Annotated in this window: 31 protein-coding genes, 2 pseudogenes and 1 CRISPR repeat array (1 of these 34 running past the window's edge); of the genes and pseudogenes, 15 read left to right on the top strand and 18 right to left on the bottom strand. The window is 70.0% G+C overall.

All coding sequences use genetic code 11. The annotated features are described in order from the left end of the window. The 8 genes from AB0C46_RS09320 to AB0C46_RS09285 all read left to right on the top strand — a co-directional run. The coding region (locus tag AB0C46_RS09320) for a phosphopantetheine-binding protein (protein ID WP_362826996.1) at positions 1–385 on the top strand (385 nt) is incomplete at its 5' end. Positions 386–440: 55 nt separating this feature from the next. Continuing rightward, positions 441–5984: an SDR family NAD(P)-dependent oxidoreductase gene (locus AB0C46_RS09315; RefSeq protein WP_362826995.1), complete on the top strand. Its 5544-nt coding sequence runs from the start codon at positions 441–443 to the stop codon at positions 5982–5984. Next, a complete protein-coding gene (locus tag AB0C46_RS09310) occupies positions 5977–6831 on the top strand; it encodes a 3-hydroxyacyl-CoA dehydrogenase family protein (RefSeq protein ID WP_362826994.1) in 855 nt (284 codons plus the stop codon). The genes AB0C46_RS09315 and AB0C46_RS09310 overlap by 8 nt, the downstream gene beginning before the upstream one ends. 53 nt (positions 6832–6884) lie before the next feature. After that, the gene (locus AB0C46_RS09305; RefSeq protein ID WP_362826992.1) at positions 6885–7157 is read left to right on the top strand and encodes an acyl carrier protein; all 273 of its coding nucleotides are present in this window, start codon (positions 6885–6887) and stop codon (positions 7155–7157) included. Continuing rightward, the gene (locus AB0C46_RS09300; protein ID WP_362826990.1) at positions 7154–8308 is read left to right on the top strand and encodes an acyl-CoA dehydrogenase family protein; all 1155 of its coding nucleotides are present in this window, start codon (positions 7154–7156) and stop codon (positions 8306–8308) included. The genes AB0C46_RS09305 and AB0C46_RS09300 overlap by 4 nt, the downstream gene beginning before the upstream one ends. Positions 8309–8381: 73 nt before the next feature. Further along, entirely contained in the window at positions 8382–9506 is a 1125-nt protein-coding gene (locus tag AB0C46_RS09295) for an HAD-IIIC family phosphatase (protein ID WP_362826988.1), read from the top strand. Beyond that, complete coding sequence (locus tag AB0C46_RS09290) at positions 9503–12655, top strand: beta-ketoacyl synthase N-terminal-like domain-containing protein (RefSeq protein ID WP_362826987.1); 3153 nt, start codon at positions 9503–9505, stop codon at positions 12653–12655. The genes AB0C46_RS09295 and AB0C46_RS09290 overlap by 4 nt, the downstream gene beginning before the upstream one ends. 10 nt (positions 12656–12665) lie before the next feature. Beyond that, positions 12666–13475 carry an alpha/beta fold hydrolase gene (locus AB0C46_RS09285; RefSeq protein ID WP_362826985.1) on the top strand — a complete coding sequence of 270 codons (810 nt, stop codon included), beginning with the start codon at positions 12666–12668 and terminating at the stop codon, positions 13473–13475. 94 nt (positions 13476–13569) lie between these two features. Here AB0C46_RS09285 and AB0C46_RS09280 read toward each other — a convergent pair whose 3' ends face one another. The 4 genes and pseudogenes from AB0C46_RS09280 to AB0C46_RS09265 all read right to left on the bottom strand — a co-directional run bounded on the left by AB0C46_RS09280 (position 13570) and on the right by AB0C46_RS09265 (position 17135). Beyond that, the gene (locus AB0C46_RS09280; protein WP_362826983.1) at positions 13570–14193 is read right to left on the bottom strand and encodes a response regulator transcription factor; all 624 of its coding nucleotides are present in this window, start codon (positions 14191–14193) and stop codon (positions 13570–13572) included. Next, on the bottom strand, positions 14190–15473 hold the full coding sequence (locus tag AB0C46_RS09275) for a sensor histidine kinase (protein ID WP_362826981.1): 1284 nt from the start codon (positions 15471–15473) through the stop codon (positions 14190–14192). The genes AB0C46_RS09280 and AB0C46_RS09275 overlap by 4 nt, the downstream gene beginning before the upstream one ends. Positions 15474–15477: 4 nt before the next feature. Next, the gene (locus AB0C46_RS09270; RefSeq protein WP_362827029.1) at positions 15478–15852 is read right to left on the bottom strand and encodes an ABC transporter permease; all 375 of its coding nucleotides are present in this window, start codon (positions 15850–15852) and stop codon (positions 15478–15480) included. Between the two features lie 375 nt (positions 15853–16227). Beyond that, positions 16228–17135, bottom strand: a pseudogene (locus AB0C46_RS09265) (ABC transporter ATP-binding protein). 150 nt (positions 17136–17285) lie between these two features. On the opposite strand from AB0C46_RS09265, the pseudogene AB0C46_RS09260 reads away from it, so the two are divergent. Next, a pseudogene (locus tag AB0C46_RS09260) lies at positions 17286–17562 on the top strand (hypothetical protein); the annotation flags it as partial. 366 nt (positions 17563–17928) lie between these two features. Here the strand turns inward: AB0C46_RS09260 and AB0C46_RS09255 are convergent. The 3 genes from AB0C46_RS09255 to AB0C46_RS09245 all read right to left on the bottom strand — a co-directional run bounded on the left by AB0C46_RS09255 (position 17929) and on the right by AB0C46_RS09245 (position 25286). Continuing rightward, on the bottom strand, positions 17929–20970 hold the full coding sequence (locus AB0C46_RS09255; protein WP_362826980.1) for a non-ribosomal peptide synthetase: 3042 nt from the start codon (positions 20968–20970) through the stop codon (positions 17929–17931). 228 nt (positions 20971–21198) lie between these two features. After that, positions 21199–21624, bottom strand: coding sequence for a hypothetical protein (locus tag AB0C46_RS09250; RefSeq protein WP_362826979.1), 426 nt, complete (start codon positions 21622–21624; stop codon positions 21199–21201). Positions 21625–22520: 896 nt separating this feature from the next. Beyond that, complete coding sequence (locus AB0C46_RS09245) at positions 22521–25286, bottom strand: ATP-dependent DNA helicase (protein ID WP_362827027.1); 2766 nt, start codon at positions 25284–25286, stop codon at positions 22521–22523. A gap of 814 nt (positions 25287–26100) precedes the next feature. On the opposite strand from AB0C46_RS09245, the gene AB0C46_RS09240 reads away from it, so the two are divergent. The 5 genes from AB0C46_RS09240 to cas7c all read left to right on the top strand — a co-directional run bounded on the left by AB0C46_RS09240 (position 26101) and on the right by cas7c (position 33897). Next, a complete protein-coding gene (locus AB0C46_RS09240) occupies positions 26101–26994 on the top strand; it encodes a DUF5655 domain-containing protein (RefSeq protein ID WP_362826977.1) in 894 nt (297 codons plus the stop codon). Between the two features lie 371 nt (positions 26995–27365). After that, positions 27366–29648, top strand: coding sequence for a CRISPR-associated helicase Cas3' (cas3, locus tag AB0C46_RS09235; RefSeq protein ID WP_362826975.1), 2283 nt, complete (start codon positions 27366–27368; stop codon positions 29646–29648). Positions 29649–30400: 752 nt separating this feature from the next. Beyond that, positions 30401–31159 carry a type I-C CRISPR-associated protein Cas5c gene (gene cas5c / locus AB0C46_RS09230; RefSeq protein WP_362826973.1) on the top strand — a complete coding sequence of 253 codons (759 nt, stop codon included), beginning with the start codon at positions 30401–30403 and terminating at the stop codon, positions 31157–31159. 4 nt (positions 31160–31163) lie between these two features. Beyond that, a complete protein-coding gene (gene cas8c, locus AB0C46_RS09225) occupies positions 31164–32966 on the top strand; it encodes a type I-C CRISPR-associated protein Cas8c/Csd1 (protein WP_362826971.1) in 1803 nt (600 codons plus the stop codon). Positions 32967–33024: 58 nt separating this feature from the next. Then, a complete protein-coding gene (gene cas7c / locus AB0C46_RS09220) occupies positions 33025–33897 on the top strand; it encodes a type I-C CRISPR-associated protein Cas7/Csd2 (RefSeq protein ID WP_362826970.1) in 873 nt (290 codons plus the stop codon). Positions 33898–34141: 244 nt separating this feature from the next. Continuing rightward, positions 34142–36293: a CRISPR direct-repeat array (repeat unit 37 nt; unit sequence GTGGCGGTCGTCCTCCGGGGCGACCGAGGATCGCAAC). A 193-nt stretch (positions 36294–36486) separates the two neighbouring features. On the opposite strand, the gene AB0C46_RS09215 is transcribed toward cas7c, so the two are convergent. From AB0C46_RS09215 to AB0C46_RS09165, 11 genes are all read right to left on the bottom strand, one after another. Further along, positions 36487–36609: a hypothetical protein gene (locus AB0C46_RS09215; protein ID WP_362826968.1), complete on the bottom strand. Its 123-nt coding sequence runs from the start codon at positions 36607–36609 to the stop codon at positions 36487–36489. 964 nt (positions 36610–37573) lie between these two features. Then, positions 37574–38701, bottom strand: coding sequence for a DnaB-like helicase N-terminal domain-containing protein (locus AB0C46_RS09210; RefSeq protein ID WP_362826966.1), 1128 nt, complete (start codon positions 38699–38701; stop codon positions 37574–37576). Beyond that, positions 38701–39957 carry a DNA cytosine methyltransferase gene (locus AB0C46_RS09205; protein WP_362826964.1) on the bottom strand — a complete coding sequence of 419 codons (1257 nt, stop codon included), beginning with the start codon at positions 39955–39957 and terminating at the stop codon, positions 38701–38703. The genes AB0C46_RS09210 and AB0C46_RS09205 overlap by 1 nt, the downstream gene beginning before the upstream one ends. After that, positions 39954–40844, bottom strand: coding sequence for a hypothetical protein (locus tag AB0C46_RS09200; RefSeq protein ID WP_362827025.1), 891 nt, complete (start codon positions 40842–40844; stop codon positions 39954–39956). The genes AB0C46_RS09205 and AB0C46_RS09200 overlap by 4 nt, the downstream gene beginning before the upstream one ends. A 68-nt stretch (positions 40845–40912) precedes the next feature. Continuing rightward, positions 40913–41380, bottom strand: a complete 468-nt coding sequence (locus AB0C46_RS09195; RefSeq protein WP_362826963.1) for a hypothetical protein — start codon at positions 41378–41380, stop codon at positions 40913–40915. Beyond that, positions 41373–42170, bottom strand: a complete 798-nt coding sequence (gene trpA / locus AB0C46_RS09190) for a tryptophan synthase subunit alpha (protein WP_362827023.1) — start codon at positions 42168–42170, stop codon at positions 41373–41375. The genes AB0C46_RS09195 and trpA overlap by 8 nt, the downstream gene beginning before the upstream one ends. 35 nt (positions 42171–42205) lie before the next feature. Continuing rightward, positions 42206–42676, bottom strand: coding sequence for a hypothetical protein (locus AB0C46_RS09185; RefSeq protein WP_362826961.1), 471 nt, complete (start codon positions 42674–42676; stop codon positions 42206–42208). Positions 42677–42779: 103 nt separating this feature from the next. Continuing rightward, positions 42780–43427 carry a hypothetical protein gene (locus tag AB0C46_RS09180; RefSeq protein WP_362826960.1) on the bottom strand — a complete coding sequence of 216 codons (648 nt, stop codon included), beginning with the start codon at positions 43425–43427 and terminating at the stop codon, positions 42780–42782. Between the two features lie 200 nt (positions 43428–43627). Further along, positions 43628–44341, bottom strand: a complete 714-nt coding sequence (locus AB0C46_RS09175; RefSeq protein WP_362826958.1) for a DUF317 domain-containing protein — start codon at positions 44339–44341, stop codon at positions 43628–43630. After that, on the bottom strand, positions 44338–44616 hold the full coding sequence (locus tag AB0C46_RS09170; protein ID WP_362826957.1) for a hypothetical protein: 279 nt from the start codon (positions 44614–44616) through the stop codon (positions 44338–44340). The genes AB0C46_RS09175 and AB0C46_RS09170 overlap by 4 nt, the downstream gene beginning before the upstream one ends. An 82-nt stretch (positions 44617–44698) precedes the next feature. Then, the gene (locus AB0C46_RS09165) at positions 44699–45298 is read right to left on the bottom strand and encodes a hypothetical protein (protein ID WP_362826955.1); all 600 of its coding nucleotides are present in this window, start codon (positions 45296–45298) and stop codon (positions 44699–44701) included. Positions 45299–45768: 470 nt separating this feature from the next. Here AB0C46_RS09165 and pcaC point away from each other — a divergent pair, with 470 nt between their 5' ends. Then, positions 45769–46771, top strand: partial view of a 4-carboxymuconolactone decarboxylase gene (gene pcaC, locus AB0C46_RS09160; protein WP_362826953.1) — the 5' portion only. 281 nt of this gene lie beyond the right edge of the window; 1003 of the gene's 1284 nt are visible here — the first part of the coding sequence; it begins with the start codon at positions 45769–45771; the stop codon falls past the right edge of the window.

The raw sequence follows: 46771 nt of genomic DNA, 5'->3' as shown, positions 1-46771 counted from the left end.
GGGCTTCGACTCGCTGACCGCCGTCGAACTGCGCAACCGTCTGAACGCGGCCGTGGGTGTCCGGCTGCCGTCCACGGTGATCTTCGACCACCCGACCCCCGAGGCCGTGGCGGACTTCCTGATCACCGAGCTGTCCGGGCGGGAACTGGTCGGCCACACGGCCGTGCTGGACGAGTTCGAGCGTCTGGCCGCCGGGCTCACACCGCCGGACGACGAGACCCGCGCTGAGATCGTCGCCCGCCTGGAGGCGCTGACCCAGCGCTTCCGCGTCCACCGTGTCGTCCGCGAGGCGGGCGAGGCCGAGGAACGCGCGCTTCAGGAGGCCACCGCCGACGAGATGTTCGCCCTCCTGGAGGACGAACTCGACGATCCGGACTTCGAGTGACCACGCCGGGCCCGTCGGCACCAACACCTCCCGAACAAGGCCGAATGTGAGCGACATGCAGAACGAAGAGAAACTGCTCGACTTCCTCAAGCAGACCACCGCGAAGCTCCGCAGCACGCGGGCCCGGTTGCGCGAGGTGACCGAGCGGGAGCGGGAGCCGGTCGCGATCGTCGGGATGTCCTGCCGCTACCCGGGTGGGGTCCGCAGCCCCGAGGACCTGTGGGAGCTGATCGTGTCGGGCGGGGACGCGATCGGCGGGTTCCCCACCGACCGAGGCTGGGACCTCGACGCCCTCTTCGACTCCGCCCCGGGCACGGACGGCACAAGCAGCGCCGTCCAGGCCGGGTTCGTCTCCGGAGCCGCGGACTTCGATGCCGGGTTCTTCGGGATCAGCCCGCGCGAGGCGTTGGCCATGGACCCGCAGCAGCGGCTGCTGCTGGAAACCTCCTGGGAGGCGATCGAACGGGCCGGGATCGACCCGGCAAGCCTGCGGGACACGGCCACCGGTGTGTTCGCGGGCGCCGCGCCCTCCGGCTACGCGACTTCCGGCGGGGACCTCTCGGGCTCGGAGGCGCACCTCATCACGGGCACGGCGATGAGCGTGCTGTCCGGCCGGGTGTCGTACGCGCTCGGCCTGACCGGGCCGGCAGTGTCGGTGGACACGGCCTGCTCCTCCTCGCTGGTCGCGCTCCACCTCGCCGTGCAGTCGCTGCGCTCGGGGGAGTGCACGATGGCGCTGGCCGGCGGGGTGACCGTGATCGTCGGCCCGGGCGAGTTCGTGGGCTTCTCGCAGCAGAACGCTCTCGCCCGGGACGGGCGCTGCAAGGCGTTCGGCGCGACCGCCGACGGCATGGGCCTCGCCGAGGGTGCGGGCGTGGTGGTGCTGGAGCGGCTCTCGGACGCCCGGCGCAACGGGCACCGGGTGCTGGCCGTCGTCCGGGGGAGCGCGGTCAACCAGGACGGCGCGTCCAACGGCCTGTCCGCGCCCAACGGCCCGTCGCAGCAGCGCGTGATCCGTGCGGCGCTCGCCAACGCCCGTCTGACGACGGGGGACGTGGACGTGGTCGAGGCGCACGGCACCGGCACCACACTGGGCGACCCGATCGAGGCGCAGGCGGTGCTGGCGACCTACGGGCAGGGCCACCCGGTCGAACGGCCGCTGTGGCTGGGGTCGGTGAAGTCGAACATCGGGCACGCCCAGCAGGCGGCTGGCATCGCCGGGGTCATCAAGATGGTGCTGGCGCTGCGGCACGGGGTCCTCCCGGCCACGCTGCACGCGGCGGAGCCGACCCCGCACGTCGACTGGTCGGCCGGGCACGTGAGCCTGCTCCAGGAGCCCGTCGCGTGGCCGGCGGGCGCGCAGCCGCGTCGCGCGGGCGTCTCGGCGTTCGGCATCAGCGGCACCAATGCGCACGTCATCCTGGAGGAGGCTCCTGCTGGGGAGTTGCCCGCGCCGGAGCCGGTCGGGACACCGGTGCTGCGCGTGGATCCCGCGGCGCTCCCGGTCACCGTCTCCGGGCGGTCCGCGGAGGCCCTGGCGGACCAGGCGGAGCGGCTGCGGGGGTACCTCCTGGCGCACCCGGAGCTGTCGCTGCCCGAGGTGGCGAGGTCGCTCGTCATCACGCGGACGGCGTTCAAGCGCCGTGCGGTGGTACTGGGCACGGATCGTGCCGAGCTGGCGGCGAAGCTGGCGGCCGTGGCGACGGACCAGCCCGGGGCCGGTGTGGTGACGGGCGACGTGCCGGCGGCCGGGGTGGGGCGGACCGTGTTCGTCTTCCCGGGTCAGGGGAGTCAGTGGGTCGGCATGGGCCGCGAACTGGCGGAGGCTTCCCCGGTGTTCGCGGCCAGGTTGGCGGAGTGTGCGGCGGCTCTTGCTCCTTTCGTGGAGTGGGAGTTGGGTGATGTTCTGGCGGGACGTCATGGTTTTGAGGCTGCGGATGTGGTGCAGCCGGCGTTGTGGGCGGTGATGGTGTCGCTGGCCGCGGTGTGGCAGGCGGCGGGTGTGGTGCCGGATGCGGTGGTCGGTCACTCGCAGGGTGAGATCGCCGCCGCCGCTGTCGCGGGGATCCTGTCCCTCGAGGACGCGGCGAAGGTCGTCGCCCTGCGCAGCAAGGCCCTGAAGGCGTTGGCGGGCCGGGGTGGGATGCTGTCGATGGCTGATTCGGTGGATGCGGTTCGCCAAAGGATCGCGCCGTTCGGCGGGCGTCTGTCGGTCGCGGCGGTCAACGGCGCCTCGGCGACCGTCGTCTCCGGCGACGCCGACGCTCTGCGCGAACTCGCCGAGTCGTGCCCGGAGTCCGTCCGCGCCCGGATGATCCCGGTCGACTACGCCTCGCACAGCGCCCACGTGGACGAACTGCGCGAGGAGATCCTGTCCGTCCTCCAGGGCATCGCACCCCAGGAGGCGCGGATCCCGATGATCTCCTCCAGCACCGGTGCGATGGTCTCCGGACCCGAGCTGGTGCCGGATTACTGGTACGTCAGTCTGCGCGAGACCGTCGAGTTCGACCGGGCCGTGCGTGCCCTGGCCGAAACCGGTCACGGCGCCTACATCGAGGTGTCCCCGCACCCTGTGCTGGCCCCGGCCATCGCCGACAGCCTCGACGCGTACACCCCGGTCGTGGCCGACACCCTGCGTCGCGACGACGGCGGCGCCGGGCGTCTCCTGCTCTCGCTGGCCGGCGCGTACGTGCGGGGCGTGTCCGTGGACTGGACGACGCTGCTGCCGGCCGGGACCGGGAACGGCACCGTCGAGTTGCCTACCTACGCCTTCCAGCATCGCCGCTACTGGCCGGTGTTCCCGGAGCCGGTGTCCCGGGACGTGGTGGCCAGCTGGCGGTACCGCATCGCGTGGCAGCCCCTCGGCGGGCCGTCGGGCGCGGTGCCGTCCGGTACGTGGCTCGTGGCCGCCGGCCGGGCCGGGGCGGAGACAGCCGGCGAGGTGGCCGGCGCACTGCGCGACCGCGGCGTCGAGGTTCGGGTGCTGGAGACCGGAGCCGCTGATCGCGGGACCTTCGGCGACGCCCTGCGCGGCATCGGCGAGGTGGCGGGCGTGGTGTCCCTCCTCGCGCTGGACGAGACGCCGCTGCCCGGCCGTCCGCGCGTGCCCGCCGGCCTGGCGGCGACCAGCGCGCTGTTCCAGGCGGTGGTCGACGGCGGGTCGGTGGTGCCGCTGTGGGTGCTGACCCGTGGCGCGGTGGCGGTGCTGCCGGGCGAGGTGCCCAGCGTGGCGCAGGCCCAGGTGTGGGCGTGGGGACAGACAGCGGGTCTGGAGCAGGCAAAGCAGTGGGGCGGCCTGGTCGATCTTCCGTCCGGATTCGACGCGTCGGTCGGGGACCGGCTGGCCGGGCTGCTCGCCGCCGGGCCGGGGGGTGAGGACCAGGTCGCGCTGCGCGGTTTGGGACCGCTCGCGCGGCGTCTGGTGCGCGCTCCGCGGCCGGCGGCAGACCCGGACGGGCCGTGGCGGACCCGCGGTACGGCGCTGATCACCGGCGGGACGGGCCTGATCGGCGGTCGGACGGCGCGCTTGCTGGCCGAGCGGGGCACCCCGCGTGTTGTACTGGCCGGCCGCTCGGGCCCGGCCGCCGCCGGGGTCCCGGCATTGGCGGCCGGCCTGGCGGCCCTCGGCAGCGCCGTCGACGTCGTCGCCTGTGACGTCGCCGAGCGGCTCGCGGTCGGTGCGCTGCTGGACCGCATCGCCGCCACCGGCCCCGCGCTGTCGGCCGTCGTGCACTCCGCGGGAACCGGTCACGGGGCGCCGGTCGCCGAGCTGACCGCCGAAGGGCTGCAGACGGCCTCCGAGGTGAAGGTCGGCGGCGCGCTGCACCTGCACGAGCTGTCGGTCGAGCGTGGTCTGGAGCTGGACGCCTTCGTGCTGTTCTCCTCCGGTGCCGCCACCTGGGGCAGTGGACTGCTGGCGGGGTACGGCGCCGCGAACGCGGCGCTGGACGCCCTGGCCGAGCGGCGGCGCGCGGCCGGACTGGCGGCCACCTCCGTGGCCTGGGGCCTGTGGGGCGGCGGCGGCATGGGTGCGGGGGAGGCGGGTGAGCAGCTGAGCGCCTACGGGCTGCGGACGATGGCCCCCGAGCGCGGTGTCGAGGGGCTCGCCCAGGCGCTGGACGACGATGAGACCCTGCTCGTCGTCGCCGACATCGACTGGGACCGGTTCGTTCCGCTGTACACGCTGCACCGGCCGAGCCCGCTGCTGTCCGAACTCCCCGACGCCCTTCGCGTCCTAGAGGGCGAGGGGGAGGGCGAGGAGGCGTCCGGCGCACGGCCGTCGGCCGCCGCCGCGCGGTTGTCCGCCCGGCTCGGCGAGGCGCGGTCGGTGCGGGAACGGGAGGCGGTCCTGCTCGACGCGGTCCGTGAGCACGCCGCCGCCGCGCTCGGCCACCCGGACGCGGCGTCCGTCGCCCCGGATGCCACGTTCCTGGAGCAGGGGTTCACCTCCCTGAGCGCCCTGGAGCTGCGCAACTGGCTCGCCGGGGCCACCGGTCTGCAGCTGACCGGTCCGCTGGTCTTCGACCATCCCACACCCGCTTTGACGGCCGCGTACCTGCGGGATCGGCTCGACGGCGACGCGGTGTGGCAGGGCGGCGGACCGGAGCGGGTCGCTCCCCGTTTCGCCCTGGCCGCCGCGCCGGAGTCCGTAAGCGGTGCGGGGCCGGCCGGGAACACCGGGACGGCGGCGGCCTCCGAGGCGCTGGCCGCCCTGTACCTGCGGGCGAACAGCCGCGGCCGGGGTGCCGACGCCGTACGGATGATCGCCGGGCTCGCGCAGTTCCGGCCCTGCTTCACCGGTGCGGGTGAGCTGGAGAGCGTCCCGCCCCTGGTCCCGCTCACCCGCCGGTCCGCCGACGCGGTCGGGCCCACGCTCGTCTACCTGCCGTCGTTCGGTGCCGGCGACGCCCAGGAGTTCGTCCGCCTGGTCCAGGGCTTCCGCAGCCCCCGGCACGTCCTCTCCGCGGTGATTCCCGGCTACACGGCAGGGGAGCCCCTGGCCGCCGGCCCGGACGCGCTGCTCGACCTGTGCACCCGGACCGTGCTCGCCGCCTCGCAGACGGCCGCGGAGGCCGGGCCGTTCGTCCTCGTCGGGTACTCCTCCGGCGGGCTGGTCGCGCAGGCCCTCGCCACCCGCCTCGCCAACCTGGGCCGGGGCCCCACGGCGATGGTGCTGCTCGACAGCTTCGCCCCGCAGACGGCCGGTGCCCCCGACGAGATCATCGGCACGCTCCCGGCCGCCGTGCTCCTCGGCAACCCCGGGGGCATCGACGCGGGAGGCATCGGCGGCGACGACTGGCTGACCGCGCTCGCCCACTACTACGACCACGACTGGCGCGACCGTCTCCCGTACAACGCCGACCTGCCGACCCTGATGGTCCGCCATGCCGGTGAGCCGGGCACCCCCGAGGGTCAGGACGGTGCCGTCGCCCTCCCGTGGGGTTTCTCCGGCAATCTCACCTCGGTCACCGTGCCGGGCGACCACTTCACCATGATCGGCTCCCACGCCGGGACCACCGCGCAGGCCGTCGAGTCCTGGCTCGACGCGCACTTCATCACCACGACCACCACGATCACCGAGGACAGGAACGATGACTGACCGTCAGGAGCAGCGCCGCCTCGCCGTCATCGGCGGCGGGGTCATGGGCACCAACATCGCCGCTCTCGCCCTCGGCCACGGCATGGACGTCACCCTCGTCGACATCGACGAACGGATCCTGGCCACGGCCCGGACGACGATCCGCCAGAAGCTGAAGCACGCCCAGTTGCTGGACGCCCTTCCGGTGGACCGCCCCCGCGGGACGCTGGCGACCACCACCGTGCCGGCCGACATCGCCGACGCGACCGCCGTCATCGAGGCCGTCGTGGAGGTCACCGAGGTCAAGCGCAAGGTGCTGACCGAGGTCTCCGGGCTGGTCGCCCCCGGCACCCTGCTGATCTCCAACACCTCGTGCATCCCCATCGACGAGATGGCGGGCTGGGTCGCGCGCGGCGACGAACTCGTCGGCGTGCACTTCATGAACCCCGCCTACCTGATCACGATGGTCGAGGTGATCCGCGGCCGGGCCACCGGCGACGCCACGATGACCGCGGTCACCTCGCTGCTGGCCGCGCTCGGCCGCACGGCGCTTGTGGTCGACGACGCACCGGGCTTCGTCGTCAACCGGCTGCTGCACCCGCTGATCAACCGGGCGGCGATGCTCGTGCAGGAGGGCGTCGCCTCCGCCGAGACGGTGGACGGGCTACTGGAAGGGTGCCTGGGCCACACCACCGGACCGCTGCGCACCGCCGACCTGATCGGTATCGACAACCTCGTCGACTCCCTGCGGGTGCTGCACGACCGCACCGGCGACCCCGAGTGCGACCCCTGCGAGCTGATGCTCCAGAAGGTCCGCGACGGGCACCACGGCCGCAAGACCGGCCGCGGCTTCTACACGTACGGCTGAGCGCCGGGTTTTCCCGAGCGGCCATCACCGATCTACGGAAGGGCACAGACACAATGACCACCGCGAACGCCGGTGCCGAGACCACCGCTGTCGAGCAGGCGCTGACCGCCTTCCTCGTCGAACGGACCGGTGTCGAACCCGAGCCCGAGCAGGACCTCTTCGCCACGGGCGCGATCTCCTCGATGTTCGCCATGGAGCTGGTGGTGTTCCTGGAGGACACATACGACGTCGAGATCGTCGGCCCCGAGCTGAGCAGGGACAACTTCCGCAGCGTCCGCGCCATGTCGGCGATGGTGCTGCGCCTGCGCGGGGCCGGGGAAGCATGAGCGCCGACGTCACGGTCGCAGACGGCACGCGCGGCGACGGCACGGGCTTCGACACCGCCGCGATCGACGCCCTGGTCGGTGACGGGCCGGCCGTCTGGGACGCGACCGGCCGGATCCCCGTCGAACTCCTGCGCAAGCTCGGCGGGATGGGGGTGTTGTGCGCCGAGGCGCCGGCCCGCTTCGGCGGGCCCGGCCGCACCAGCCTGGCCAACGGCGAACTCACCGCCCACGTCGGAGCCCTGTGCAGCTCGTTGCGCAGTGTCATGACGGTCCAGGGGATCGCCGCGGCCACGGTCCGCCGCTTCGGCGACCGTGAGCAGCGCCACCGCTACCTCGGGCAGCTGACGAGCGGCCGGCTCGCCTGCGTGGGCTTCAGCGAGCCCGGCGCGGGCTCCGACCTCAGCGGCATGGCCACTCGCATCCGCCCGGCCGGCGACGGAACCGGCGATCTGATCGTCTCCGGCGAGAAGATGTGGATCACCGGGGCCGCCTATGCCGACCTCGTCATGGTCGTCGGCCGCTACGGCGACGGCCAGGACGGCGCTGCCGCGATGGTGCCGACCGACGCTCCCGGCGTCGGCATCGAACCCGTCACGGCCCCGCTCGGCTGCCGCGCCGCCACGCACTGCCGCGTCGTCCTCGACGACGTACGGATTCCGGCCGACGCCGTGCTCGGCGGCGGCCGCCAGCCACTCGCACTGCTGATCACGGTCGGCCTGTCCTACGGTCGGATGTCGGTGGCCTGGGGCTGCGCCGGCATCCTGCGTGCCTGTCTCACCGCCGCCGTCGAGGACGCCCGCACCCGCGAGCAGGGCGGCGGCCCGATCGCCGAGCATCAGCTCGTGGCCCGGCACCTCGCCGAGCTGTACACCTCGGAGCGGATCGCCACCCAGGTCTGCCGGCATGCCGCCGAGCAGTGGGACCGCGGCGCCGCGGACGCGGCGGTGGCGGCGGTGCTGGCCAAGCAGGTCGCCTCCACCCACGCGGCGCGCGGCGCCGCGACGGCGGTCCAGGTGCTCGCCTCCCGTGGCTTCACCGACGGCCATGTGGTGGCCCGCGCCTACCGGGACGCCAAGGCCATGGAACTGATCGAGGGCAGCACCGAGATCTCGCAGCTGATCCTGGCCCGGCACGCCCTCGACCGGCTCTGAGCCACCTGCCACCCCTTGCGAACACCACGAACACCACGAACACGGCAACGGACGGAATTCGAAGGAGAGCCCCGTGTCCGACGCACCCACCCTCGTCAAGTGCCTGGTCTGGGACCTGGACAACACCCTGTGGCGGGGCACTCTCCTGGAGGACCACGAGGTGGTACTGCCCGAGGAGATCCGCCGCACCATCGTCGACCTCGACGCCCGCGGCATCCTGCAGGCCGTGGCCAGCAAGAACGACCACGACCACGCCTGGCAGCAGCTGGAGGCCCTCGGCATCGCCGAGTACTTCGTCCTGCCGCAGATCGGCTGGCACCCCAAGTCCCAGTCGGTCAAGGAGATCGCCGACCGGTTGAACTTTGCCATGAGGACCGTCGCCTTCATCGACGACCAGCCCGCGGAGCGCGCCGAGGTCGCCCACCACCACCCCGAGGTCCGCTGTTACGACGCGGCGCAGGGCGCAGAGCTGACCGCCCTCCCCGAGTTCAGCCCGGCCGTCGTCACCGTCGACGCGGCCCGCCGCCGCAGCATGTACCAGGCGGGCTTCCGCCGCACCGCCGAGCGCGAGGAGTTCACCGGCCCCGACGAGGAGTTCCTCCGTTCACTGGACCTGGTCATGGAGATCAAACGGGCCGACTGTGCGGCCCTCTCCCGTGTCGAGGAGCTCACCCTCCGCACCAGCCAGATGAACGCCACCGGCGTGTACTACTCCGACGCCGACCTCCGGGCCCTGATCGCCGACCCGGAGCACGAGGTCCTCACCGTTGCCCTCACCGACCGCTTCGGCCCGCACGGTGCCGTCGGCGTGCTGCTCCTCGGCTACCACGAGCGGGTCTGGCACCTGAAGCTGCTGGCCACCTCCTGCCGGGTGGTGTCCTTCGGCGCGGGCGCCGTCCTGCTCGACTGGCTGATAGGCGAGGCGGCCGCGGCCGGCGTCCATCTGGCCGCCGACTTCCGCCGCACCGACCGCAACCGGATGATGGAGATCGCCTACCGGTTCGCCGGCTTCACCGACGAGGCGTGCGACTGCCTCGCCGGACTGCCCGCCGTCGACTCCGCCGGGACGGCCGGCTCCGAGCGTGCGGGCATCGAGTTCCGGCATCTGGTGGCCGACCGCCGTCCGGCCCCCACCACCACGCGCGTCGAGGCCCCCGCCCTCGGCCCCGTGAACACCACGGGCGGAGTCGGCGCATGACCTCCGAGCCCTTGGCCGTCATCGGCATGGCCTGCCGCTACCCCGGCGGCATCAACTCGCCCGAGGACCTGTGGCAGGCCCTCGTCGAACGCCGCACTGTCGCGGGCCCCTTCCCCACCGACCGCGGCTGGGACCTCGACGCGTTGCGCCGCGACGGCCGCTGCGCCACCGACCGCGGCGGATTCCTCGACAGTGCGACCCTGTTCGACGCCGCGTTCTTCGACCTCTCCCCGCGCGAGGCCGACGCCATGGACCCGCAGCAGCGGATCGCCCTGGAAGTGGGCTGGGAGGCCCTGGAACACGCCCGCATCGACCCGACCACCCTGCGGGGTTCCCGCACCGGGGTGTTCCTCGGCGCCGAGGCCCGGCCCTACGGACCCCCGCTGCACGAAGCGCCCGCCGAACTCGCCGGAGTGCTGTTCACCGGCACCGCCCCCAGCGTCATCAGCGGGCGCCTTGCCTACACCCTCGGCCTCAACGGCCCCGTCCTCACCGTCGACACCTCGGCCTCGAGCTCCCTGGTGGCGCTGCACCTCGCCGTCGAGGCGCTGAGCAGCGGCCGGTGCGAACTGGCCCTGGCGGGCGGGGTGACGGTGATGACGACGCCCGCCTACCATGTCGCGTTCAGCGCGCTGGGCGGCCTGGCCCCGGACGCCCGCTGCAAGCCCTTCTCCGCGGACGCGGACGGTGTCGCCTGGTCGGAGGGGGCCGGCGTCCTCGTGGTGGAGCGGCTGGAGCGGGCACACCGCCTCGGCCACCGGGTGCTGGCGGTGATCCGCGGTTCGGCCGTCAACTCCGACGGCGCTGGCCCCGGCCTCACGGCTCCGAACGGTGAGGCCCAGCGCGAGGTCATCCACGCCGCGCTCGCCGACGCGGAGCTGGCCCCCGCCGACATCGACGCCGTCGAGGCGCACGGCACCGGCACCCGTCTGGGCGACCGCGTCGAGGCGGGCGCCCTGCTCGCCGCCTACGGCCGGGACCGGGCGCACGGATGCCCGCTGCTGGTCGGCTCCGTGAAGTCCAACCTCGGCCACACCCTCGCCGCGGCGGGCGTCGTCGGCGTCATCAAGACGGTCCTCGCCCTGCGGCACCGCACGCTCCCCGAGTCGCTGCACATCACCGCGCCCACGCCGGCTGTCGACTGGGGAGACGGTGCGGTGCGGCTGCTGACGGAGACGACACCGTGGCCCGACACCGCGCACCCTCCCCGCGCAGGCGTGTCGGGCTTCGGTATCGGCGGCACCAACGCCCATGTCGTCCTGGAGGCCGCCCCCGCCGAACCGGCCTCTACTGCGCCCGTGGCGGACAGCGCCGGGGCCCGACCGCTGCTCGGCACCGCCCCCGTCTGGCTGCTCTCCGCCCGTACGCCCACCGCCCTGGCCGCGCAGGCCGAACGGCTGCGGGAGCACCTGGCGGCCCGACCGGAGCTGTCGCACCGGGATGTCGCCTGGTCCCTCGCCACGACGCGGGCGGCGCTCCACCACCGTGCCGTCCTGCTCGGCCCGGATCCGCTGGACGGCCTGGCGGCCCTCGCGGCCGGCCGCCCCTCCGCCGTGGTCGTCACCGGCGAGGTCCGCCCCGAAGGTCCCGGGCGGACGGTGTTCGTGTTTCCCGGTCAGGGCGGCCAGTGGGTGGGGATGGGCCGTGAGCTGGCCGAGGTCTCACCTGTGTTCGCGGCGCGGCTGGCCGAGTGCGCCGAGGCGCTGGGCCCCCATGTGGCGTGGGAGCTGGACGACGTCCTGGCGGGCAGTTACGGCTTCGAGGCCGCCGACGTGGTGCAGCCGGCGTTGTGGGCGGTGATGGTGTCGCTGGCCGCGGTCTGGGAGGCAGCTGGTGTCGTGCCGGACGCGGTGGTCGGCCACTCCCAGGGCGAGATCGCCGCCGCGGCCGTCGCGGGCATCCTGTCGCTGGAGGACGCGGCGAAGGTGGTGGTGCTCCGCAGCCGGGCGCTGACAGCGCTCGCCGGGCGCGGCGGGATGCTGTCGGTCGCCGAACCGGTCGATGCGGTCCGGGAGCGTCTCGCGCCGTTCGGGGAGCGGCTGTCGATCGCGGCGGTGAACGGCCCCTCGGCAACGGTGGTGTCCGGTGAGCCCGACGCCCTGCGGGAGCTGGCGGACATGTGCGGTGAGGCGGTGCGCACCCGGACGATTCCCGTCGACTACGCCTCGCACAGCGCCCACGTGGACGAGCTGCGCGAGGAGATCCTCGCCGCCCTGAAGGGGATCGAGCCGGGCCGGGCACGGGTCCCGATGGTCTCCGCGCTGACCGGGGAGTGGCTCGCCGGCCCCGAGGCGGGCCCGGGCTACTGGTACGCGAGCCTGCGCGAGACCGTCGAGTTCGACCGGGCCGTCCGGGTGCTCACCGCCACCGGCCACGGCGCCTTCGTCGAGGTGTCCCCGCATCCGCTGCTGGTCGGCGGCATCGCCGTCGAGGTGGCCGTCGGCACCCTGCGGCGGGAGGACGGCGGTGCGGACCGCCTACTGGCCTCGTTGGCCGAGGCCCATGTCCACGGGGTGTCCGTCGACTGGAGCACGGTCCTGACGGCGGCCGGCCGTTCTGTGGACCTGCCCACCTATCCCTTCCAACGCGCTCGCCACTGGCTGACCGGCGGGCACCCGGTCCCGGCGCGTCCCGACGCCGCCGCCGGTGCCGCGTCCTCGGCCCCGCAGCCTGCCTCCACGACCCTGGGCACCGAACGGGCCGTGCTCGATCTCGTCCGCGGCCACGCCGCGGCCGTCCTCGGCCACGACGGTGCCGGGGGTGTGCACCCGACCCGCACGTTCAAGGCCCAGGGCCTGGGTTCCATCCTGGCCGTCGAACTGCGAAACCGCCTCGCGTCCGCCACCGGCCTCGCGCTCCCGCCGGGCCTCGTGTATGACAACCCGTCACCCATCGACCTGGCGTCTCACCTGTATGCCGCACTGCACCCCGATCCGCTGCCCGCGGCGCTCGACAACCTCGAAGCGCTGCTCGCCGCCGCCGAGTACCCGTCGGTCAGGGCGCGCGCCCTGGCCCGGCTGGAGTCGCTGGTGGGCCGGTCCCGCGGCGAGTCCGGCCGCGGGACCGGCGCGGACGCCCTGTCCGACACTACCGACGACGAACTGCTCGCCCTCATCGAGGCCGAGATCGGTCCCGACCGTGATCACTGAACGGAGAACCATGCCGACCCGACCCGACCTCGCCGCCGCTGACGACGACCTGTGGCTGCGCTGCTACCGCAGGACGGAGGCTCCCGCCGCCCGCCTGGTGTGCTTCCCGCACGCAGGGGGCACTGCCCCGTTCTACCGCCCTATGCCGTTCGCGTTGGCCGCCGCCGATCGCGTCGAGGTCCTGGCCGTCCAGTATCCGGGCCGTCAGGACCGCCGCCGTGAGGAGCCGATCGCCGATCTGAACGTCCTGGCCGACCGCATCCACGAGGTGCTGGCCCGACGGCCCGGGCTGCCCCTGGTCCTGTTCGGCCACAGCATGGGTGCCGTCGTCGCCTTCGAAGTGGCCCGCCGCTGTGAGGCCGCCGGGCGGCCCGCCGCCCGCCTGGTCGTCTCCGGCCGCCGCGGCCCGGCGGTCGGGCTGGGGCCGGCCGAGGGTATGCACCTGCTCGATGACGACGCGATCACCGCCGAGATCCGCCGCCTGGACGGCTCCTCGTCCATCGTCCTCAGCGACCCCGACCTGATGGCGGCGGCGATGCCGGCGCTCCGCGCCGACTACCGTGCCATCGAGACCTACCGGGCCGACGGGGACGCCGTTGTCACCTGCCCGATCACCTCCCTGAACGGTGACCGCGACCCCAAGACCTCGGTCGCCGAGGCGGAGGACTGGCGGGCACACACCACCGGAGGGTTCGACCTCCACGTCTTCCCCGGCGGCCACTTCTTCCTCGTCGACGAGATGCCGCGGGTCATCGGCATCTTGGACGGCCACCTGTCCGAGGCCGCCGGGGCTCCGACCCTTTCCTCCGGCGTACGGTGACGCGCCCCGCGGGTGCCTCCCGGGCGGGTACCACCTCCCGGGAGGCACCCGCCGGGGGATCTGCGGAGAACCCCGTCGAGAGGTGTGCCACCCGTCAGGGTGTCAGATAGCCCTGCGAGAACCCGGCGGCCACGGCCGCTGCCCGGTCGCTGACGCCGAGTTTGGCGTACACGTGCAGGAGGTGCGTCTTGACCGTCGCCTCGCTGATGAAGAGCTTCTGCGCCGCCTCGCGGTTCGTCGACCCCTTGGCGATCAGTTCGAGGATCTCCAGCTCACGTGCCGAGAGCGGCGCGGGCGCGGGCCGCCGCACCTGCCCCATGAGGCGGGTCGCGATCGAAGGGGACAGCACCGCCTGTCCCTGCGCGGCCGCCTCCACCGCGCGGAACAGTTCCTCCACCGGCGCGTCCTTGAGCAGGTAGCCGGTGGCACCGGCTTCGATGGCCGGCACGACGTCGCTGTCCGTGTCGTACGTGGTGAGCACCAGCACCCGCGCCGGCACACCGCGCTTCGTCAGTTCCTTAATGGCGGTGACCCCGTCGGTCCTCGGCATCCGCAGATCCATGAGGATCACGTCGGGCCGGAGCTTCTCTGCGGTGGCGATGGCCTCCGCACCGTCACCAGCCTCGCCGAGCACCTCGAAGCGGTGGTCGGCGCTGAACATGCCCCGCAGCCCGTTCCGCACCACCGGGTGATCGTCGACGATCAACAGCGTGATCAATCTGCACCTCCCGCAGGGATGGCGGGGACGGCCGCCGAGATCGCCGTCCCGCCACCCGGTTCCGACTCGATGGCCAACTGCCCCGCGAGGCGCTGCACCCGCTGGCGCATGCCGACGAGCCCGAACCCCCCGTTCGTGGAACCGTGGACCCGCTTGGCGTTCGGATCGAAGCCCACTCCGTCGTCCCGCACGTCAAGGGTGACCAGGTCCTCCATGTACGACAGGGTCAGGCCGACCCGACTGGCTCGCGCGTGCTTGGCCACGTTGGCGAGTGCTTCCTGCGCGGTCCGCAGCAGCGTTACCTCGACCTCCGTGTGCATCGGCCGCACGCCACCGGTGGTGGTCAGCACCGCGTCGATGTGGTTGATCTCCGACCAGCGCCTGACCACGTCGCCGATCGCGTCCGGGAGCCGGGCCTCGGCGAGCACCGTCGGCTCCACCGCGTGGACCGTCCGGCGGGCCTCGACGAGGCTTTCGCGGGCCAGGTTCGTCGCGTTCGCCAGGTGCCGGCGCAGCGTCGAGGGCTCGTCCAGGATCTGCTCGGCGGCCTGGAGCTGGGTGAGTATGCCGGCCAGACCTTGGGCGAGGGTGTCGTGGATCTCCCGTGCCATCCGCTGCCGCTCGTCCACCACGCCCGCCTCGCGGGCGTGGACCATCAGCTGGGCGTGAAGGCTGGCGTTCTCCGCCAGCGCGGCCTCCAGCTTGGCATTGGCCTTGTGCAGCTCGACGAGTGCCTGCTTCTGCTTGGTGTTGCGGTGGTCGGCCATCTCGATGAAATGGAACAGTGCCCCGGCCAGCAGCGCGGAGATCAGGCCGACGGCCAGCCACGCCCACCACATGCGGGCGGCGTTGATGCCGGCCACGCCCCCCATGAAGGCCGCCGCCGAGATCATCGCGGTGGCGGCGGCGCCGGCGTACCGCCGACGACCCTTCAGGTACTGGAATGCCTGGGGGTAACCGATGAAGGTAAAGAGGCCGTACCACGGCGCGATGGCCACCAGGCAGGCGGCCAGCAGCATCAGCCCGGTGTAGTACACGCCCATCAGCGGACGGTTCTGACGCCGTTCCGAGTGGAGCGTGCGGAAGCAGAGCATCCAGAGCGCGGCGGCGGCCGAGAGCCCGAGCACAACGGAGAAGTGCGTCGGCACTTTCCAGATCAGCTGAAACAGCGTGATCACGGTGCTGATCCCCAAGAGGGCGTACGGAAGGACCTTGAAGGTCGTGTTCTCCGTACGCTCCCAGTAGTCGAACTCCGCGCGCAGCTCGGCCTCGATGCTCAACTCACTACTCCCAGCGGAAGTATCGTGCAGCCAGCCCGCCGGCCACGATCGTCCACCCCAACATGGCAGCGAGGTGGATCAGCTGCGGCCAGTGCCCGGCGGTGGTGTCCTGCAATGATTGCACGCTGGCGCCGAGCGGCGTCAAGTTGCTGATCGGCAGCAGGACATCGTTCATCTTCGCACGTGGGAGCCACAGGCCGGCGAAGAACACCAGCGGGAAGAACACCAGCGATCCCAGCGCGCTGGCGCTCCGGCCGGTCGGCGCGAGCGCGGCGAGGAGCAGACCGATCGCGAACATCGCCAAGGCCACCAGCAGATAGCTGATCAGATAGGCTGGCAACTTCCGCGGCAGGTCCACGTCGAACGCCAGCCGACCGATGGCGAGCGACCAGCATCGTCACCACGGACAGCACCGTGGCCATCAGGAGCTGTGCGCCGAGCATCACGCCTGGTTTGACCGGAGTGGTCCGAATGCGCCGCAGCACGCCCTTCTCCCGGTAAGAGGCGAACAGTTGGGACAGGCCGCTTAGCGCGTACAGGGCGATGCCCATGGAGACGACGATCGGCAGGTACAGGGTGATCGGTCGCACGTTGCCGAGCTCCGGGCTGTTATCCCGTATCGAGGGGACGAGACCGAGCACGCCGAGCAGGATCGGGGCGAACGCGAGCGCGAAGAATACGACGATCGGCTCGCGGAGGAACAGTTTGGTCTCGGTGGCAGTGAGTCGGAGCAGGGGGGACACTGTGGGACTCCTCAGGATTCGACGGGGCGGCCGGTGAGCGTGACGAATGCGTCCTCCAGCGAGCTCTGCTCGACCTGCAGATCGAGTGAGGTGATCTGGGTGGCGGGCGAGCAGGGCGGTCACGGCGAGCAGCAGGTCCCCCGTGCCGGTCAGGACGATCTGGCTGCCGGCCCACTCGACGGAAGTGACCTCGGGCAGCGCGGCCAGCATGGCGCGGTCCAATGGCCCGGACGGCCGGAACCGAATCCGCTGTTGCTTGTTGACCCTCGACACCAGGCCGGCCGGGGTTTCGATCGCGATGACGCGCCCGGTATCGATCACGGCCAGCCGGTCGCAGAGCCGTTCCGCCTCCTCTATGAAGTGCGTGACAAGCAGGATCGTCACGCCTCGGTCGCGGATGCGCTCGATGAGGCCCCATACGTCGCGGCGCGCCTGCGGGTCGAGACCGGTGGTGAGCTCGTCGAGCACCGCCACCTTCGGGCTGCCGAGCAGCGCGAGCGCGATCGACAGCTGCTGCTTCTGTCCGCCGGACAGTCGGCGGAACTGCGTGCCGAGCTTGCCCGTGAGGTTCAGGATTTCGGCCAGCTCCCGCCAGTCGGCGGCCGGCGGTAGAAGGAGCTGTACAGCTCCAGCGCCTCCCCGACCTTGAGCTTGTCGGGCAGCTCGCTCTCCTGGAGCTGCGCGCCGAGCAACTGTCGCAGCTCACCGTTGTCGCGGTGCGGGTCGATGCCGCAGACGTTTATGCCCCGCCGTCCGGAGTGCGTAACCCCTCGATGCACTCGACAGTCGTGGTCTTGCCGGCCCCGTTGGGCCCCAGGATGCCGAAGATCTCGCCCTACTCGACGGCGAAGCTGACCCCGTTCAGCACGGAGTGGTCGCCGTAGCGCTTGACGAGGTTCTCCACCTCGATGATTGCCATGGCACCAGCCTGGCAGCCGGCACCGGTGCACCGGATCGGCTGGACAACCAAGCCTGGTGCGGGCTGCGGTGGATGCCCGCCATCAACCGATCGGTTGATGCGGGGCAGCCGGGGCCCCAAGGGTTTTCGCCGGGCGGAGCTGCAATGGCGGTATGGGAGTACATGACGGGGCTGCCGGATCCTCTTGAGCGTGAGAACGGGAGAATATCGGCGGAACAGGCCGGCGAGCGGGGCCCGGAGGGGATGCAGCGGCAGTACACCGGCACGACCGGCGAGATCGACAACTGCCGGTTGGGGGTGTTCCTCGCCCACGCCTCCGGCGAGGGAAGGTCGTAGATCGACCGGGCAGCCGGGGCCGGGTGCCGTTCTCGCGGGTGACCGCCGACGAGACCTACGGGCAGGCCCAGCCCTGCGCTCATGGCTGGAGGTCGGCGGCATCCCGTACGTGATGGCCGTACCCCAGTCGTCCCGGTGCGGTCCCCACGGGCTCCGCGAGCACGACTGGTCCATCATCCAACTCTCTGATGGAACCGCCGGTTCGAGGCCGGTGGGCCGTTTCGCCTTCGCCGGAGCTCGGGCCGACGGCGAGCCGGCGAGATTGGGTTCAGGGACCGGCACGACCGGTGGCGGGACGCTCGAGTGGTCGAGAGCACGGAGCGGAAGGACTGTCCGGGGCGGTGTGGGCCTACACCGCCCCGGACAGGGCGCGGCCGGCTAGGGGGGCCGGCCGCAGGATCCGGTGCCCGTGCGCGGGGGACGACACGAGCGCACCGGAAGATCGGCGTGGTGGCCGTCAGGACGGCGGTTCCGACGACGGGTCCAGCGCATAGCGCGTGCAGGCGACCAGGTGGGAGAGGGTCGGCCGGCGGACAAGCCGGCCGAACATGGCGTTGAAACGGTCCCGTCCGTCCTCGCCGACGAAGCGGTCCGCGACGGAGGCCAGCATGGTCAGGAACTCAAGGGAGTTGCCGCCGAGACCGTGGAAGTCGGCGTCGTCGGAGATCTGCTCGGGGGAGCGGCCCAGGATCTCCGCCCAGACTGCGGCGACGGCGGCCGTGAGAGGGGCGTGCCCGTCGGTGGCGGTGTCGATCGTGTCCCCCTGCCGCGGTCGGCGGCGGAACGGATCGGGCAGCGAGCGCAGGTTCACCTTGCCGTTGAGGGTATGTGGGATCTCGTCGACGAAGACCGTCGCCGCGGGGAGCATGTACGGCGGCAGCGTGGCGGCCAGATGCGCGGTGAGCGCATCGGCGGTCACCTCCGCGGCGCGTACCACGTATGCGGCCAGCGACTTGTGCTCGCCCGAGGGCCGCGCTGCGACGACGGCGTCGGCGACAGCCGGGTGCGCCCTGAGCACCCGCGCGATTTCGGCAGGCTCGACCCGGTGCCCCAGGATTTTGGCCTGGTCGTCGACGCGGTCCTCAAACACCAGTTCGCCACCGGGCAGCAGGCGGGCGATGTCCCCGGTGCGGTAGACGCGGGTGCCGTTGGCCAGCTGGACGAAACGTTCCGCCGTCAGATCCGGGCGCCCTCGGTAGCCGCGGGCCAACTGTCCTCCGCCGATGCAGAGTTCCCCGGAGTCGCCCGCGCCGACGAAGCGGCCGTTCGCGTCCAGCAGATGAACCGTGCAGTTGTCCGTCGGCACGCCGATGGGTACCACCGGGCCGGTGTCGGCCTCGGGGTCGAACCGGTGCCGGGTCATCATGATGGTGGCTTCGGTCGGACCGTAGGCGTTGATGATCTCGCAGTCCGGGCCGAAGACCTCGCGCGCCTCATGGGCCGTGGAGGTCTGCAACTGCTCCCCGATCACCACCACCGAGCGGAAGCCCCTGGGCCGCAGGCCGAGTCGGTTGATCAGCACTAGGTGCGAAGGCGTCAGGGTCAGTGCGTTCGCACCGGATGTGGTGAGCAACTCACCCAGCATCGCCAGGTCGATGGCGGCGGGCCGCAGCACGACCGTGCCACCGGCCAGCAGTGGCAGGAAGATGCTGTTGCCCGCGAGGTCGAAGCCCAGCGAGGCCAGCAGGGGCATGCGGGTGTCGGCGTCGATGCCGAAGTCCCGGATCGCCCAGTCGGTGAAGTTCCGCACGCTGCCATGCTCGACCTCCACGCCCTTGGGGCGGCCCGTCGAGCCGGAGGTGTAGATCACGTAGGCGAGTTGGTCCTCGCGTATCTCGGCCTCTGGCAGGTCCGGGTCGGCTGAGTAGTCCACGCCCTCGATGGCCAGCGGCGCGCAGCCGCTGGGGAAGCAGTCCCGCCGGTCGTACGGTCGTTGTGCCAGGCAGACCGGCGCGCCCGCGTCGGCCAGCAGATCGGCGATCCGCGCGTCCGGGTTGCGCGGGTCGATCGGCAGGTAGGCCCCGCCCGCCCGCAACACCCCCCACACCGCGACCATCGACGCCACCGACCGGTCGCCGAGCACCCCGACCACCGTCTCCGGCCCGACACCGTGCTTGCGCAGCACAGCGGCCAACACGGCGGTTCGTCGCTCAAGTTGACGGTAAGTCAGTTGCTCGTCCGGCCCGTCGAGCGCGAGCGCATCCGGCTGCGCATTGGCCCGGCGCAGGAAACGACGCACCACATCGGTGCGGTCCGGATGTACGACGGCGGTGTCGTTGCCCGCCCACCGACGGTGCGCGGCGGGGGACAGCTCCTCCTCGACCCGGTCCAGCAGAGCCTCGATCCGCTCGGCCGTCACCGCCCCGTCCCACCAGGACAGAGTGATCTCTGTGTGCAGGCCGACCTCCAGCAGATTCAGCTCCGGGGCGCTGGTCGGCACCGGTCGGGACAGCATGAACGCGGTACGCGCGGTGAACCCCGGCGCGCTCAGCAACTCGGGCTCGACGCGCCCGGCGTGCGAGAGGCCGGCGTCCGTCGGGAAGGACTCCTTGCCACGGGCGGTCTCGTCGACGGTGGTGATGTATGTGCCGAGTGTGGGCAGCGGAGTGTCGAGCACCTCGGGCGGCGGAACGTTCCGCAGGTGCTCCCTGTCTTTGATACCGCGCAGCAGCCGCTCGTGCACCGCCTCCCAGCCCTCGGCCGAGGCGACCTCCAGAGTGAGGCCCAGCGCCAGGCTCGCCGTGCTACGCACGTCCGGCACCGAATGCCGCAGGTCGACCGGGATGTAGAACGCGGCCGGGCGGTCCTCTTGGATCAGTTCCGCCAGCACGGCCGCCAGCCGTGCCACCACTCCGGGGTGGGTGCCCTGCAGGGTGCGCCGCGCGCAGACCGAGCGGGAGCGGTCGGTCGGTTCGCATGGCCCCATGATCGGGGGTTTGTCGTGCGGCGGCAGAGCCAACTTGTCGGCATCCGGAGTCGCCTCGAACACGTCCCGGTCGCTGACCGGATCGGGCGCGCCTAGGGGCTGTTCCCCGCGTAGCACCCTGAAGACATCCTCAGCCCAGGCCAGGAGGCCTCGTGCGTCCATCACCGCGTGGTGGGCGCGGAACGCCACCGCCGTCCTCTCGCCGTGCACCAACATCACCCGGCAGAACGGCACATCGGGACCCGACAACAGGGCTTGCAGCTCGGGCAGGTTGGCCAGATCGGTGACCCCCGGTCCCTCGGCCTCCACCACCAGCACCGGCGGCGGGGTACCCCCGTCCACCCAGGATTGCTCCTCGTGTACCAGCCGGGACCCCGGACAGACATCGGACGCGACGGCGACGGCCTCGGCGAGCCGAGCCCGGTCGATGGGGCCATCGCCCTCAACCACGACGCTGAGGGTGGGACTGAGCTCATCGGGGTGGGCGAGGAACCACCACTCGGTGGGTGAGATCGGCCGACGGAAGGCGCCGGGGCGCGCCGACGGAGCGGCTTCGGAAACAGGCTGGGGCATGAGGTTCTCGGCTCCTCGGTCGGCCGGGGCAGGCGCGGCAGATCAGTCGAACAGCGGGTACTGCCGCAGGGCGTGCTGGGCCGGACGACTGATCACCTTCGGGCTCCTCCTGAAGTTGCCGACGCCCTGCGAGGGGGGCTGCCGAGCGAGACTATCAATGAGGCCGGGGCGTGTTTCGCTCAGTGCAAACAAGCGGGCCCTGCATGGTCGTTGGGCACCATTCGTGGGTCAGGCCGAGGCGAGGACGGCGCGCAGGTGCTTGCCGTTGGCCATGATGGCAACGCGGAGCAGCAGTAGCCCGCAGATGCCCTGCTCGATCTTCATCCACATCGGGAAAGTGCCGGGCAGGCTGATGATCGCCACGATGGCCACCAGCATGACGATGGATACGATCCGCACCCTGAGGAGCCCCTTCCGGTTGCCGTGTGCCGCACTGGCGGCGAAGGCGTACGTCATCATGCCGCTGGCGACGACGATGGTGCCCCGTACCCACACCGCGTCATTCACCAGCGAACTGTGGTGGCGGAGCAGGTAGATGGCCCCCAGGGTGAGCACGCTGAGCAGGAGGTAGCCCCCGACCAGGCGCTTGATCCCACGAAGTGTCTCCTGAGCGTGCGGATCGGCCACCCGGTTCTTGGTCTTCATGGTGGGCATGAGCCTTTCGTTTCAGGTCGGGTTGTCGCTTCGGAATCACCATCGCAGCGCACCATGTCTGCGGGCATCGACCGGCCGGACAGAGGTCGCGCCTCCTCAGGTGGACCTGCGAACCTACCAGGCGGTGAAGAGAATCCACTGATCAGTTGATTGACAGACATGCCGTTGGCCGGGTAATGGGCGTCTGCAGTTGAACCGGCAGTACGAGTGAGCGCCGAGGACGGCCTGTGCGACGTGCTGACGGCGAAGGACTTCACGGAGGAGAACACCGAAACCCTGCTCGGCGCGGCCCCCGGGTCTCATCGCCGAGCAGGTCTTGCAGATCCGGGCGCACGTGATCAAGTCGGCACGCCTGCCGGTAGCCCGTCCGCGTTCTGCAGGCCGGTGCCCTGACGCTCGTATGACGCTCCCGGGGTTCCGGTGACCGTCGGAGGATCTGTCAGACGCGTCTGACCTGCTGTTTCTCCGAGATCGCCATTGCCGACGTATTTTCGATGACGCATCATGTGGAGTGCGTTGTGGTGCTGGAGAAGGCGAACAAGGGCGCCTGACCTGCGGTTTTTCCCATGCGCATTATGTGCGGTGTGGGCGTTACGGGCGAAATCTTGACGCTGAAATGACGCTTGTGACGCTCATTTGACGCTCGTTCTGATGGCCCGTCAGGCGTGTTGTTGGGCTGGTCAGGGCATCTGAATGGGCTGGGTGGCAGAGGTTTTGACTGCAGGGACGCAGGCTCCATGAGAAGGCCATGACGACGCGAGTGATCGTCTCCAGAGCGCCTCGGCCTGTTCAGGTTGCTGACGCCCTCGCCGGTCGTGTCGGAGGTGGGGAGGCTGGGCCGTGGTGCCGGTATCGCACAACACCGCGGCCCAACGGGTCGACGTGGGCGAATAGTGTTACGGAGTGTCGGGCTGGTCCCGGCAGATCGCGGAGAAGTCGCAGGCGGCGCAGGTGTCGCACCACGAGGTCTTGCGAGGCATGTCGTTCTGGCGGAGTTGATCCCCGGCCTTGGCGATCTTGCCGGAGATGCCCTTCAATAGGGCGTCGTTGACCTCCTCGCGGCTGCTGCGGCTGCCCTCGTCGAGGTTGAGGACCTCGACCAGGTCGGCGCGCTTGCCGCTCAGCTCCTCGTACCCTGCGACGTAGATGTGCAGTTGATCGCGGGTGACAGTCTCAGCCTGGGCGCGCTCCTTGGACTTGAAGTCCACGATGGATCGCTCACCGGTGTCGATCCGGCGGATCAGGTCGATGCGTCCGTTGACCGTCACCCCTGGCGTGAAGTGCACCTCCACCGGCTGCTCGGAGTGCTCGGTGAGGGCCAGTCGCGAGCCGTTTTCGCGGAGGTAACGGCGGACGGAGCGGATGGCTGCGTTGCGTAGCTGTTCCTTGAGCGGATCCGGTGCGAACGGAGCGTGCAGGTGCCGGTCGACGAGCGCCTCCACCTCCGTTGTGTCGACGATGTCGCCCTTCACGGCACGCTTGTGCACCTCGGCCATCACGTCATGGAGCGACTTGCCATACCCGAGTTCCTTCTGCAACGGCGAGTCGAACCCGTACAGGAACCGCAGCTTGAACTGGTACGGACATTCGAATAGGTACTTCAGCTCGCTGAAGCTGAATACGATGTCGGGCGTGTTGGCCAGGGGGGTTGAAGGCAACCGGTTCAGGGTGGACTCGTCGGGCCTGGCAGCCTCCCGGGTCAGGACGTAGGTGTTGCGGGTCGCCTCGGCGAAGAACTGCGACTCCCGCTGGTAGAGCTTGCCCGGCCCGGGAGAGAAGGAGAGAGCGAGGTACTTCTGGGAGCGGGTCGCGGCCACGTAGAAGAGTCGGCGCTCGTCGTCCTCGCTGCCGCGGTAGCGGTCGGCGTCGTTGACGGCGGACTCTGGGACGATGTGGAAGACACCGAGTCCACCCTGCCGTTTGCTGGGGAAGCGGTTGCGGCGCATACAGGGCACGAATACCGCCGGCCACTGCATGCCCTTGGCCTGGTGGACGGTGGCGATCGTGACGGCGTCGGGTCGGGCGTATCCGGCGTCGGCGTCACTCTCCTCGTAGTAGTCGCCGGCCTGGTGCTCCAGCCACTTGGCGAAGGTGGCGAACCGGTCGGGTGGGCTGCTGAGGAAGTGGATGCGCTCGTAGTCACCGATGGCGGTGCTGAATCGTCCCAGGTTGTAGAAGGCGAGTTCGCTGCGCTCACGGCCGACCTCGGCCGTGAGGTGTTCCTCGCGGACGCCGACCTCGCCCAGGAAACGCTGGTAGGTGCCCTGGATTGTGTAGGTGTCCCAGGGCATGCCCTCCGCCCAGCCGCGGGCCTCGTCGAGGATCTTCACGCCGCGCTTCAGGGCCTCCTCGCGGAGCCCGAGCCGGGCGTCCGTCCAGGCGGTGACGACGGCGTCGCCGTCGACGGTTCCGGTGATGTAGTCGAAGCAGGTCTTGGCGGCCTGGACCTCGGGCGTCTGGAACAGGCGGCTCAGGCCCTTGATGATGTAGCGGATGCCCCGGGCGCGCATTTCCGTGACCAGCGGGTCGGCGTCGCCCGACACGCTGCGGAAGAGGACGGCGAAGTCCGAGTACGCCAGGCCCCGTGGCGGCGCGCCGGCACGGTCGCTGAAGGGCAGGCCGATCATCCACTCGATGCGATCGCAGATCCATACGGCCTCCTCCTGCGGCGTACCGAAGGAGACGGCCAGCAGGTCGCCGCGGTCATAGCTCTGGTGACCACTGGCGGTCATCGACTTGCTCAGCCGACGCGATGGATCGATGCCCTCCACCACCCCGCGTGCAAGGTCCACCACCGCCGTGGACGAGCGGAAGTTCTCGTTGAGCGTCACGGTCTTGGCGCTGCTGTGGCGGGTGGCGAACGTCAGGATGTTGTTCACCGCACTTCCGCGCCACTGGTAGATCGTCTGGTCGTCATCCCCCACGACGCACAAATTCGCGCCGAACTGGATGAGGCCGGCGATCAATTGCTCCTGGACGGGGTTGGTGTCCTGGTATTCGTCGACTACGACGTAGCGGACCGTGTCCTGCACGTGGGCGCGCAGATTGACCACGGGTTCGGTGGCCGGCCCTCCCGTACTCGGAGGCGGGAGCAGCAGGTCCGCGGCGAGGCGGAGGATTTCGCTGTAGTCGAGGTAGTGAAGGCGCTGGAGCAGCGCCCGGTAATTGCTCATGCCGGCGAGCACGTCCGACGGCAACTCGGCATGGTCGATCTCGTCCTCTCGGAGCATGCCCAGAACCCGTTGGTAGAGACGGGAGTTTACGTACCGCTTCATCGGGCGGGTCGGCTTTCCCTTGGTGCGGATCTGTGTCGTCGTCAAGCCGCTAACACGGCTGTTGCGGTCGATCAGGACACGAGCCTGCACATCGCTGAGGACGGTGCATTTGAACGTTTCCGGTACCTGGGACTGCAACATGCTCAAGGCATAGCCATGCATGGTGCCGACGAAAAGCTCGGCCAATCCACGGACGTCTCCCAGTTCCTCTCGGACGCGAGAGACGATGCGTTGCTTCAGCTCTCCGGCGGCCCGGTCGGTGAACGTGAAGGCGACAATGTGCCGCGGCTCCACGCCCGGCTGCCGGAGCAACTTCACGACCCGCCGGGCGATGACTTCGGTCTTTCCCGATCCAGCGCACGCGATGATTCCAAGGTGCTGGTCCACGGTGTCGATCGCCGCCAGCTGATTCGAGGTCAGTTGCACCGAGGTGCCTCCACTCGTCACGTCGGGGACCTGCTCCCCGAACGACGAACTGTGTACCAAGCAGCACTGACAGTCAGTTCATCACTCCAGCACCTTCTCTGTCACTAGTTCGAATTTTGCTTGGTGCGCCTGCCGGGCAATCGGCCTAGTGAGCTCGGATTATTCCCATCGGAGACGCATAGGTCGACTCACTCCAATGTGGGTGCATGTTCGAAATTCATCTCTGTTGAGTTCGATGCGCCTGACGGGGTGATCACGCAAGCGGCTGGGACTGGGGGGGGCGGTGGGCGCTGCCAGGATCCGGTAGAACGCCAAGACGTCCTCGATTGCAGCGGCGCGAATGCGTTGAAACAGCGAGTTCGAGGAACGGGTCGTAAGTCCTTGCGGGCATACGGCTGAGAACGCGGCCGGGTAGTGGTGCGGGCGACGCGGTGTCGACCGTATCGTCGGCCTTCCGGACGTCCGAGAGATCGTCGTACAGCGCAAGCGAGTGCCGGGAAATGCGAACGAGGGGTCAGGAAGGCGCTGTTATTAGAAGAACCCCCACTCCATCGCTACCCAATAGGCTCTGACCTGTGATGTTCTCGGCCGCTGACGAGGTGTCATGGATCTTGTGGGACGCATGTGGGATGGGCGGGGATCTGGGACTCGTGGAATGCGGATGATCTGAGCGGGCTTATGCAGGGTCTTATGCCGCCTTCGCGACTCGGAAGCGTTGGGTGGAAATAAACGTGCCTCTCTTCGGCGTTGTCGCTGTCGAGTCAAGGAGGGGAAGGTGTCGGGCCTGAAGCTGTTCCACACGACGACGAGCGGTGTGACCGAGGTCGTGCCGCGTCTCGCCGAGGTTGAGGCGGATGTGCAGGACCTCATCGAGGCGCACATGGAGACGATGCTGGGCGTGAAGTTCCTGGCGAGCGAGTACGTCATCGACTGCGGTGACGCTCCCGGCCGGATCGACTCACTGGGGGTCGACGAGAACAACGCGCCCACGGTGATCGAATACAAGCGCGACAGAGACGCAGGCGTGATACATCAGGGCCTCTACTACATGGCCTGGCTGATGGACCACAAGGACGCCTTCCGGAACCTGGTCCGCGACCGTCTCGGGGCCCCGGCCGCGTCCCAGATCCTGTGGAGCAGCCCCCGGCTGATCTGCGTCGCCGGCGACTTCACCCGTTACGACGCGCACGCCGTACGTGAGCACCGGCGCAGCATCGACCTGGTCCGCTACCGCTTCTTCGGCAATCACCAGATCGGCCTTGAGACCGTGGCCTCCGTCACGGGGCACTCGGCCACGACCAGGCGGGGCCGCCGGCGCGCGGCCGGGCTACCGCCTGTCCGCAGGCAGGCCGGAGCCCTGGCGGAGCTGGCGCAGGCGGCCGATGAGGTGCTGCTCGGCCTCGGGGACGGCATCACCCGCATCCAGCGCAAGCAGTACGCGGCCTACCAGCGGCTGCGGAACTTCGCGTGCCTCTGCCCGCCGCAGCAGACCAAGCTCCTCGTCTACCTCAAGGCCGACCCGAAGTCGGTCGACCTCGTTCCCGGCTTTACCCGCGATGTGACGGGGGTCGGTCACCACGGCACGGGTGACCTGGAACTGCAGCTGCGCACGGAGCGGGACCTGGAGCGTTCCCTGGAGCTTTTCCGCCTCAGCTACGCCGCGGCGTAGCAGGCCAGCCGACGGGCACAGTCGTGCGTGGCCGGATGGCCGACGCGTTGTACCCCGGAACTCGCCTAGTCAAGCGAAGGCGCGCTCGCAACCCGACAGGTCTTGTCCAGGCCGGAGCCGTGCGGAGGCCGCGTCGGGCGGGCTTCGGCGGTGGTTCCGCGTTTGCGTACCAGTCGCCCGTATGTGTCGAAGCCGTAACCACGGTCTGTGCGACGTGCCGCCTGGGCGGCTGCCAGGGCATGAACGTCGGGCTCATGCGGGTGTGGCGCTGGCACCGTCGGTGTGATGGCAGACGTCGATGTGTGTTGTCAGTGGTGACTTCTATGTTCGTCTCGGTGATTCAAGTTCGAGGTGGATCGGGGTAACGCTGTATGGCTGTTCGGAAGTTGTTTGCCCACAGCCGCAGTTGGGCTGGTGTGCGGCACTCGCTGGAGGAACATCTGCGGGGATCGGCTGCTCTGGCAGGGCGGTTCGGTGAGGTCTTTGGTTGTGGGGAGCTGGCTGCGTACCTTGCTTTGATTCACGATGTCGGTAAGGGGACGTGCGAGTGGCGAGACCGTCTTCTGGCCGTCGAACGTGAGGGCGGCGGACGGGTGGGGGTGGGGCACAAGCATGCAGGTACGTTTCTCGCCGACAAGTACACGCAGTTGCCCTTCGGGGCGGTGGTCTTCGGGCACCACGGTGGCATGCCGGATATGGAACAGCTCAAAGACGAGCTGCTGCGAGCGATGGCAGGCGGCGACGAAGCGCAGCGGGTGGCGGAGGCGATCCGTGCTGTGGAGGCGGTGGTGCCGGAGATCCACCCCGATCCGCGGCCAGCGCTCCCGACGTGGCTGGGGGCGCCCTCGGGGCAGGGGCGCCTGGGGCTGGATCTGTTGGTGCGGATGCTGTTCAGCTGTGTGGTCGACGCGGACTTTCTCGACACCGCGGCGCACTTCGGTGGCGCTGGGCTACGCCTGCGTGAGCCGGTGGATATGACGGCGTTGGTCGAGCGTTACGAGGTGCGGCGGGCGAAGTTGCTGGCCGACCGGGAGCCTTCTCCCGTGGATGCTCTGCGGCAGAGGGTATACGAGCAGGCGTGCGTGGCTGCCTCGGGACAGCCGGGCGTGTACGTGCTGCATGTGCCGACCGGCGGTGCCAAGACCATGGCTGCGGGGGCGTTCGCGCTGCGGCATGCGGCAGCGAATGGTATGGGCCGGGTGATCCTCGCGGTGCCTTTCATCTCGATCACTGAGCAGAACGCCGCCGTCTACCGCCGGTTGCTCGACCCCGACTCGTCCTCCCCGGAGGAAGCCGTTGTCCTGGAGCATCACAGTGCCGTGGATCTGGACTCAGAGGAGCGTTTGAAGGGCCTGACAGATGAGCAGCGTGCGGAGCTCCAGGCGCGAGCCCACACGGCGCGGCTGGCGGCGGAGAACTGGGACGCCCCGTTTGTGGTGACCACTACGGTGCGGCTGTTCGAGTCCCTCTTCTCGCACAAGCCGTCGCAGATGCGGAGGTTGCACCGCTTGGCCGGCTCCGTGATTGTGTTGGATGAGGTCCAAGCTTTGCCCGATCGGCTGCTGATTCCGATCCTGAGCGTCTTGCGGGGCTTGGTCGACCACTTCGGGGTCACCGTGGTGCTGGCGTCGGCCACTCAGCCCTCCTTCTGGAGGCTGCCCACGTGGGAGGGGCTGGAGCGGCGGAACATCGTCGACGATCCGTCCCGGCTGTTCGAGGCGCTGCGGCGAGTCGATTACGAATGGCGAACGGGCGATGATGTGTCCTTGGAGAGCATCGCGGCCGAGGCGGCCGAAAACGAGCAGGTGCTCACGGTGGTCAACACCACGAAGGATGCCGCACGCTTCCACCGCCACCTCGATGAACACGTTGCACTCGGCGCCGAAGTGCTGCATCTGTCGACTCGGATGACCGCTGGCCACCGTCGCGAAGTAATCGCCGAGATCAAGGAGTTGCTCGGCACCGGGCAGCCCGTGCAGGTGGTATCCACCAGTCTCATCGAGGCTGGGGTGGATCTGGATTTCCCGCGGGTGTACCGCGCGTGGGCGCCGGCGGAGTCACTGCAGCAGGCCGCGGGACGATGCAACCGCGACGGCCGCCTGCACCGCGGCACCGTCGTCATCTTCCGACCCTCCGACGGCAAACAACCACGCAGCACGTCCTACGATGCTGCCTTGAACGCCAGCGGCGCCCACTTCGGGCATGACCGGTCCGCTCCGGACGACCTGGAAGCCCTTGAGCGCTACTACCCCCTGCGCTACTCCCTCCAACAGGGGACCCCCGATTCAGGGCTCGGGGCCGAAATCGAGGACCTGCGACGCCGCCTCGACTTCCCCAAGGTCGACCGCAGCTTCCAGATGATCGAAGACGCCCTGAGCGCACCCGTAGTCGTCATCCGCCGGGAGACCGACAGAGAAGCCATTGAAACGGCCATCGCGCGACTTCGGGACACCGCCCGCCCTTGCGGCCCTGAGGTGCTTCGCAGCCTGCAGCCGCACACCGCTTCCCTGCCGCGCAGTGAGGCGGAGGCGGCCCTGCGCTCGGGCCTGGCGACGCCCATTACCGGCGGCCTGTTGCTGTGGGAAGGGGCGTACCACCCACAGCGTGGACTCGACCCGGACGCTCCCGAGGACCGGAGCGCATTCAATTACTGATGAGTGTTCCCCTTGGGCGCACCTGTTCGCGGTTGGCAGGGTGGTCTGCGTAGGACGTGGCACCATGGGTCGGAGCCGCCCCGCATGGCGGCCAATGCTCATGTTCTCCGGTAGGCCAGGAGACGGCGGTTCGCCGCCAAGGGGAGCGGCGGTCGGGCCTGGGGAGCCTCGGTGATGGCCGCCGTCGAGTCCGGTCACACACGTAATGGGGCGTGCTGCTAGGGCAGTTGTCTCAGCATGGCGGTCGCCTTCCTCGGCCGAGGGTCGCAATCATGTCGGTGGATGGGTGCTGCTCTGCACCACCAGGGTCCGCACCGGTGAGGGGCGGGGCTGTCAGCCCCGCCCCTCACCCGTGCCCCCCATCGAGCGAACTTCATCTCGAACACTCTTCACACAAGCTACCCATGGCCCAGCATCGCTTCCGACCGCACTGAACACTGGTAACAAAGCAAAGACCAATCCACCGACATGGAAGCTGCAACTGGAGGTGCCATGACCGCAATTACCTTGATCGAACCCGACAGTTCCGTGGTCACCGTGATCCTCGTCGTCGTGCTCGTGATCCGTCGACGTGCGGTGCGACTCCTTCTGCAGGTGGCCTGAACTGCCCTCATACACGGCGGTGTTGCCGGTTTACGGCCGACAGCGCTGCCGTTGTCAGTGGCCGCCGATACGGTTCGCAGTCGAGGTGGTGCCAGCGGCCAAGCAGGCGGCGGGCCCGCCAATGATGTTGTGCTGGGAAGGAGTTGAGGGTGGAGTCGGACACCACAAGGCGCCTCGGTCTGGCCGAGCGGCGCGGCAACGACGGCTGGGTCTATCCGGACTTGGTGGTGGAGGTGGCAGGTCCGCTGGCCTGCTTCACCCGGCCCGAGCTGAAGGTGGAGCGGGTCTCCTACCCGGTGATGACGCCCTCTGCGGCGGCAGGGGTGCTGGAGGCCATCTACTGGAAACCGGAATTCCACTACGTGGTTCGGGCGATCGAGGTGCTCAGGCCGATCGAATGGACGTCGATCCGCCGTAACGAGGTGAAGTCGGCGATTTCAGCCGCCGAGGTGGCGTCACTGCGCAAGGATCCGCAACGGCGCTACGACGTGGAAAGTGACCGCGATCAGCGCAACACCATGCTGCTGCGGGATGTCGCCTACCGCATTCGCGCTCAGGTGAAGCCTGCGGCGCACAGCCAGGGCGTGCCCCCTGCCAAGTACCGGGAGCAGCTGCGCCGCCGTGTGGACAAGGGGGCCTGCTTCTCCCAACCCTTCCTTGGCTGCCGTGAGTTCAGCTGCTCCTTCGGTCCCGCTTCCGATGCCCCGACCATCGACAGGGACGAAGAGCTGGGAGTGATGCTGCACTCCATCATCTATCCCAAGCACGGCCAGGGCAGCGGGGAGAAATACCGCTGGTTCCGCGCTCAACTCATCAGCGGGGTACTCAACGTTCCGGCGAAGCCTCTGGACGACAGCCAGGTTGCACTGCCCGGCGTCGGGACGCGGACGCCCGCGCGGGGGAAGTGACCGCATGTTGCTGCATCGTCTGACGGAGTACGCCGACCGAGCAGAGAAGCTGCCGCCACCGTACTACCGCATGAAGAAGATCCAGTGGGTACTGCGCGTACACGCCGACGGCACGACCGCCGACCTGTACGACCAGCGCCTACCCAAGGGGTCCAAAGAAAAACCACTGCAGACGCCAGCTCCGTATGTCTACCGATCGGGGAAGCTCCCGCCGCCCTCCCTGCTGGTAGACACAGCCCAGTACGTCCTTGGGGTGGCGAAAGTCGCGACCGACGGCAGTGTCAGCGACGCCGCCATCCAAGAGGCCCACCGCCGCCGGGACGACTACCGTGACCTGCTGCTGTCCTGGGCCGAACGCCACCCCGACGACCCGGGCGTCAGCGCGCTGGCCACATTCGTCTCCTCCGGCGGCCTGGCCCGGGTGAAGATCCCGCAGGAGTTGAACTCAACCGACACTGTCGCCGTGATGGATGCAGACTCCGGGTGGCTGCACCTTCGACCCTCCGCGCAGGAGGCGTGGGCGGCGCAGGTCCGCGCACGCAAAGCCAACAGCGGCATCATGGGCGTGTGCCTGGTATGCGAGGGCGAGGGCGCACTGCTCACCACCATTCCCGAAAGCATCAAGTCCGGTGCCATCCCCACCAGCGCAGTGGGCCGCGACGCGCAGTTGGTGAGTATCAATGCCTCAGCCCACGGCCGCGGCGGCGCCCTACAACTGGTCAACACGCCCATCTGCGAAACCTGCGGCTCCCGATCCATGGCCGCCCTCAACCTCCTGCTCGCCGACGACCGTCACCGACGGCGCGCCGCACAGTCGGTGACGGTGTGGTGGACCCGCCAACCCGCCGACCCACTCTTTGACACCCTGGACCATCCCACGCAGGAGACAGTCGCACGGCTTGTTGATTCCCTGCACGCCTGCCCCGACCCGATCACCGCTGAGCGTCTCGACCCCAACGGCTACTACGCGCTCACCCTCGCCCTGAACAACGCCCGGGTGGCCGTCCTGGACTGGCTGGACACCACCGTTGGGCGGCTGCGCAACCACCTCGGCGCCTGGTTCGAAGACCACAAGGTCTTCGACGGGTGGACCGGCTCCTACCGCTACCTGCCCCTGTGGCACCTCGCTCTGGCATCGGGCCGCTGGGACGACAAGGCCGGCAAGTACGTCCCCCGCAGCGCACCCCGCGGCCTGGAAGACGAACTGCTGCACGCCGCCCTGACCCGCGGACCAATGCCCGCCCGACTGCTGCCACACCTGCTCCAACGCATCCGCGCCGACCACCGTGTCGACGTCCCCCGCACCGCCCTGCTGCGCCTGACCCTCCACCCCAACCGCACCGACAAGGAGCAAACCGGCCCCATGCCCCGCCTGGACGACACCAATCAAGAGCCCGGCTATCTGTGCGGCCGCACCTTCGCCGTACTGGAAGCCATCCAGCGCTCAGCACTGCCCGAGATCAACGCCACCATCGGCGACAAGTTCTTCGGCACCGCCATGACCGCCCCCGCCGCAGTCCTCACCAACCTGCGCAATGGCGCCAACGGCCACCTCAAGCGCCTACGCCGCGACAAGAAGGGCACCTACTACGCCCTGGACGCACGCCTGGCCGACGCCTTCGCAGCCCTTGCCCACATCGAAGGCGGCATCCCCGTACTCCTGAACACCCGCCAACAGGCATGGTTCGTCCTCGGCTACGAACAACAGCGCGCCGAGGACAACGCCGCCCGCGCCGCCCACAAAGCCGCCCAGGAACAAAAACAAGCCGAGGCCGACAACACCGAGAGCACCGACGCCCCCGCCTAAAGCCGTCGCACACCCAACCGGCCCCACAACCTTCTTCACGACTCAGGAGCAACAGCACATGACCACAGCGCACCTCGACCCGAACCGCAAGATGGACTTCGCATTCCTCATCGAGGCCCGCGACTCCAACCCCAACGGCGACCCCGATGCCGGCGGCATGCCGCGTACCGACCCGGTCTCCGGCCAGGGCCTGATCACCGACGTCGCCCTCAAGCGGAAGCTCCGCAACACCGTTGCTCTCCTCAACGAGGACGCCAAACAGCCCGGCTACGACATCTACGTCGAGGCCGGAACCGCCCTCAACGCCCAACACGAACGCGCCTACGCCCCCGACGCCCTGGGCAACAAAGCCAGCCAGCTCGATGCCCGCCAGTGGATGTGCCAGACCTTCTTCGACGTCCGCATGTTCGGCGCCGTCATGACCACCGGCAAGAAGGACAAGCAAGCCGGCCGCGTCCAAGGCCCCCTCCAGCTCACCTTCTCCCGCTCGGTAGACCCCATCACCCCGCTCGAATACGGCATCACCCGCGTCACGCCCACCAAGCAAGAGGACGTCGACGCCGGAAAGAACACCGAGATGGGCACCAAACACATCGTCCCCTACGGCCTCTACCGCGGCGAAGGCCACTTCAGCGCCCCCCTCGCCGCCCGCACCGGCATCACCACCCAGGACCTGGAGATCTTCTGGCGCGCCTTCACCCTCATGTTCGACCACGACCGCGCCGCCGCCCGCGGCGAACTCAACCTCCGCGGCCTGTACGTCTTCACCCACGACGACAAGTACGGCAAAGCCCCCGCCCGCCAGCTCCTGGACCGCATCACCATCAAGGGCCCCGGCGACGCCACCGCCCGCGCCTTCACCGACTACCAACTCGATATCGCCGACACCGACCTCCCCGCCGGCGTCAGCCTCATCCGCCTCATCGGATGAACAACCCAGCCCTCCAAGGCGGCGGACGGGAGGACCAGGCCCAGGCCCCCCTCAAACCCTCGGTATCACCGAAGCGCAGCGACACCGAGACGATCTCGTCCTGTAACCCCACCGCTTTGGAACCACAAACACACACACGACACGCGAATCACGCCGAAGCAGAATGACCTCTTTGCGCATCTCTGCTGTCGCCTGCCGGGTAACCTCTTGGCCCCACCGTCGTGCCTTCCGCTGCTCAGGCGGCGTGGCGGTCGTCCTCCGGGGCGACCGAGGATCGCAACCACGTGCGTGGGGTGGCAGTGTTCCCCGCGGACCGGTGGCGGTCGTCCTGCGGGGCGACCGAGGATCGCAACGCCTGGGACACGTCGTTGGCGTTTGTCGCGCGGGCGGGTGGCGGTCGTCGTCCGGGGCGACCGAGGATCGCAACGACTGGCTGGGCCGGGCGGAGCTGACGTACTCCCAGGTGGCGGTCGTCCTCCGGGGTGATCGAGGATCGCAACACGTGCCCCATCATCCGCGTGGATCGCGAGGTGGGGGGTGGCGGTCGTCCTCCGGGGTGACCGAGGATCGCAACCGGAGAAGTGGGCGGCGGAGCAGACGGAGCGCGAGCGTGGCGGTCGTCCTCCGGGGCGACCGAGGATCGCAACGAGAACCCGCAAGACAAGGGCTACAAGGACGGCGACGTGGCGGTCGTCTTCCGGGGCGACCGAGGTTCGCAACGACCCGAAGAAGCGGGCCCGCACCAAGTGGCTCGGCGTGGCGGTCATCCTCCGGGGCGACCGAGGATCGCAACTACCCGCGCGAACTCGCCGCCCTCGTCCATGAGGAATGTGGCGGTCGCCCCCCGGGCGACCGAGTATCGCAACGAGGACGGAAGCCACGCGGCCACCGCGCGGATCACGGTGGCGGTCGCCCCCCGGGGCGACCGAGGATCGCAACAAATGGATGGGCGGCGGATTGGCAGCGATTTTGCTGGTGGCGGTCGCCCCCCGGGGCGACCGAGGATCGCAACCGGTCGAGGCCGACCCGCACGAGCAGATCGCCGCGTGGCGGTCGTCCTCTGGGGCGGCCGAGGATCGCAACATGATCGGCGTCACCAACGCCGGCAAGGGCCACACAGTGGCGGTCGTCCTCCGGGGCGACCGAGGATCGCAACGGGAGAGCCCCGTGCACGGCCTGCCACGGGCCGATGAGTGGCGGTCGTCCTCCGGGGCGGCCGAGGATCGCAACTCCAACATCGACCGGATCAACGCGGACCGCGCCCGCGTGGCGGTCGTCCTCCGGGGCAACCGAGAATCGCAACGGCCGTGGCGGGGTGGTCCCGGCGGGTGGCCGGCTGGTGGCGGTCGTCTTCCGGGGCGACTGAGAATCGCAACTTCAACCCACCAGGGTCTCCGTACGAGGGGATCACGGTGGCGGTCGTCTTCCCGGGCGACCGAGGATCGCAACCACAGCGGCATCACCAGGCAGTCCAGCCCGGCATGTGGCGGTCGTCCTCCGGGGCGACCGTGGATCGCAACGTCAGGTCGACCTGGTTGGGGTCGCCTACGAGGGAGTGGCGGTCGTCCTCGGGGCGACCGAGGGTCGCAATAACTACCCGGAGAAGGCAGGTCAGTTGGCAACGGCGTGGCGGTCGTCCTCCGGGGCGACCGAGGATCGCAACCCTGACACTGCCATGGCGTCCACCACCCGCGGCAAGTGGCGGTCGTCCTCCGCGGCGACCGAGGATCGCAACAAGGCCGCTGCGTCTGCCGTTGCGCCACCCGGGCCAATGGTGGTCGTCCTCCGGGGCGACCGAGGATCGCAACTTCTGGTTCAGGGGGTGGTCAACGTCCAGACCACCCGTGGCGGTCGCCCTTCGGGGCGACGGAGGGTCGCAACGGCTACGGGCACAGCAAGCCCCGGCCCAGCTACGCCGTGGCGGTCGTCCCTCCGGGGCGACCGAGGATCGCAACATGTCGCTGTTGCAGTGGCCGAGGCCGAGCGTGTGGTGGTTGTCGTCCTCCGGGGCGGCCGAGGATCGCAACACCTCGGCGGCGCCGGCCAGGCGGCGCAGCAGCGGGAGTGGCGGTTGTCCTCCGGGGCGACCGGTGAGCGCAACGTGACAACGTCGATGATGCTGGACGTACAGACCTCCGGTGGCGGTCGTCCTCCCGGGCGGCCGAGGATCGCAACAGCTCAGAGCCGTACTCCAGGTCGGTGAGCGGCAAGGGTGGCGGTCGTCCTCCGGGGCGACCGAGGATCGCAACTTCTGGTTCAGGGGGTGGTCAACGTCCAGACCACCCGTGGCGGTCGCCCTTCGGGGCGACGGAGGGTCGCAACGGCTACGGGCACAGCAAGCCCCGGCCCAGCTACGCCGTGGCGGTCGTCCCTCCGGGGCGGTCGGGGATCGCAACCTCGGTGGCGGCGTTCTTGGCGCCATGGTGGCAGTGTGGCGGGCATCCTTCCGGTTCGCTGGGGGCATGTCCCGCCAACACCGCATCTGTGGGCGCCTGCCGGCAGGTGCCGTCGCTCTCCCCGGGCGGTCGAGGGGCACGGGTGTCCCCATGGCCGGCCGGGACATCAGCGAGCAGGGGAGTGGCGGTTGTTCTACTGGGCGACCGAGGATCGCAACAGCGCCTCCCGGGACTGCCCGGCCTTGGCGTCCAGGTGGCGGTCGTCCTCCGCGGCGACCGAGGATCGCAACCAGATCTTGGTGGTGCCGTCCGGCATGAGATCTGCCGTGGCGGTCGTCCTACGGGGCGACCGAGGATCGCAACCTGCTCCGGCGCGAGACCGAGGGTCGCAATGCGCTGGCTGACGAAGTCGCTTCCGGACGGGCGGCAGTGGCGGTCGTTCTCCGGGGTGACCGAGGATCACAACGTCAGCCGTGCCACCGCAGCAGTCAGCACGGCAGAGTGGCGGTCGTCCTACGGGGCGACAGAGGATCGCAACAGTGAGACGGAGGTGCACACGACGAATGCGACGATGGTGGCGGTCGTCCTCCGGGGCGACCGAGGATCGCAACGAGCGCGGTGCGAGACGTGACGACCCGGCGAGCAACGTGGCGGTCGTCCTCCGGCGCGACTGAGGATCGCAACGACGTCGCCGGCGCACACGGCTGCCGATCGACGCGGGTGGCGGTCGTCTTCCGGGGCGACCGAGGATCGCAACCTGTCGGTGGGTCATGGATGCGTCTCCAGTGGGGCTGTGGCGGTCGGCCTCAGGGGCGGCCGAGGATCGCAACAGGAACGCCCGCAGCACCAGCGACACATCCCCGCCCGGTGGCGGTCGTCCTCCGGGGCGACCGAGGATCGCAACTCGACCACTGCCGCGATGGCGAAATCGGGCCGCCAGTGCCCACTCACCGTCGATGGCGTCCCGGAGCCGGGGCATGATTTCGACGGTGACTCCTTCGGCGATCAGCTCCCGGGCGGCTTTCGCGGCCCAGTAGGGCTCGTCGTGGTCGATGCGGGCGAGGACCAAGGTGTTCTTGGCCAGGACACTCCAGTTGGCGGCCTCCAGGCCGACGTGGGGGATATGGGCCTGGGGGACGGTCAGCGTGGCGATCACGGCGCTGCGGTGCGTGGGGTGGGCGTCGAGGCGGACGTGTGCGTCGATGGGAAGCGGTGTCACCAAGGGGTCTTCTCTCTGCCGGTGGCCGGGTCAAGGGGCCCGGCCACCGGCGGGTTTGCTGTCAGCGGGTGAGGCGTGCGGTGGGTGGCGGCGGAGCCGTGGTGCGCGGCGGACCGGCCCGGGGCGCCTTAGTGGACTCGGTGCGCGGGGGCCGGCTCTGCGGTGCGGGTGAGGTGGCGTGCTGCCACCGGACACGTATGGCGGACAGTCCGGCGAGCGCGCGGCGGCTGCCGGTGATGAGTTGATGGACGGTGTTGGCCTGGTCGTTGGTCAGTACGCCCAGCCGCAGTCCAACGGCGTGTGCCTGGCCGAGCAAGGCCCGTCTCAAGATCCTCTCGCCCCAGTAGTCGGGTGAGCCGACCGGTTCGGATACCAGAGCCATCAGGTCGGCGGGTGCGAATTCTGCGGTGAGCAGCTGCTGGTGCTGGGCCTCCCACAAAACCGTCACCGGATCAACGGCAGCACCGCGGCGGGCGAGGGCGGTCAGGCACCGGTAGAGCTGTCCGTGCAGGGGGAGCGCGAAGTCCTCGGGCTGCAGCCACCGCATGAGATGGAGGCCATCCGGATGCGCGGTCGCGGTGGCGAGCAGCAGACGTTCCTCGTCGAGGGCTTCTTCTCCGGTCCCACGCGGTGGCGGCGGCGCGGCAGGGGTACGGGGCAGGGAGCCGGGGTGTGCGGCGTAGTGCGTGGCGAGTTCGTCGAGGTAGAGGCTCAGGGCATCGGTTTGTGCGAGGACAGTGACGGCCGGGTTCGGCAGGGTGGTGTCGGTGGCGGACTGGCACAGCCGGTCGGCGTGCTCGCGCAGGGTGCGGCGAGCGTGATCGACACGGACCATGCCCGCGTATGCCGTGGCGTGCTGGGGCCGAGGGCAGCTTTGGATGAGGGTATGCAAGTAGGAGGCGGTCAGCCCCGGCGCTTCGCGCCGCGCCCTGCTCAGTACGGCGTCGAGCCAGGTGGCGTCCTTCGCATGGTCCTTCGGGGCGGGGACCGGGACGGTGCGCATTGCGGTGAAGAGCACGCCGTGGGTGTGATTGCCGAAGTGGTGCGGTTCCAGGAGGCCGATGGTCTTCAGGCGGTGGGGTTCGAGCAGGAGGGCGCCGAGCAGAGCTTGTTCGGCGTAGTGCACGGGTTGCGGTGGTGGCAGGTCGTCCAGGTCGTTGCCCTCGTACGGGCCGGCGGGGTGGGGCATCAGGCGGCCAGGGTGAAGTCGTCGGGGTTGAGGGTCTTGCCGATGTGCGGGGCGAGGAGGTGGGCGGCGAGGCGGGGCGGTACGGCGTTGCCGATCTGGCTGAAGACCTGACCTTTGTTGCCGGCCCAGGGGTAGTCGGCGGGAAAGGTCTGGAGAATGCCGGCTTCGCGGGCGGTGATCCGGATCGGCGCCGGGGCGGCCGGTGATTCCACGTCCCGGGCAGGCGGGGCCGGGGGCTCGGCGACCCAGGTGCACTCGTTCGAGCGGTGCCCGAAGAACAGCGTTCCCGCAGGCTCGGACAAGGGCCGGACGGTGGCGTGGGCCTGGTTGTTACTCCGCAAAGACCACGACCAGCCAGGCACCGAAACGAGACGATCCGCTGCCTGTTCGCCCTGGGCACTGGGCCGGGCGGCAGGGTCGGCTCCTTCCCGACCGGAGGGCCGAAGGCGGTTGTCCGGGTGGGGTGTCCAGGTGCCGCGGTCGCGTGCGGTGGACAGTGCCTTCCGGGAGCCGGAGGGGAAGGGCTCGGCGCCGCCGCCGGGACCGCCGCCGGCGCAGACGGTGGGCACGGGCCGGTCGGTGGCACCCCAGCCCAGGGCCTGCGCCATGCTGACCCAACGGGCGCGGCCCGGCCCGAACAGCCCCTCCGGCTCCGCGATTTGGGCGTGGGTCGGAGGGGGTGGCTGGACGGTGCGGACGCGGGAGGCGAGCAGGATCGCCCGCCTCCTCGTCTGGGGAACGCCGTAGTCAGCGGCGTTGAGGATGCCGGTCCACACCGAGAACCCCCAGGCCCGCAGGACGGCGGCGTACTGGCGCCACAGCGGCAGCACGTCGGGTACTTCCTCCATGGCAACCCACTCCGGCTCACCGGCCACGTTCAGGGCGCGGAGATAGCGCATGGGTTCGGCCGCGAGCAAACTGCGCTCGTCCCGGCAGGCGGCCAGGAGACGTTCACGGGAGTCGCGTCCGGAGGCGAGGTCTGCGACCGCCTGGTGGACCAGCGGCTGGTCGATCAGCCCGAGGCGCTTGCCGGCCATCGACCATGCCTGGCACGGCGGGGACGCGATCAGCCCGCGCGTCCGGCCGATGACGGGCCACGTCGGATACAGCGCCACGTCGGTCCGAATCGTCAACTGCCCAGCGGCATTACGCGTTTTGCAGGCCCACTCGTCCCATTCCAGGCCGAGGTCCTGCGCGCCCAGGACGCCCAGGGCTCTGCTCCAGCCGCCCGGCCCCGCGAAGAGGTCGAGTATCAAGCGGCCAGCCCGAAGTCGTCCTGCGCCAGCGCGTCCGCATCCCCGCGGCATGCCCACGGCGAGCAGCCGTCCACGACGCCGTTCTCCAACTCGTCGGCCTCGCCCTCGCCGAGGCGCAGGGCTGCCCGTTCGGCAGCGGTGACGTGGTCGATCGGCGCCTCGCTCAGCGGGACACGGGAGCGGTGCAGGAATGCCTCGCCCAGCAGCCGGTTACCGGATGCGTTGGCGCGGGCGTTTCCCTGCCGGATGGCCGCGTTGAATTCGACGACGTCCGCCCACTCGGACGGTGACGTATCCCTGATGTGCCGCCACTGCGCATTTCCGTGGAACGGGCACCCGAGACAACTCGACTTCGGTGTTTCGGCAAGTCCGCGCGAGGTCAGATAGCGGACGCAGTCCGCCCTGCTCCAGCCAAGGTCAAGAAGCGGGTGCCGATTGTGCATGTACTGCACGTCGGCGTCCTTGGCCCTGTGGAACTCATCGGTGCTGATTCCCACCCACTGCTCGACGAACACCCCCTTGGGGATGCGCGAAGGGTAGGGGTGCCCGAGTAGCTCACGGACGGTCTTCTTTATCGGTTTTACCTTGTATTCGCCGGTGCACTGCCTGCGGGTCATTCCCGGACGCCCGTCCTTGTTCAGGATGTGGAGTGGCATGGAAGCGAATCGGTGATCCGGGTTCAGGGCATCGTTGCGAATGTTCCCGGACGACACGCGCAGAACAGGTATGCCGGCGGGCTTGGCTATCTCCTGTTCGAGGCGGTCGAGATGGGCATATACGGCTTTGGGTTCCCAGCCGGTGTCGGCGAAAATCGCGTAGTCGACCTTCGGGAGGATTCCCTCGGCGGAAAGGGCGAGAAGGGTGCTGGACTGAACTCCCGCGCCCAGGGAAAGGGCGCGGAATCGGGGCTGGTCTGAAATGGTCTGTCCTGGGAGTGGGGTACGGGGGCAGGCCCTCAATGCGGCTGGTGCGTCAGTGGGCTGGGCGGGACCAGCCGGTCGCGGTGTATGGCGTGGTAGAGGGCGGGGATGCGGTCGAGGAGGTCGGTGGCCGACTCGATGAACTGCGGCGGCGAGGGGCCGACGAGGACCACCCGCTTTGAGACGGCGTCGGCTCGGCGGCGCCGGTTCTCCACGGCGCGAGCAAGGGCGGCGGCCAGTTCGGCGCCCGCGTCCTGGGCGGCCTTGGCGATATGCGCGACCCGTTCGAGGAGCAGCAGCTCCGCCGAGGTGGTGTGCGGCCTGAGCTGTGCGAGGTGGCGGAACAGATACAGGGCGGTGTCGGCGAGGTCGTGGGTCTCGGTGATCCACGTGGCCAGCGCGTGCGCGTGGTCGGTGGTGCTGGTGCGCAGGGCCCGGTGCAGGGCCAGGGCGTCGGCGGTGATCCGGTCGAGGGTCTGAGCCGGGGTGGGGCGATCAGGCACGGGGCTCCGTGGAGGTGGGCGTGGGCAGGGCCTGGGCGAACGCGGCAGTCACGTCGGCAGCTCGATCGGGGGCGGTGGCCAGGGCACGTACGACGGGGGTGCCGATGACGACGCCGTTCACGACCGGGGCGACGCGCGCAGCGAGGGCGGGGGTGGAGATTCCCACGCCCGAGACCACGGGCAGCGGGCTCACGGCGCGAAGACGCTGGGTGAAGTCGGCGAGCGCCGGGACGTCGAGCGGACCGCGGTAGCCGGTGGGCGCCGTGCTGGCGGGCGCGTAGAGCCATCCGGAGGCGCCGGCGACCGCGGCCGGGAGGCGGGTGTCGGGGGTGGTGCGCGGGACGAGGCAGGGGGTGCGAAGGCCCGCCGCCCGTGCGGCGTCGTGCCAGCGGACCGCATGGCGGGCGGGCAGGTCGACGACCATCACGCCGGCGGCACCGGCATCCGCGAACAGGTGGGCCAGGTGCTCGGGCCCGTGACGGCGGACGGGCTCCCAGTAGGTCATCACGACGGTCGGCCGGAGGCCGGCGGCATGCTCGACGGCGCGGACAGCGGCATCGAGAACGTTTCCGCGTCGCAGGGCGCGGTGGTAGGCGGCCTGGATTACGGGGCCGTCGAGGACGGCGTTCTCGGTGGCCAGGCCGACCTCGAACAGGTCGGCATCTGCCTGCGCGAGCTGGTCGAGGTGACGGCGCTCGGTGGCCAACGGATGGAGGCCGGCGGGAACGAACACGCCCAGCGAGCAACGTGGTTGGGCAAGGAGGGCGTGGAGGGAATCGGCAGTGGTCAGGGGGAAGCCTTTCCCGGCGATGCTCTCGCCGGAGGTCAGCGGCGGCGCCCGGCGAGTGGAGTCGGGAGCGCGGGCGGTGCGGCGGTGTGTCGCGGTTGCGGGCCGGGCGGCGCGGGCGCGGCGGGAGGGCTGCTGAAGGCGGGTGCGACGAGGTCGAGGCTCTGGGCGACCTGCTGCGCCTGGTCGTGAGCATCACGGAGCCGCTCGGCGACGTCGTCGGGTAGCCGGTCCCACTGGGCCCGGTACTGGTAGCGCTGGATGATCTCGGTGGCGTTGCGCAGCTGCTCGGCGAGCTGTTGCAGGATCGCGGTCTGCTGCTCAGGAGCGGTCGCGGTGTGCGTGGCCTGCAAGAGCCCGTCGAGGGCGGTGGGCAGCGGCTCATCCTCCTCGGGGAGGCCGAAGAGGTGGGCGTGCAGTGCCTGGGCGACGCCCGTGACGGGTCCGCCTCGGCCGCGGTCGCGGTACTGGGCTGGAGCCTGTCGGCGAGCTTCGAAGCTGACGGTCACGTCACGGGGTGCGGCGCCGGGGCAGAGCTGGTCGGCGAGGGCTCGGGCGAGATCGTGTGCTGTGGGAGTGTCGGAGGGCGTCGTGGGACTCCGGGAGTTGAGGTCAGCGGGCCGCGGCTCGTGCCGCGGTCGCGGCTGGTCGGGCGGGTGGGCGTGTTGCGGCGGGTGCGGTGGGGCGGGGCCGGGCGAAGGAGGCGGCGAGGTCGCGGCGCCCGGCTGCGGTGAGGTGGACGCGCTCGTCGCGGAACCAGTCCGGGCAGTCCTCGCGCATCACCAGGCCGCGGCTCTCCAGGGCGCGGATGGTGCTGATGCTGACGCGGAGGTCTTCGCGGCGCAGGTAGGGCTTGTTGCTGGTGATCGCCACGTCACCGCGCGCCACCGCGCGCAGCGTGGTCTCCTGAGTGTGGGACAGGGCGGGTGGCTGGTATTCGGGTAGGAAGCCGCGGCGGCGACGCTCGGCGACGAAGATTTCAGAGGTTGCCAGTGCGTCCGAGGCGCCCAGCGCTGTGAGGCTCGTGACGAGGGTGAAGCGCCGGCTAGCCTCCTGGCGGGCCTGCTGTTCGGTCAGGACGGTCAGGAAGTCGTCGCCGATCTCAATGGGAAGCCCGGCGCGGGTGTTGTCGAGGATGTCGACGGCATCGAGGAGATGGTCGGCTGCATCGGTTGCCAGTTGGGCGAGTTGGCGCACGCGTGCATACACCGCGTGGATCGCGGGGCTGTGGTACATCGGCTGGGCGTTGAGGGTGTGCACGATGGTGAGCGCGGACCGGGCCAGATGTTGTGCCGATTCCGTCTGGGCGTTCAGCAGGGTGGTGGGGTTTGGACCGTTGAGCGCGAACCGAATGTGGGCGTCGTTGAAGCGGGTGAAGTCGGCGCCCAGCGTGAGGAGTTGTTCGGCGGGCTCAAGGGAGGTGGTCTTCTCGGTCAGGATGGCTCCGGAAGGTGGGGGAGTCAGCGACGGCGGCCGGGGCGGTCGAGCTGAGCGAGGGCGTGATGGACCTGGGGATTCACTGCGGTCCCACGGACTGGTGTGATCAAGGCGGTGTGCCCACGGCGTGTGCTGAGGGGGATGTCGGCGAATACCCGCTCCACCGCCATCGGCGCGGTCAGGTGGGAGAAGAAGTTGCGGACGAGGCACTCGGGGGTGTCTTGCGTGAAGGTGGCCAGCGGCGCCCCCTCGAAGTAGACGTGCTCGACCTGCCAGGTGATCTCCTCGCCGGGCGTGTGCTCTAGCCGGCAGTACAGGTCGGGCGAGGTGAGGAGGCTGTCCTCGGCGGTCCAGCTGTTCAGCTCGGCGATCTGGTTCAGCGGCATGTCCGTGATCGGGATGCGGTCGGCGTGACGGGCATCGCCGATCAGCTGGGGCAGTGCCTGGGTGACGGCGGCGACCGCCTCCAGGGGCGCCTGCCTGCTGAACACGGCTTCCCAGTACGGTTCATGGTGGGTCACCGTGAGCCACCGACCGAGCGGGTGCAGCGGGGCGAAGTCGACGAACAGGCTCCCGTCGGGGCTGTCGGCTGTGACGTGCCCGGTGGCGGCATCGTGCTCGTGCTTCCACTCGAAGAGGTGGACGAGGGGGCCGATCACGTCGGCGATCCGGTCGCCGGCGCCTGCCATGTACCGAGGCGAAACCATGACCCGGTCGTCGTGTGCGTACGGGCTCATCGGCGCACCTCCCGCTTCACTGCAACCGTGGGCATGCCGGTCGCCGCGGCTGTTGGTCCGGTGGCCGGCACCGCGGTCACCCTGGTGCGGGACCGGTACTCAGCCAGCGCGCGCTGTCCCTCGGCGGTCACGGTGATGGGCCGGCCTCGGTGGAGGGGAGCGGAGGTGTCGAGGTGGACCAGGCCGCGCTCGTTCAGGGACTGGAACGTGGCTGCGGTGATGATGGTGTTGTCGGGGGTGAGGATGATGGGCGCGCGAAGGTCTCGTGTCCGCATCGTGGCTCCGCCCTTCGCCAGCTCGTGCAGTGCTTCGTACTGGGTGCGGTTGATCTTGTGCGGCGTCTGCTGGGGGTGGGAATCAGCGCGGGCGGCGACGGGTCGCCGGACCGGGCGGCGGGCTGGGAGCCACAGGTGATGCAGGGCGGGGCGCGGCCGGGATGTCCATCGGTGTGGGGATGCCGAGGCCGACGTGGACCGTGAGGCCGTGGGTGTAGGCATGTGCTTCGGCGGCCGTGACGGCGCCGAGCAGGCCGTCGTGCTCCAGACCGGGCGGCGGCTGGTAGGAGGATCCGTCCACGGTGGTGAAGCCGTGCTGTTCCAGGAGTGAGCGGGCGGTGGTGGTCTCGGCTGTCGCCGTCACGGTGCCGTTGGCGAACTGGAAGCGGAGGTCCGGGTCGGCTTCGGGAGTATCGGGGTTCCAGCGCGTTGTCCAGGAGAGGTCGACGATGTCGATGGTGCGGGTCAGAAGCCCGTCCATGGCGTCCCCGGCGCTCTCGTGGGCGTCCCGGGCCGGGCCCGGCGGGAGCAGGTAGAGCTTGCGGCCGAGGTGCTCACGGGGGAGGAATCCGGCATCGGTCAGCATGCGGTCGGCGTCGCGGAGACGGCGGTTGAGGACGACGAAGGTGTGCCCGTCGTCGGTGGAGCCGATGAACACATCGGGGATGTTCAGGAAAGACAAGGTGGTCCAGGAGTGGTTGGGAGTGGGGTGGAGGCTGCTTAGCGGGCCCGGCGTGAAGCGGTCTGTTCCGATGTCGCCACCGGGGGCGAGGCAGAGGCGGACGGATGCCGTGCCGGGGTGGGCGTGCGCAGCGTGGTGTGGGCTTCGTCGAGGGACTGCGCGGCGGCGTGCAGGTGGGTGTTGAGATCTGAGAGCGCGTAGGGGGTAAGTGAGACATCTGCACACCCTGCAAGGCTGCCTTGATGGGACAGAAGACGCCCCGGTCCTGATCACGAGCAAGGCACCGGCGTCCGGCCCGGCGGATCATGGTGAGCTACGACGAGCCGAGTCATCCGATTGTCCACGTCGTCTAGGCGGTAGAGGCCCTGACCTGCGCAAACTCCGCTTCGGTCGTGGCCGGCGGGCACACTCCGACGGCTCTTCCTGACCCGGGCGTCAGGACCGCGTCAAAGAGCCGGTAGCGTGGCCGGGTGAGTGAGAAGACCCTGCAGCACCGGATCGATGGTCCCGACGACGCCCCCGTACTCGTACTGGGCGCGGCGCTGGGTACCACCTGGCATATGTGGGACCGGCAGATCCCCGAGCTGACCCGCCACTGGCGGGTCATCCGCTTCGACCTGCCCGGTCACGGCGGCTCGCCCGCCCATGCGGCGTCCTCCGTCGCCGAGCTGGCCGACCGGCTGATCGCCACCCTCGATGCCCTGGGGGTGGACCGCTTCGGCTACGCCGGCTGCAACATCGGCGGAGCCATCGGCACCCAACTGGCGCTCACCCGCCCCCACCAGGTGACCTCGCTGGCCCTGGTGTCCACTTCGCCCCGCTACGGCACCGCCGACGCCTGGCGCCAGCGCGGCGTGGTCATCCGCACGAACGGGCTCGACCCGATCGCCCGCACCGCGCCCGAGCACTGGTTCACCCAGGGCTTCGCCGGCGCCCAGCCCGCGATCGTCGAATGGGCCGTCCAGATGGTGCGGACCACCGACCCCGGCTGCTACATCGCCGCCTGTGAGGCGCTGGCCTCCTACGATGTGCGGTCCTCCCTGGGGCGGGTCGGGGTACCCACGCTCGTCGTCGTCGGCTCTGAGGACCAGGTCACCCCGACCACCGACGCCCGCACCCTCGTCGCCGGCGTCCCCGACGCGAGCCTGGCGCTGGTGCCCGGTACCTCCCATCTGGTCCCCGTCGAGCAGCCCTCGGCCGTCACCGAACTCCTCATCCGGCACTTCAGCACCGCCTGGCACGACAAGCCGGGCCCTGGCGGCCAGACCGCCATCGGTGCCGCCGCCCCCAAGCCGCAGATCGCGCCCGCGCCGCCCCCGCAGGCGCCGCCGGCCGCCATAGAGTCCGGTCTCGCTCAGCCGGAGCAGGTCCGCGGGGCCACCTACGAAGCGGGTATCAAGGTCCGCCGCGAGGTGCTCGGCGACGCCCATGTCGACCGGGTCGAGGCCGCCGCCGACGACTTCACCGGCGACT

It is taken from the genome of Streptomyces sp. NPDC048637 (assembly GCF_040650675.1).
Taxonomy (GTDB): Bacteria; Actinomycetota; Actinomycetes; order Streptomycetales; family Streptomycetaceae; genus Streptomyces.
The sequence above is the reverse complement of the archived record's forward strand: the minus strand, read 5'-3'. Positions and strand labels throughout refer to the sequence as shown.

Coding starts and splice junctions, on each gene's coding strand:
- cas8c (WP_362826971.1), top strand. CDS start 31,164: ATGTTGCTGCATCGTCTGACGGAGTACGCCGACCGAGCAGAGAAGCTG.
- cas3 (WP_362826975.1), top strand. CDS start 27,366: ATGGCTGTTCGGAAGTTGTTTGCCCACAGCCGCAGTTGGGCTGGTGTG.
- AB0C46_RS09215 (WP_362826968.1), bottom strand. CDS start 36,609: ATGCCGGACGGCACCACCAAGATCTGGTTGCGATCCTCGGTCGCCGCG.
- cas7c (WP_362826970.1), top strand. CDS start 33,025: ATGACCACAGCGCACCTCGACCCGAACCGCAAGATGGACTTCGCATTC.
- AB0C46_RS09175 (WP_362826958.1), bottom strand. CDS start 44,341: ATGAGCCCGTACGCACACGACGACCGGGTCATGGTTTCGCCTCGGTAC.
- AB0C46_RS09315 (WP_362826995.1), top strand. CDS start 441: ATGCAGAACGAAGAGAAACTGCTCGACTTCCTCAAGCAGACCACCGCG.
- AB0C46_RS09255 (WP_362826980.1), bottom strand. CDS start 20,970: ATGCCCCAGCCTGTTTCCGAAGCCGCTCCGTCGGCGCGCCCCGGCGCC.
- AB0C46_RS09305 (WP_362826992.1), top strand. CDS start 6,885: ATGACCACCGCGAACGCCGGTGCCGAGACCACCGCTGTCGAGCAGGCG.
- AB0C46_RS09310 (WP_362826994.1), top strand. CDS start 5,977: ATGACTGACCGTCAGGAGCAGCGCCGCCTCGCCGTCATCGGCGGCGGG.
- AB0C46_RS09285 (WP_362826985.1), top strand. CDS start 12,666: ATGCCGACCCGACCCGACCTCGCCGCCGCTGACGACGACCTGTGGCTG.
- AB0C46_RS09300 (WP_362826990.1), top strand. CDS start 7,154: ATGAGCGCCGACGTCACGGTCGCAGACGGCACGCGCGGCGACGGCACG.
- AB0C46_RS09210 (WP_362826966.1), bottom strand. CDS start 38,701: ATGCCCCACCCCGCCGGCCCGTACGAGGGCAACGACCTGGACGACCTG.
- AB0C46_RS09170 (WP_362826957.1), bottom strand. CDS start 44,616: ATGCGGACACGAGACCTTCGCGCGCCCATCATCCTCACCCCCGACAAC.
- AB0C46_RS09250 (WP_362826979.1), bottom strand. CDS start 21,624: ATGCCCACCATGAAGACCAAGAACCGGGTGGCCGATCCGCACGCTCAG.
- AB0C46_RS09290 (WP_362826987.1), top strand. CDS start 9,503: ATGACCTCCGAGCCCTTGGCCGTCATCGGCATGGCCTGCCGCTACCCC.